The sequence below is a fragment of the Nonomuraea sp. NPDC049709 genome, assembly GCF_040674815.1.
Taxonomy (GTDB): Bacteria; Actinomycetota; Actinomycetes; order Streptosporangiales; family Streptosporangiaceae; genus Nonomuraea.
The window spans coordinates 57,672-115,342 of record NZ_JBFANM010000034.1 but is presented as its reverse complement, the minus strand read 5'-3'; the positions used below and the strand labels follow the sequence as shown (position 1 = coordinate 115,342).

Genomic DNA, 57,671 nt, shown 5'->3' with positions numbered 1-57,671 from the left:
CGGTCACCACCCACATCCATTGGGACGGTCGCAACCGGCACCTGCGAGCGGCCCGATGAGCCCGTCCGCCCCTCACCCGCTTCCTGAGCGCACTCGCCACTACCTCGCCGATGCCTGCCTGACTCCTCTGTGGGCGGCCGCACGGAGAAAGCTGGAAAGGGGCAGGCTGGCCGTCACCGGGACGGTCACCGTGACGCTGGACGAGGATGGCGCCGGCAAGCTCGCGGGCCTGCTCGGCAAGCCGGTCACCGCGGGCCGGGCGCGCGTCTCCCTCACCACGCTCGACCAGGCACTACGGAAATCGGCCGCAGCGGCTGGCCTGGTCACGGTCGTGGAGCAGCTCACAGGCGGCGAACTCGTCGATCGCGCAGCGGCCCGGGAAAAGACCCGCGCCTCGTGGGCCGGCATCTGGCAACAGCTCGATGAGGCCCTCGCGGCGGCCGGTCTTGCCGGCACGAACTGGACCCCGGTCTTCGTCGAGGGTGTACGTCGCTCGGGGATGTTGACCAGAGCCGGCGTCGATGCCGCTACCACGGTAGTTCCTCAGTTCGCGGCCGTACTCCGGGAATGCGCGGCGGCCGGCGCCTTCGAAGCCACCGTCGTTCCCCACGCTGGCTGGGAACTCGCTGAACTGGCCGGGCGGTGTCTTGGTGACGCGCACGGCCTGGACGACGGCAAACTCACCGCTTCGCTTCTGCTCCGTGCGGCCGCGGCGGCGTTCGGCATCGTCACACCCGAGACAGCCGAGGAGCGACGTAACCTGTGGGCCCGGTTAGGAGTAACCCCGGATCTGGTGTCCGGCACTGCCCTCGTCCTCAACCTCAGTCCGCCCGGGCCCGGCCCTTGGCCGGAAATGATGCGCGCCCGTACCGACATGGGCCTGATGACGCACCTGACTCTGCACGAACTGCGCGGAGCGGCGACCGGCGTACGACTGGCCACACCCGGAACTCAGGTGTTCGCCTGCGAGAATCCGCAAGTTCTGCAAGCGGCGGCGAGAGCGGGGGTATCCGTCCCCATGCTGTGCCTCGCAGGCAACCCGTCCCTTGCGGGATGGCAGACCTTGCGGCGGCTCGTGGATGACGGCGCCCGGGTTCTTTATCACGGCGATTTCGACTGGCCGGGAGTGGCAATCGCGACACGCCTGTTCGCGGTCGGCGCGGAGCCGTGGCGTATGGGAATTGGCGACTACCTGGCGGCCGTAGCGACCCTGCCGCCGGACTCGGTTCTTACCCTTACTGGTACTCCAGTCCCGACCCCATGGGAACCGAACCTCACGGAAGCCATGCGCCGACAAAACCTCGCCATCCACGAGGAGACGCTCATGCCGATCCTGCTCACCGATCTGAGCGCCAACGAGACAGCGTGGAGCCTTCCATGAATTGCAGAAGCAGTGGCGCCAGGGGATACGAACCCTCAAGAAGACCCACATCTGAAGAGCGGTAACGCTTCGTAGGGTTTTCGCCGCAGATAACGTCTTGACTAGCACAAATGCCCGCCAAGCGACGGACGATGGGAGGTCCTTGTCGAGGAGCCGGTGAACACTCGGACACAACCGCATATCGCCCATCGGTGGACATGTTGGACTCGAAACGACTGGAGCTCTCCTAAAGCGGGTGCCGCAGGTTCGAATCCTGCCGGGGGCACGCATCTCCACCAGGCGTTTCGCCCTCTGACCTGCGGTTTCCTGCCGCAGGTCTTCTGCTTCCTAGGCCCCTGATAGGCCGCCGAGGGTACCCGCATGCAGCCGTAGGACCATGATCTGGGGACATACGGGGGATGATCTTGAGGACGTTTCCCCAGGTCGCCCGCATTTTATGGACCACTCTGGTGCCGAGACGCCCTCCGGCCACCGACCGGCGAGGCGTTCCAGGATGGCAACATGGGGATGCCTGTACAGACGTCGGCATGACGCGTGACCGCTGTTCTCTGCACGATGTCGCCCGACCGTGCGCGTGCATCAAACCTTGGGGTAGATGCTGCGCCAGCGGACTTCGGGGAGATCGAGCTCACGGCGGGTAGCGTCCAAGAAGTCATCCTGAGCCAACCAGAGGGCTCGGAACGCCTCGGAAGGGATTTCTGTCTCGGAATGTGCCGCGCGTTCCGCAGCGATTCTTCGGACTCTCTGAACCACAGCGGCGCACGCTTTCATCGTGTCGGGCGACTCCGAGACCAGCCGAACAGCGACCGATGCTGTATCAAGTCGTTCCTTGTAAGGCCGCCCTTCCTCATTGAAGAACGGCATCAGGTCATCGGGTTCCCGAGGATTGGGGACGGCTGCGATCTTTACCCCTGGTTCCAGGGCAAATGCCACGTATTGGCGATATGCGGACACAAACTCGCTGTAGGTGGCAAGACGGATGTCTCGCCATTGACGCGCATGTTCGCGCTTCCAGGACCGGTCCAGGTTGCGGCCTGTAAGCCATCCACCTAACAACACACCCAGCAACGCAACCACTGCCGTCGTCACGGTAGTAGCGAAGGTCATCGACGCCCCTTCCCGTGGGTGCGAACGACTCGCCGACACCTGCATAGCAGGTTCCCTCTCGGTATTCTGACTCAACATTGGAGGGTTGGCAGCGGGTGACCGGGTGACCGCCGCCGGCCCGCCGTAGGGCGGTGAGGTAGGGCTTCGCCGCTCAGTTTGATACGCCGACAAGCGGCGCCACTCCGGATACTGTCATAGCCACCGAGTCTTCACCCCACCTGCGTACCACCGCTCAGGGCAGCCCGTATCTTCTCTTGATCGCTGCCGCCTCCTCCTCGGGCACCTGGACCGGTGTACGGCCTAGCGCCGTCTGCAACTCATCGACGATCCTCTCCCCCGATGTCCGCACCCGAGACCGGAACTGAGCAAGCTGGGCTCCGAACAGTTTCGCCGTCGGCCCGGTCCAAACGGTTCCGCTCTGGAACTGCCGGAAGGGTGTCTCGATGTCGCTGTCGATTTCCTGAACCATCGGGCCGACCACGCGTAGGGCGTTTTGCAGAGCCTCGTACAGCGGGTTGGACACCATCGCCGCCATGGTCAGTCCTTCTTCTTGGGAGCGGTGGCTTCGGTGATGAGCTTGGGTGCGACCAGTTTCATCAACGCGATCACATCGGCCGCGTTGTCCCGCCCTTCGACGCCTTTGGACATCCCGATGAACAGCTGGGCCTTCCCCCTCACCAGTACTGCGCCGGCCTGAGTCTTTTCGGGCCTTCCGCCTTGCGTGTAGAACCCGATCCCGCCGGGGACGATCTCGGGCAGGGGCTTGTCGCCGGCTTTGATCTGGGCCTTGACCCAGTTCTCCCCTCCCGCCGGGTTCAGGTCGATGTCGAGCAGTTTCTTCTGCTCACCCGTCGGCTGGTATACCGCACATCCGCCCACGCCCGCTCCATCGCCGAAGCTCAGATTGAAATCTCCGAGAGCGATCGGTTGGCTGACGCCCGTCATCAATTCCACAGCACGAAGAGGAATGTGGTCGCAGATGTAGGGCGGCGCGGCGACTGTCGGTAGCGGTGTCCTGTCGACTGGAGTTTTCTGGTTACCAGTGCAACCGGCAGCCAGAATCAGAGCCACGCCGAAAGCGGTGACGGTTCTCATTCTTCCTCTCTGTTCGTGCCCGCTGGGTACTTGCCGAAGGCGCGATGGTAAGCCTTGAGCAGTTCGTCTTTCGTGACCTTCCATACTGTGCCTTTGTGGTTTTTGATCGCCCACTCCTCGTAGTCGTTGAAGTGGGGATGCTGGACGGCGTTCTCCGGTGTCATCTCAGCCAGTGTCATCAGACTCCCGTCGGGTTTGAAGAAGCTCAAGGAGCTACGCGCGTCCGGGCCGAAGAGCCCATGATTGAACATGGCCTGGGCCAAGAGTTGGGTCGCCAGAAATTCCGACTGGCCGATCGCCTCGTTGGCTTCGTGCGTCGCCCGGTTCTTGTTGACCTCAGTCTTGGCGGTGTCCTCGATCACGCTGGTCCAGGAGCCCACGACGGCGGCCGTGATGGGCCAACCGGACTTCTGCGGAATCGCCAACCCGGTGTTGACCACCGCCATGATCGCCTTCATCTTGCGCTCTTGGGCCTCATCCAATCTCTGGCCCTGGGCTATACGAGCGAGCCCAGTCGCGTCGGCGATCAAACCGAAGCCGGCTCCGACCTCCTTTGCGGCGATCACGAAGCGCTCGGGGTCGCCACTTGCGGCATTGTGGTTAAGCAGTCTGTTCGCCCACACAGTTTGGGCGGCCATCAACGTCGAGACGGTCTTGGGATCCTCATCGAAAGCCTCCTTCATGACCTCGCGTAGGTCCCCGGTGTTGAACTGCGCAGGCCAGGGCTGGTTCGGTGGCAGGTGTGGGCCAATGGTGCTGCGAACGTCGGCCTTGCTAAGCCCTGACCGCGCCGCGGCGTTGGCGACGTCAGGGATATAGGCGGCAAGGATGAGCGCTGTCGTACTGGCCGGAACGGCGGATTCGGCCCCCTTGAGGGCTCGCTCGGCCTGCAACTTGACGAAATCCGAGGCCAGTTGGGCGGACAGGAAACCGCGGGACGGATTCTGCGCTGTGCCGTCGCGGTCCCTGAAGAACGTGGTGGCCGCCTCCACAGCCTTACCCACCGCCTCCTTGCCCTTGCCGTTCATCGTGGGGCGTTCGGTCAGGAAGCGCTTGAGCGCCGTGGGATCCTTGGCGAAGAAGTCCTGGGCAGCCGCGGGGTTGCGGCCCAATGCGTCCATCATGTCCACTATCGGATCTTGATGGGGGTCACGGAAGGCCGTTCCGCCTTGAGCCGGGAGTTTGCGATCGTGGGCGTCGATGGCTCTGGCGACCTCCACGAGAAAGGCCGAGTCGAACGAGCCGTGTCTGATCGCCTTCGCGAGCGCCTGGTGGTCCTGCGGTTTGAGGCCGGTGGTCAACTCCTTACGCCATCTGGCATCCAACCGAGGGCTTGCCGTGCCGAGGGCCTTGCTGAGCGCGACCTGAAGACGGTGGAGCGATTTGTCGCCCCTCACTGTCTTGGCCATGACTTCCCGGTATCTGGTGGCGCCCAGCGCGTGCATGAGCATCGTGGCGAAGGCCGGATCGTTGATGCGCTTCTCCAGTTCGGCGAGGGTCTTCTCGTCGATCTTGCCGGTCTTCGCGGTCTCGGCAAGCCGATCTGCGGCGGCGTAAACGTCCGGATTGCTGGAGGCTCGGTTGTAGAGGGCCTCGTCGAACGGGACCATGTCGGGGGCATCGGCACCCCAGGTGGTGGTCAGCGACTGAATGGTCTCGTTGCGCCGGCGTAATTCCGGGCGTTTGGAGCTGATCCAGTTGGCCATCTCACGCAGGGGCGTCAGGGCTGAGGTGTCGAGTTGAAGCTGACTCAAGGCCTGGCGAATGCGTGGCTCATGGGTACCGAGTGTGGTTTCGGCCCTGCCGAGGTCGCGCTCGAAACGGCCCATCTCGGAAGGCGTGATGCCGGAGTAATTCCAGTTGGGAGGCTTAGGGGTGAGGGACGGTCTTGTGGGGTCCAGGTCGCCGGTCTGCGCTGGCGGTTGGGTGGGCTGGTCAGCGGGGCGATCCGGTGTCGGCAGCGGGGTGGGGGTGGGCTGGGATAAGTCCCCGGGTGGCTGATCGGCCTTGGCCGACGGCGGCGGGGTGGGGAGGGAGTCGGGCACTGGGGGACTCATAACGGGTCTCCAGCACAGATCGGCAAACGAACAACCGGATTATCTACGATCCCAGTACGCCTCGACGGAGGTTCATAACGCAATAGCATGGTCATTCCTGGCTTTGGTGATGCGCCGTCGCCACGATGTACGGGAAACGCACTCCCTGGGTTCGCTTCCTAGAACGAAAGGTCTCGAAGCTTGATCGTCCCCGAGTTGTTCCCAAGGGTGCGCCCTGGTCGCATATGTGCAGGCTAGAGAGCCTTTTGTTCCCTACACAAAGAGGAAGAACCCGTTCAACGATATTTCCCGCGTTCAGAACCATCTGCTGGATCTTGTTTGCGCGCCACTTGGGACGGGCGGCGTATGGCTGACTTCTGGATCATCGGCCCCATCGCCTGGGACCTTGCCCCTGTACGTTGACCGCATTCCCGCCTCACGGAACCTTCTGATTGCTTACTTCCCGCCAGCGGTCACTTCATCCAAGCCGGCGAAAGCGTCGAACGTCCCGGCGGCACCGGCGCCAACGTCGCCGTCGCCCTGAGCCAGGCCGGGGGCCGCGTCCACATGGTCGGTTACGTGGGGGCCGACGCCGCTGGCCAGACCATGATGAAGACGCTCAGCACTGCCGGTGTCGACGTCGATCATGTGCAGTTCCTGCCTGGCCACACGTCCTCGGTGGTCCTGCTCATCGAACCCAACGGCGAACGAACCATCATCGGCATCCACGCCGACCTACTACATAGCATCAACATCCCGACCCATGCCGTGGCACCAGGGGACGTCGTCTATTGCGCCGCCTGGCACGATTCCTTCGACTCCGATGCCCACGCCATGGCAGCCGCTGGAGCGCTGGTCACCAGCGTCCCCCCGGGTACAACGCCCGCCGTGCTAGCCCGGGACGCCGCGTCGGAGGGATGGCCGAGCACTCATCGCTTTCGTTCCTGGCTGCGCGCTCACTGCCGTGGCGCTACCCCAGGATCAGGCGGCATGCCCGGTTACGAATGCGGAACTCCGGGCGGGAAGGCGGAAACAATTCGTCGCACTTGGCACCGTGCAGTGATACCTCTCGCCTCTTGTCCTCGTCTTCCCTATCAATACGCCTGGGCTCCTCCACACGATCAACGCGCGTCGTGGAGTTCCTGCGCGGCACCTGGAAATGCTCACGACGCTGCGGACGGGGCACGGCGGAAGCCGCTGATCGATGATGCTTCCCCGACGAGATCGCCTTGCTCTTCGATGCCTTGGGACTTGGCCTGGACCTCACCGAGGGCGGCGGCGTCCGAGGCGCAGACGCCGGCGTAGACGGCAAGGTGAGCACCACAGGCCGTTCGGAAATGATCGGGCGAGACGTCGGCATCGAGACGACCGCCGTTCGAGGTGAGGAACCGTTGGTGCCCCATGAAGCCGACCAGATGCCGACGCCTGCGCTGGCCAGGACGCTAACAACGAGCACCGGTCTCGTCAGACGAACCCAGACTCGGCAAGGGGACCGTTCCGGCGGGACCGGGGTCGAATACCTTCTCCAGCCGAGCGACTCGGATGCGGCGAGGGGCCGGGGCCGCTCCCGGCGCGGCAGGCCGTACGGTGGCCGCCTCACCGGACGCGATTCTCCGGCAGGCGTGACGGAGCGGTTTTGATCACTGGTCATGGTCCTCCTCCCTGCCCGTGCATGCAAGAGTGACGCAACGTAACGAGTCCTGGCGGGAACGACGCGGCATGACGGACGGCATCGAATTCCATGGCCTCGGTCGCGCCAAGGCCAAAGGCGGATAGAACTGGCTATTCGTTCAAGGCGTCGTTGATCTTGCCGTTGATCTGCTCTTGCTGGCCGTCCATGCACTTGGCATAGACCCGCAGGAGCACATCAACACTGTGACCGGCGCGTTTGGCAACCTCAACGGCTGGGACGCCCGCGTTCAGCCAGAGTGAGACCGCCGCATGGCGCAGGTCGTACGGTCGTGCAGCCAGCGACGAGGCGATTTGTTCCGTGGTGAGCGCGAGCTTTCGAGCTTCCTGCCAGACGTAGGAATGCGCCGAACTGGAGTAGGAGCCTCCCGTGCTCGTTCGGAAAATCCTGCCGTCCTCGGCGGTGCCGTACGTGGCGATGTGCTCGCGCAGCATGGCCACCAGGACGGGCGGGATCGGAATTTCTCGCGTCTCCTTGTCCGCGCGGTGCTTGAGACTGCGCGACTCGTGAGTCTCGCCGGAGTTGGTCCAGCGCTTTGTTCCCTGAGGCCGCGCCTTCTCCAGGACGATCAGCCCCCAGCCCGTCTCGGGCAGCCTGCAGTTTCGCAGCCGCAGATCGGCCGCCTCCTCGGGCCGGAGCGCCGCGTAGTACATGCACGCGAACAGCGGCTTGAGCCGGGCACCTCGCTTGCGACCCACCTTGGGCACGGCGTCGAGAAGTAGCCGTGCCTGTGCCGGATTGACCACGGTACGAGGATCGACGACCGTAACCGCCTTCGGCACCGACCACTTGATGCCGTCCAGCGGGTTACTGCCGAACACCTTCTGCTCTACCGCGTGCTCCAGAAGGTGATGCAGAATGGCACGCTTGCGCCGTACCGTGTTCGCCCCCGCCGGAGCGCCCGCGAAGGTTACTGAGATGGCGTCGAGCGCCGTGCGAAGGACGTGCGCCTCTCCCAGCGCAGACAGAGGAAGAGAAGACCTCTCCAACCAGCTCAACGCCGCGGCTTGGGACATGGTCAGCGCGGCGCGCCTGCTCTCCGGCAGGAGAACATGGATCCGCAGGACCTCTCGCAGTTCCTCAGCGGTGGGACGGCGCGGCGCGTCAGCGACCAGGGCAGGGATCAGTGTCAGGAGCGCGTACGCATCCGTCTCGCGGGTCCTGGCGGCCGAGGAGTTCCATCGCCCAAGCACGTACGCCTGGGCGAACTCCAAGAACGACGGGCCAGCCCGCTCAGGCGACAGCATCGACACCGGCAGGCCGGTGGCGACGTCGAACCCCTCCCCCGCCTTGGCCGCCTGCCGCAAGTCCGACAGGAAGGCGTTGGCCAGCCCTTTGGTGCGGAAGCTCTTTGACCTCTGCTTGCCGGCGACTCGCCAGCGGGCGATGTAGGCGGGCGTGCCGCGGTCGGTGCGCTGCTGGATCTGGCCGAGCTTCACGTCGTAGGTGGTCTTCACTTCGCCTCCCGTCGCGAGTCCAGCCAGGTCATGAGGTCGCTTCGCCAGATGCGGAGTTCGAGATTCGGCAATTGAACGCAGACCGGCGCGCGGCCGAGCTCGCGCCAGCGGTAGAAGGTGCGGCGAGAGACCCCGCCCAGTTCGGCGCAGACCTCCGGGACGGTCAGCAGTTCATCACGGCGACTCATCGGGCATCACCCGCCATGTCTGGGACGCGAGTTCCCGATATGGCGGCGGCGAGGATCTGATCTCCGAGGCTGTAGCCCTTGCCTGCGTAGGTCCATTCGCTGATTACCAGGACGGTGTCCTCGTCGAAGAGAGGGAGCCGGCCTGTGGTGATCTCATGGTCGCGGGCGTGCTGTTCGCGGGCGGCGCGGAGTTCGCCAAGAGTGGTGGAGTAGCGGCGGGACCGGGTGGAGAAGTGGCCGCGGAAGCCGAGCATGTGGGCCCAGTTGGCAAGGCGGAGTTCGGCCAGATCCTCGATGGTGGCGAGGCGCAGGCATTCGGCGATCAGGCGTTTTGGGTGTTCGCGGAGGTTGAAGGCGTCGAGGTTGTCGAGGGGGTTGATGCGGCGGTCAAGGGTGCCGACGCATTCGGCCGCCTTTGTCGCGTATTTCGCGATGTACCCGGCGACGGCTTGTTCGGTGAGGTCGCCGTTCAGGGTGATGGGCCGAATGTCGAGTTGTTGGCCCCACTTGAGGAGGCGGGCGGGTTGGTCGTCGATGGCGGGGACGAGGGCGCTGACGACCTGGGCGGCGTGTCGCACGGCTTGTGTCAGGGCGTCGGTGGTGGCCCAGGGCGGTGGTGGCGCGGCAGGGCCGCCGGGGCCGTCGAGACGGATAACGGCGTGGAAGTGGACGACGCCGCGGCGCTGGTATTCGGCGACCTTGGCGAAGGAGACGGTGAGGTGTTCGCGGAGGTCCTTCAGGGTCAGGCCGCCGAGTTTGGCCAGGCGGCGGCGTAGGGAGTCGGCGAAGCGCTTCCACAGCAGCGGCGCCAGGGCGTTGAACAGGACTGAGCCGGTGTAGTCGTAGCAATCTGGACACAGTGGTTCGCCGAGGTGGGGATCGTCGGGGCGATGCTTCGCCGTGCAGGACATGACGCGCCCGTGTGGGCAGGTTTCGGCGTTGCGGCGGGTGTGGCAGGGCAGGACCTTGCCGTTTTGCTCACGTCGGCTGTGGACCGTTCCAAAGCTGGGCGCGGTGAGGGTGACGAACAGCGTGGGATGGCCGGTGACGCTCTCGGGCACGCCCTTGCCGCCGATCAAGCCCGCGCGGATGAGGTGGTAGGTGTCGGCGCGGTAGATCTCGGCGCAGGCCGGGCAGCGGGAGGCGCGGCGCGTCTTGCAGGGCAGGCGGAGGATGCCGTCGGGTTCGTGGCGGGTGGTGTAGCGGTGCAGGAGTTGGCCGGTGGCGCGGTCGCAGTGGTCGACCTTGCCGCGTAGGTGGATGGGCTGGCGGCAGCCACCGGTGGCGCGGATCTGGGCAGCCCACCGGTCGTAGTCCGGGGCGTTCAGTCGGGCGATCACGCCCGCAAGGGCGTGCGGGTTGGTGGTGCATGCAGGCAAGATGGAAGCCTCCTTTCGCTCGTTCGGGTGAGGGGACGGCCCCCGACCTGGCAGTCGTCTTGGCGGATGTGCGGCCAGGCCGGGGGCGCTGCGCGCTAGGCGCCGTGGTTGTCGATGCCGGTGCCGTCGCAGTCGCGGCAGCGGTTGCGGTCGTTGTCGAGGCCGGTTCCGGTGCAGGTGCAGCAGCGGTAGTGGATGACTTCGATCAAGGGCTGTTCACCTCCTCGGGCGTGGTGTGGTGGTGAGGTAGATGCGCCAGTGGGAAGGTTTGGCGCGGTCGGGGTAGAGGCGTGAGACGTCGGTGACGGTGAAGTTCAGGCGTAGCCGGAACAGGGCGTCGATGACTTCGGCGCGGGTGCCGTCGAGGCGGATGCGCATGGTCGCTTCTCCTGCTGGTCAGGTGGTGGGTTTCGGGTCGGGCTGGATGCAGCCGGAGTAGCTTCGTTCGGCGGCGTGGAGGGCGCGGGCGGCGGTCAGTACGGCGACGGCCCGGTACTCCACCGGCCCGAAGCAGACCGTGGTGGCGTAGTGGCCGTACGGGGAGTCCTCGAAGTCGATGCGGGAGCCGACGAGCGCGGCGATCTGGTCGATCTCGGCGCGCATGTCGGCGTCGCTGTCGTACTCGGGGAAGTGGTGGACGACGACGTGAGAGGAGACGGGCACCTCGGGGTGGGCCTCCAGGAAGGCGGCCAGGTCGAGCAGGCCGTTGATGAGGTCAGTGCGGCGGTTGTGGGTCATGGTGTGATCTCCCTTCTGTGTTAGGCGGTGCGCAGGGTGCGGAGTAGGTCCGAGGCGAGTTGATTGGACACGCCCAGGTGGGCGCGCAGGGCGTCGCGGGTGATGGGCTTGCCGTGCTTGGCCTGGTGTTCGTCGGCGACACGACGGGCGTAGTCGACAAGTGCCGGCGCGGGACGGTCCTCCTGTTCGTCCTGGCGGTCGTCCTCGTCCTGCTCGTCGGTGGGGACGAGTTCCGGGACGGCGGACGGGGTCAGGACGGGTGAGGACGAGACTTCCGGGATCTCCGTTGGTTCGGGACGGGCGTGAGATGCGCGACGTTCGAGCATCGAGACGGCGAGCAGGAAGGCGCCCGCCGGGGTGGCGGCGGTGATCCAGCCCCAGACGGTCGGGGCGGCTTGGGCGAGGTTGGCGGCCAGCGACAGGACGATTCCGCCGACCAGGACCAGGACGGGCCACGAGACGAGGCCGCGCGGTGATCGGCCGGTCTTCTTGTCGCGTTGGCGTTCGCGGGCGGCCATGACGCAGGTCAGGTCGATGCAGACGGCGATGGCCCAGGACATCCAGCCGGTTTGGCCGTGCTCGGCTGCGGTGTCGCGGATGTGGGTGAACGATCCGGCACCGGCGATGATGGCCAGGACGAGAACCGGGCCGGTGTCCAGCAGCCAGCAGGCCAAGCGTCGCATCGTCCCCTCCCTTCAGGCGTTGATGGACTCAGGTAGGTGGCTGGTGATCTCGTCCCAGGCCGGGGCGAGGTCGGCGTAGGCACGAGCGGCGTGTTCGGCTGCCTGCTCGGTGACGTAGAAGGAGCGGGCGCGGTACCACTGGCCGTCCTGACCGGCGACGATGGCGACGCCGGGTGTCTCGGCAGGATGGCGCGAGCGGAGACCAGGGCGGCCGGGTCGAGGTCGCCGAGGGTCATGGTGGCGGTCTCCGGGTCGTTGACCCGGTGACAGATCCGGCCCGAGCACTGAGCTCGGAGCGCGGTGACACCGGGGCCAAGGTCGGAACCGATCCGCTGGCCGCAGCAGAACAGGTAGATGCCGAACGCCCGCCCGAGCTGCGCGACCCGTAGCAGCGCGGTCGAGGTCTTGGCGATCTCGTCCTTCTCGCTCTTGTCGGCCATCAGGTACAGCTCGGCCAGCTCATCGACCAGGACGACGATCGGGGTCGGGCGGATGCCGGGCGGGAGCTGCCAGATGTTGCGGGCACCTGCCTGGCGGCAGAGCCCCATGCGATCGACCATCAGGCCGACGAGGTCATCCAGCAGCGTGACCGTCTCGGCGCGTGAGGTGGCCAGCGCGGACAGGCGCGGGCTGTAGGGCGTGAACTCGACCCCGCCTTTGAGGTCGAAGCCGACCAAGGCCACGGGTTGCGGAGACAGCCCGACGATCAGGGCGTTGGCGAGGTTGGACTTGCCGGACTGGGTCGCGCCTGCGTTCAGCCAATGCGGCACTGTGCGGAAGTCGATGGTCCAGGGCGTGCCGTTCTCCAGCCGTCCCACGGTGACTTTGAGCAGGTCCGTGGAGGCGGGCAGGTTCTCGACCTTGACGAGCGGGTCGCGCATGGTGGCCATCAGCACCACTCGCCCGGGCCGGGGTGAGGAGGCGCGGATGGCGTGCACGCCCCAGGAGTGCGCCAGGCGTTCGGCGGCGTCGGCGTAGTCGCCCGGTGTCTGGCCTTCCAGGGTGTGCAGGGTGACGCGCCAGCCGTGCCGGGTGGGCAGCGGCAGCCACATGAACGGCTTGGTGTCCACCGCGATGCGCTGGAAGCGGCGCTTGACCTTCACGACGCCGGTGGAGGCGACCAGGCCCGGCACGGTGGTGAACCAGAAGCGTTGCCGCTTCTTGGTCAGCCCGCAGCCGAGGGCGACCCGTCGCCAGGACGCGAGTACGGACAGGGCGATGATCGGGTAACCGACCACCAGCCAGAACGATTGATGGTGCCAGCGGCGCCAGGCCCACAGCCCGACCGCGACAGCGGCCGGGACTGTGAGCAGGACGAGCGCGTCACGCATCGGCGCTCTCCCGCACCGGGAGGAGGGCCGAGGCGCGGTAGCTGATGCCCCACCGGCCGGCGATCTCCCAGACGTAGCCGAGCAGGCCGACCGGGTTGACCTGATCGCCGACGGTGATGGGCGGCTCTCCGGTGGTGGCGATCTTGACGAGCTCGATCCGGCCGAACTCGTCCTCTACCGAGACGGTGACCTCGAAGACGGTATTGCCGTTCTTATCGGTCTTGATCTCGCCGGTGTCGCGGTTGAGCACCCGCGGACGTGGGGCCTTGACGCAGGTGATGGCGAGCTTGCTGACATCCACAGGGATGGGAACGGAACGCATGCTGTGACCTCCTTATTCGTCCTAGCCAACATAGTTAACCTAGTTGGCTCAGTTGTCAACGTCCTCTCGGTTGGCTTGGTTGAGGTTTCGTGGTGTGATGGATCGCGATGGTCGAGAAAACCGGGCGCCCCGGCTACCTCCAGATCGCCGACGATCTCCGAGCGCAGATCCGCGGCGGCTCTCTCGCGCCCGGCACTCCCCTGCCATCCACCACCCAACTCGCCGAGCAGTACGACGCCTCGCTGTCGGTGGTGAAGATGGCCGTCGGCATTCTGCGGAACGAGGGCCTGGTGATCGGCCAGCAGGGCAAGGGAGTGTTCGTCCGCGACACCGACGCCGCACCCGCCGGCGACCTGGCGAGCGAGGTGACCGAACTACGCTCCGCCGTTCGCGACCTTTCGGAACGCCTTTCACGTGTCGAGGAGCAGTTGGCTACGTCCACGACACGCCGCCCCGGGCGTAGCAGCCGGTAACCTTCCGCGCCAGCGACGCCGACGCTCCGTTCGGACGCTGACGCAGGTTCAGGGCCTTGTCCTCACGGCGGATGCCGATCAGGACCATGATGTAGCCCGCCAGCAGCGTGACGCCGAGTACTCCGGCAATGATCAGCGGGATCGTGGTCATGACCAGATCACCCCCGCCGCGGCCAGGCCGCGAGGAGCCCGCGGGGGACGGCGGGTCTCACCGCGCCGCCTGCCGCCCTTGCGCTTGGCCGTCTGCTTCCTGAGCCAGCGGTCCCGGGCCCGGCACTTGCGGCAGAGTTCCCGCCCTTCGTCGAGCAGTGCCCCACACACGCAGGTGGGCTCGGGGTAGATGTCGTGATTCATGGTGATCACCTCTCCTTTCGGTCGCTTCGGTGTTGCTGGGTGACACCAAGATTGCGACGGAGAGTTAGGACGAGATCACTACACGACGGGACATGTTCAAGACGTCCGGCCTACGATGTCCAGGTCCCCGGACGTCCCCGGAGCAGGTGATATGGCGAACGAACGGCTACGCGCCGCCCTCCTACAAAAGGGCGTGAGCATCACCGACCTGGCCAATGCGATCCAGGTTGACCCCAAGACGGTCGAACGGTGGATCACCAAGGGCCGAGAGCCGTACCGAAAGCACCGCTTTGCGGTGGCTTCCTACCTCGGCACCGAGGAGACCTACCTCTGGCCAGAGGCGCTGACCCGCGAACAAGTCGCCTCAGCGTCAGAGTCCGAGATCGTCACCGTCTACCCACACCGCTGGGCCGTCCCGAGAGACGTATGGGGACGCCTGTTCGCGAGCGCGTCCGAAGAGATCGGCGTGCTGGTCTACAGCGGGTTGTTCCTCGCCGATGACACCGGCATGGTCCGCATGTTCGGCGAGAAGGCCGACGCCGGAGTACGGGTGCGCATCCTGCTCGGCGACCCGGACTGCGCCGAGGTGGCCCAGCGCGGCAAGGACGAGGGCATCGACGACGACATGGCCGCCAAGATCCGCAACGTCCTCGTCCTCTACCGGTCCCTACGCGAACGGGAGAACGTCGAATTCCGGCTGCACGCCACAGTGCTGTACAACTCGATCTACCGCGCCGACGACCAATCCCTCATCAACACCCACGTCTACGGCGTCCCCGCCGGCAACGCACCGGTGCTGCACCTGCGTAAGGTCATCGGCGGGGACATGGTCGCCACCTACGCCGAAAGCTTCGAACGCGTCTGGGACGGCGCCCGACCGGTAGGGTCCTGAGCCATGGCCAAGCGGATCGACTACTACGACGACCCCGGCGCCCCAGCACCCAACAGCCTGGTCCCGTCCGTGAACGTGATCGTCACCAACGCCGCGGACGAGCTCTTGATGATCCGCCGCACAGACAACGGCAATTGGGCCGTCCCCGGTGGCGCGATCGACCTTGGCGAGTCGATCCCGGCGGCAGCCGTACGGGAAACCGAGGAAGAGACCGGCATCCTCTGCGAGATCACCGGCCTGGTAGGCACCTACAGCGACCCCAAGCACGTCATCCTCTACACGTCGGACGGCGAGGCCCGCCAAGAGTTCTCCCTTGTCCTCACCGCCCGCCCCGTCAGCGGCGAGCCGCGGCCGAGCAGCGAGTCCCGCGAAGTCCGCTGGGTACCCCGCGACCAGGTCGCCGAACTGCAGATGGACAGGTCGATGCGAATGCGGATCGAGCACTTCCTAGCCGGAACCGACCTGCCGTACATCGGCTGAAAGCGACCCGGGTCGGCTACGTTGATCACCCATGACCGAAGCCGCGTTCCCCGACACGACCCGTACTGCCTACGACGCGATGGCAGTCCGGTACGCCGAATTCTTCCGCGATCAACTGGCGGACAAGCCGTTGGATCGGGCGCTCATCGATACGTTCGTCGACCTCGTGAAGGCGTCGGGCGCCGGGCCGATCGCTGATCTCGGCTGCGGCCCAGGACACATCACGGCCTATCTCCACGCGCGAGGGGTCCCGGTGCTGGGTATCGACCTGTCGCCGGGGATGATCGAACAGGCCCGCTCGGAGCATCCCGGCCTCAGGTTCGAGGTCGGCTCGATGTTCGCTTTGGACCTGGCAGACGGCAGTATCGGCGGCGTATTCAGTCACCACTCGATCATTCACACGCCACCTGAGCAGGTGCACGAGGTATTCGACGAGTTCGCCCGCGTGCTTGCCCCGGGCGGTCATGTGCTGCTTTCCTTCCCAGCGACTGACGAGCCGTTGCAGTTCGCCGAGCCGTACGACCACATCATTTCGCTGGCCTACCGATGGTCCACGGACATGATCTCCGGCATGCTGCGTGAGCGGGGAATCGTCGAAACCGCCCGCCTGGTGTTCCCCGGCGATCAGGATCCGAAGCGCGGTTTCCCGAGGGTATTCCTGCTGGCCGGCAAGGCTAGCCAGACCGTTGCACCAAGGCAGTCGTCACGGCCTTGACGGCGGCGAGGATGCAAGGCGTTGACGCGGTGATCGAGCGGGAAACGAGATGCTCGGGTCCGTAGCGTGAGTGAATCTCCGCCAGGCGCTCGGCGACGTCAAGATGGGTGCCATCCGGGCCGGTGGTCATGTCGCAGTAGGTCAGCGCCTCGACCAACTCCGGACGTTCCTCGTCGAATTCGGACGTGAGCGTGTCGAACAGGTTGCGGTTGAGCGCCTCGTTGACCGCGCAGGAGTGGTGTGCGACCAAGCGGCACAGGGTGTCATCGGCCTTGACGACATCGCGCAGATAGCGTGCTCCGTCGAGCGGATGAAACCCGGTGTCCACCAGGTCCGGGGCGTACCCGATGTCGTGCAGGTACGCCGCGGCGATCAGGGTGTCGGTCTCCTCACCGAGAATCGGAGTCAACGATGCCGCCCTCTTGGCGACGCCCTGCGTGTGCGCCCAGCGCCGTGGCAGGGCCGTAGCGAGGAGATCTTTGGCCAGGTCACGCGCCCATTCAGCTTGTCCCACACTCCCCACGATAGACATGCCGGACATGGGCGGATCTAGACGGCAAAGCCGGACGTCTCAAGACGTCCTACGCCGACGGACGAACAAAGCGGCCCCGTCCGTGCTCGGCCACGACCAGACCGTCATGTTCGAGCACGGCGAGCGCCTGCCGCACCGTATTGCGCGAGGCCTCGTAACGCCGTCGTAGGGCCGCCTCGCTCGGCAGCGCACTACCAGGCTGCAGCTCCCCGCGTTCGATACGGGCGCGCAACTCTGCGGCGATCGCCAGATAGCGGTACGGCACACTCTGCTCGCCAACCGCGGCCACAACCCGCCCCTTGGAAGGAATGGTGGTGATCAGCCCTTCCTCTTCCAGGAGCGCCAGGCCGCGCCGTACGGTGTTGCGAGCTACACCGTACTTCGCGCACAGCTGCGCCTCAGAAGACAGCGCACTGCCCGGCGGGAACTCCCCAGTGACGATCTGCTGACGAAGGCGATCGGCGACCTGTGTGTAGACCTGCCCTCCGGTCAGCCACGGTAAGCATCGACGATCTTGTTCAGGTCGATGCCGAGTTCGCCCTGTTCGCCCTCGCGCCACCCTTGCCGCGCGGCCTGCTCGATCCGGTCCACCGCGACCGGCATCTTGAGGAACGACACCCGCTCGTCTCCCTGATCTCCCCAGTAGAACCAGCAGAACGGCAGATGCACGAACACCCGCCGCATCCTGCATCGGCTGTCGGTCACATTGAGAGCCGGCCGCCCGTCCTCGGCCACCACCAGCACCGCCGCGACCTCACACAGGGCCAGCCGCTCGCCCAGCTCGGTCAGCAACCGCTGCGCGTACGCTTTCTGCTGCTCCTTGACGGTCTGACTCGTCCGCATGCTCACCCTCCTGACAGCAGATACGTCCGATCTGCTGCTCGCGATCGAGCGTCGCTCCACAGCAGGGGGCCGGAACACCGCAACTCGGGGACGTCTAGGGACGTCTCGTGTTAACGTCCCAGCAAGGACGGCATCCGGAGAGGAGCAGGCCACCCCCATGAACGACAACCTGCGCCACGCGATGGCCGCCGCCCGCCTCCATGCGACAGACCTCGCCAGCGCACTCGCCGTTGACCCCAAGACCGTCCATCGCTGGCTCAAGGGCCGCATCCCCTACCCACGCCACCGCTGGGCCGTCGCCGACCTCCTTCAGGTCGAGGAAGCCGACCTCTGGCCCGAAGTGACCCAGCGGCACCGCGCTTTCAACGACGAGGTGCAGGGCATCTATCCGCACCGCTGGGCGGTTCCCCGCGCCACGTGGCGACACCTGTTCCAGTCAGCCACGCGCGAGATCGGCATCCTCACGTACAGCGGGCTCTTCCTCGCCGAGGACACCGGAATCATCCGCCTCTTGGTCAATCAAGCCCACGCAGGCGTGAGGGTACGCGTCCTGCTCGGCGATCCCGACGCCCCCGCGGTGGCGACACGCGGCATCGACGAGGCAATCGGCTCGACTGTCATGGCCGCCCGAGTCAGGAATGCACTGACCCTGTACCAACCCCTCGCCGGCATCGAGAACGCCGAGATCCGCCTCCACCAAACGGTGCTCTACAACTCGATCTACCGCGCCGACGCCGAGCTGCTCGTCAACAGCCACGCCTACGGCACACCCGCAGCTCAAGCGCCCGTCATCCACCTCCGCACTGTCGAACCGGAAGCAGCCGCCGCAACGTACCTGGCCAGCTTCGACCGTGTCTGGGCCAATGCAAAGGCATGCACGCAGTAGACATGATCAGCGGGATCGATATCTTGAGTTGCTGCCCTCTTTCCGCAGGTCAAGGCGAGATGATCTTGTCGGGCACGTAAGGCACGTCGGGCTGGCCTTCGCAGAATTTCACCTCGAACGTGTGTCCGGCAAATGACTGATGGCGGCGGCTCGCCACGACGTCGCTAGTGGCGTTGAAGCCGGAGCACCGGCCACCACTGCTCCGCCGGGGTGCGGGCGAGGGTCCGCGCGAAGCCCGCCAGCTCCCGCAGCGGCAGGACGGGCACGCCGTCCGGCAGCGACGGGAACGCCGCGATCCTGGTCACCACGACGGCCACGACGCACGGCGGGTCCGGATCCGGCGGGCTGCCGAGGGCTCGGGCCGCCGCCGGCCAGGTGCGCGCGACCCAGGCGGACTTACGCCGCACCTGGTCAGCGGCCTGCCGCAGAGTGTCTTCGGCCTGGGCGACGCCGCGGCCCTTGTAAAAGGTCAGGTCGACGTTCTTGCACTCGCCGACCAGCACCACGAGGCCGCCGTCAGGGCCGGTGGCCTGCGCCAGCACGTCGATCTCGCCGCAAGGCAGCGGCCTGCCACCGAGCCGTTCCAGGCCGTGCACCGCGCTCATCCCGGCGGAGCGGCACCGCTCGGCGGCGTCCTGTTCGAGGTCGGCGTGCACGGCGCGGGCCAGCCGGTCCACCTCGCGACCGAGGTCGTGCGAGCGTGCGCGGGCCGCGCGCTGCGCCTGGTGCAGGCGGTTGGCGATGGAGCCCTGGGCCCGGCCGTAGGCGCGTTGCAGCAGACCTCGGCTGGTCACGCCGACCACGGTTGGCCTGCCGTCCTCGACGTACCCGCCGCACAGCAGCGGCGCGTAACACAGCCAATCGGCCTCCGACGCCGTCACGACCAGGTCGTCGTCCGTGCGGTGGGCGGGGCGAGTGTCGGCGAACAGGAAGGACGGCACCGCCCGGTCGCGCCAGCGGGGCGGATTGAGCACAGCGTACCGGCGCAGCGCCTGGACGATCGGGGTTGGCGGGCCGAGATCGACGTGGACGAGGCCGTGCTGGTCGATGATGCGGGTCACGTCTCCCAGCCCGGACGCCGGATCCAGCAGAATCCCCAGCAGCCGCGACGCGGAGACGCCGAACGCCGCGTCCTCGACCGCGTCCACGCGCGCGGCGTTCTCGGGAGGATCCGTCACGAGGGACGCAGCACCGTAGAGGTTCACCTCCAGCGCCCACCGCACCCGGTCCGCCGGATGCAGTGTCAGGTGGCCGTCACCCAGCTCACACCGCGTGCACGTGCCCGGATCAAGATCCAGCAGCACGGACGAGAGCGCGACCAGGGCGGCCGCGAGATCGGACAGCCGCTCGGCCCAGCCGGGGTCCAGGTCGGCCGGCGGCCAGAAGACGGGTATCGGCCCCCTGGCCAGCAGACAGGCATACACAACCTGGAGCGTCAGGACATAGCGGTTCCCGCCGACGGACCCCTCGGCGGGCACCTCCGCCGCTGCCGCGAGCAGCCACGTCAGCGCCTCGGCAGGGGACCGGTCAACGAACGCGCGTAACGCTCGCACGACCTGTTCGCGTAGAGCGGCGAGGATGCCCGCAATGGTCCCGGGGTCCGTGCTGTCTGGCATCCGCGCCGACGGTAGGACGTCCCTCAGGGCGGCGAGGTCCAGCGACGACGGCACGTCGTCCAGGTGGGGCCACGTGCACCGGCCGCACCGCACGCCGGCGAAGCTCGGCCCGCCGGGCCAGAACGGCAGGCCTGCGGCGAGATCGTCGGCCCGGCGGCGATCCTCCAGGCTGGAGCCGCACCGGCGGCACGATCCCGGCGTCAAGGCTGCGCCGCCGCCGCGGCGGCGGGCTGCGGCGGCGGGGCCAGGACCGGGAACTCCGTCAGCAGGCGCTGCCTGAGCGCGTCGTGGTGGAGGCGGTCGAGGTTGGCGAGCGGGCGGCGGTCGACCATGCGCTGCTTCGGATCCAGCAGGGTGATCAGGGCGCGCAGGTTGGCGGCCGCCAGGATGAGCCGGTCCCCACAGAGCGCGTCCGCCTGCTCGGCGCGTCGCAGCACCGCGTCCAGCTCGCGGAACCAGCGCGTGAACTCCGGCCCGCTGCCCCACCGGTCGACGAACTCACTAAAATCCAGCACGTCGTCGGTCCCCTCCTTCGAGGTCATCACCTCGCCGATGCCGGCGCACATCAGTCTCGGCACCTCCGAGGCGCTGACGGCGTCCGGATCGGGATGCCAGCGGAAGTAGCTGAAGCTGCTCATGGCGCGGAACAGGCCGTTGAACCGCTTGGTGAACTCGCGGCTGCGGCGCCCCGACTCTAGGCGTACGAAGGCGAACTCGCGCTCGATGTTGCGTATCCAGCCGAGGTACTCCCCGAAGGAGTAGAGGGTGCTGACGCGGTAGTACTCGTCGCTCGCGTACCAGCCGCGATCGGCGTTGCGGACCAGGATGTTGATCCTCGTCTCCAGGCGCTCGGCGCTGCGCAGCAAGGGCATCGTGTATCGGCTGAGCACCCTGCGCGCGTCACGGCGGCCCGTCAGCCACGGCCGCAGCAGGTCCTGGAAGAGGAAGGTCACCGCCGCGCCGACGACCCCGCCGATCAGCGAGGAGAGCAGCAGCCAGAGGGCGGTGTGCTGGTTGATGGCCTGGTTGATCCAACTCACCGGCGACCCCCAGGTCGAACGCGTGCCCGCTGGACGATGGCGTCCGCCGCCCGGAGCCCGGCAGCCGTGACGAGGCCGATGCACCCGGTCACCCGTCATGCTAGTGGCAGACGCTCGTCCGTCGCCAGGTCCGACCGCGACCTGTCCGGGCGCCGCACCCGGACGCCTTTCGCGAACGGGGTGGAGCAGCGGTTCACCTACGCCGCCGAGACCGGCCACGTCGACCACCTCGAGTTGGTCGACGCGAGGCGGATCGGTGCGTGACCTCACCTACGTCCACGACGCCGTGGGCAACCTGACCGCGATTCACTCGCCGGACCCAAGTCCGCGGCGGGCTTCGCAACCGGGTACGGGGGAGGGCGCCGCTCCCTCGCCTACGTGTTGAACAAGATGTGGCAGGGGGCCGTCATCGGCCTATCCGCCGGCGCCGTGCTGGCGGTGCCGGCTACCTGATCACACCGCAGGTGGATCCGGGAAAGGATACGTCGCCCCCGAATAGGCCTCGATCCGGAACCAAGATTGTCGGGCCCAAGATCAGAAAGCAACCTATCTGTACGTGATCAAGGGCGGCCCGCTGCGCGGCCCGCCGGGCGCGCTGGCAGCCGCGTGCCCGGCTGCGGCTCTTCGGCCGGTCCGGGCCCGCATTGCCGACGCGCCCCGAGAAGCAGCGAGAGTCGCCCAATTAGGCCGTGACGATCGCTCACTTCGGTTCTCCTCATACCAGCTGGGGCGATCGCCTGCCGCGCGGCTTCCGGTGCTCGGGCCTGGCGGCCCTGTGCTCCGGGTCCGCTTGCCATCGGATGACGTGGCTACTGTCATGCACCGACTACCCAGAGGCCGAAACGCAGCCTGGCCAACCTCGCCAACAAGACCCTCGACAACCTCCTCGCCTGATCAAGTCCCGGCTGAGAAGATGCAACACCGATCCGGATTGATCAGCGGCTTCCTCGCCAAGACCTACCTGGACACCAACCCGCCAGTCTCTAAAGATCTCTATGCCTCGAACAAGATCAACTCTGAAGCTCTCAAGAGCTGAAATATGTGAGTTCATCAGGGGCTGCACCGAAGCCGTCCGAAAGCCGCAACCGTCCTAAGCGTAGAGCACCTCAGACCCGGGGCCACTCCACTGGTGACAAACCCGAAGATCACCACGTCGGAAGTCTCTATGGGGTGAGGATATTGCCCGATTGCCATCTTCCGCGAAGCACGTATTAATGGGGCAGTTAATGAAATGATCACGCATGAATGTGTGCGACTGGCTCGCAGGGAGGGGCGGCAGGAGTGATCAAGGACTCGACGTTGCGGGGCTACTTGCTGGAAGAGTCGCTGGCCTGGCTGCTGCGCTTCAGTGGGTATCAGCTGCTCGTCCACCAAGACCAGGATCCCCTTGAGCTGGTCACTCAGGGCGACACCCTCCGGGTTCGCGGACGGGGTGCGCTCCACCAGGTCGATGTGCTCGGAGAGTTCCCGTTCACTCCCGCGTTCTCCATGCCGGTACGGCTGTTCCTGGAGGCCAAGTACTACCAGGACCGATGCGGGCTGGAGATCATACGAAATGCCCACGGTGTGGTACACGACGTGAACGAGAACTTCATGACGAACCCGGGGACGGGGCCGAGGCAGCGGTACAAGTACTCGTACGCTTTGTTCTCGACAAGCGGCTTCACTGCTGACGCTCAGAGATATGCGCTCGCTCACCAGATTTCCCTGGTGGATCTATCCGGCGCGTCCTTCGGCTGGCTGCTCGGCTACATCGGAGCCACGGCGTCGACTCTGCACGCGGCGCAGAAGCACTTGCCAGCGTCAGCTCCCTTTCCAGTGACCTGGATGCGTACGGAGCTACGGCGGGCGCTGGAGACGTCTCCGCTGCACCTGTTGTCCCCGGCCTCCGTCGATGATGGGCCGTTCAAGCAGGCGGCCATCGCCGCAGTGGCTCCGTTCGCCACTGTGTTACGGCAGCGCAGTGACGCAGGGCTGCTGCTCGGTTTTCCCTCCGCGCCGTTCATCCTGCCGCTCGGTGGAAACGATCAGAGGCGGTTTCTGGAGTACTCCGAGGAAAGACCGGACCACACGGTGCGGATCAAGCGGCGTGGAATTGGAACTGCAGCGGAGTGGACGGTGTCGCCCACGGACTCGGTCGGCGCCTACGAGCTGACTTTCAAACTCCCAGAGCACATCGAGGAGTGGATCAGCAGTATAGGAGAGAAGGAGCGTCACCGCACTGCGCACGTCAAGGAGCACTTCCTGTCTTCGATCACGCTTTACCGCGTGAGCGGTGCCGGTGTACGGACCTATCAATTGCGCTATGAGGCAAGTTCGCTGTCACGCTCTGGAACCGAGAGGTAGCCAAGCGGACTCCGATGCCACGCGCTGCCCAGGCCATACGGCATCGGAGCACACGGCGCCTCAAAGTGGAAGGTATGGGCTGGGCATGCCGTGCCAGCTGACGGTCAGAGCGTCGCGGGCGCGGGTGGTGGCGACGAATAGCAGGGAGCGAGCCTTGCGCTGCTCGCGCTCATAGCGAAGCGGGTCTTCGGTGTGGTAACGCTGAATGACGTTGGTACGCGGGATGATGCCGTCGCTGGCGCCGACGACAGCGAGCCGCTGATATTCGAGGCCCTTGAAACGATGCATGGTGCCGACGTGGACTTCGCCGTCGCCCTTGGGGCCATCCTTGGCGAGCTCGGCACAGGTGATACCGGCCTTGGTCGCCAGGTAATTTATGGTCTCGATAACCATGTCTCGATCGGCGACGCACACCGCGATACGGCCGCTCGGGTCGAGGGAGGCGCCGTGGTTGTCGGTGGACAGTTCTTTGCGCCAGGTGTTCAAGGTGGCGGCAAGCCCGGCGAGTTCGGCATCCCACGTGTCGTACTGGACGAAGTCTGGCTTTGGGCCATGGAGTACGGAGCGGTATCCGGCGAGGGTGTCGGTGTGCTCATCGAGGTCGTCGTAGGAGACCTCCGCACTCTTGGGGTTCACGATGCGAAGGGCTTTAGCGAGGATTTCCCTGGTCGTGCGGTAGCTGAGGGTCAGACGGGCAGCCCGGCCGCGGATGTTGATGCCGAGGACGCTGAGGGCAACCTGGTGATCGTAGATGCGCTGGTGGGTGTCTCCGAGGATGAACATGTCGTTGGGCAAGTCGGGGTCGGCCATGGCGCGCAGCATCTTCCAGTGGGCGGGACGCAGGTCCTGGGCCTCGTCGACGACGATGTGCCGATAGCGATAGCCGAGGTATCGCATACCGGAACTGTCGTCGCCCTGAACGGGATCCTTATCGACGTTGGCCTGGCGCCTGTCCTGGATCTTTGCCGCGCGTTCGATCTCAAAGCGGGCGGCACGTTCGGCAGCCTGCCCCCAAGTTTCGACGCCGAGCTGGTCGAGGCGGGCGGTGAACTGGTCGATGAGCTTCCAGACGTGGTTGCGTTCGGGGCGGGTCAGCGCCCGTCCGCGGCCGGCTCGGCGGGCCTTGAAGTATTCGGAACGGGTAGGGATCGACTGACCGAGGATGACCTGCTCCCACTCCTCGAGGAGGAACTCAGGGTCCCAGCGCCGGTCGTCGAGCTCAGCCAGCAGTCGGCGCATCTCGTTCAAGGCCAGGTGATCGTAGACGCGCTGCTTGGCCCGCCCGGGGGCGGTGTTCTCGCCCAGGACGCGGGCGGCGAGCTGGTCGATGTGCGCGATGTCGATACGGGCCAGGAGTTCGGGCTCGATGAGGGAGGCGAGCCGCAGGCGTAGGTCGGTGGTCAGGTTCTTGGTGAAGGTGGTCAACAGGATCGGCTTGTTGCGTCCTGGGGGCAACTGCTCGGCGAGGTGCTTGACGCGGTGCAGTGCGACGATGGTCTTGCCAGTGCCGGGGCCGCCGGAGGCGCGGGCGGGGCCGTTGTAGTGGCGCTGGACGAGGCGCTCCTGTGTGGGGTGGAGGAAGACCTTCCAGGCGCGGAAGTCGCCCTCTTCTAGGATGTAACGCAGGTCGTCGTCGACCGTGGTCACCTTGGTGCGGGCGAGGGCCGTGGTGAAGTCGTCGAGGTCCGGGCGCTGGTCGAGCTCAACTGGCGTGGTGATCTCCTTGCGTACTTCGCCGATGTCCATCCCGGAGGCCAGGCCGTAGAGAACGTCCTTCGAGAGCAGCGGGGCACCCTCGAGGAGTTGGTCGAGCTCGGCGCTGGTAGTCAAGGTCAGCGCGAGCTCGATCAGCGGCTCGGCGACGCCGAGCTCGCGTAGCTGCTCGGCGTTGTAGGCGGCCAGCAACGGAGGCGCCGCGAGCTCGGGCTTGAGTACGGGAGCGGGAGCGGGCTTGTGGGCATGCCTCTTCGGCTCCGTCGGAGTCAGGGTGATTCCGGCCCTGCGCAGGGCGCTGTCACCGACGACGGCGAGGTCGACGAACTCGATCTCGCCGGTGACGCGGTTGACCGCGACCTGAAGCTCTTCGTAGACGTCCTTGCGGTGGCGGACGGCGATGATCAGCCAGCTCTGGGTGCCGTCCGTGTCGACTCCGGTGGGGGTGAGCAGGGCCCGGTGGTCGTGGCCAACGCGGGCGGACCAGATGCGCGAGTCGCCTTTGAGCTTCTTCTTCCTGAACCCGGGGAGGTCAGGGTTGTTCCGGAAATCGTGGCAGAAGTCGTAGAACTGGGATTTGACCGAGCGGTCGAGCTTGTACAGCTCCTGTTCGGCTTTGCGGTACAGGCTGAGCCGGGCGGTCATTGAAGAGTGCCTTTCTCTGCGTCGGGCAGGTTGTCGAGTAGTTCGTCGAGGTGGGCGAGCCACTCCGCGGCGGTCCGGACGGTCCAACCGTCTTCGACATACGCGGCGTCACGCCGCTGTGCCTCATCGTCATTTTCGCCCTCATGGGCAGAGACCACGGCGATTTTGACGCCGGGGGAATGCCAGGCGAAGTCAGCTTGCCAGCGGCCGGCGCCCAGTTCGAAGCCGAAGACAGGCGCCTGCTTGCCGCGGTCGGCAAGAGTCTCGGCAAGGCGGATCAGGTCAGGTGCCCCGTCGGGCTCTTCCCGCAGGATGTCCAGGATGTCCTCATCCCAGATGGCGTCACGGAGTGCATGCGACGCGGCGGCTGCGTGATTTGAAGCGACTGGCGTCACCACACCTGCGGGTACGTCGATGGGCGAGTTGAACTCGCCGAGTCCGCCGCACACCGCGAGAATCTCGACCTCAAAGTCTTCGGCCTGGCTGGTGGCGAGCTGGATGCCGTCGCCACCGGCCAAGGTCAGGAACTGAGTGAGGTTGGTCCAGTACAGCCAGGACCGCCAGCGTTTCATGTGCTCGTCTGTGTCGAGCACAGCGTCACTGTCGTCGAGGATCGTGAGGGCGGTCCACTTCAGAGCCTCTGGATCGGCGGCATCCAGGACGAACACGATGGGCAGTCCGGTGTCGTCCTGCGCGCGGAAGATGTGGACAGGCCCGATGCCAGCAACGTCCGGCGAGAGAGGTTTGCCGTGGCATCCAGCGGCGGAGAGTCCAGCCAGTTGGCCTCGCAGGGCCGCGACGAGTTCGCTGCGGCGTCCGACCGTGGCGACTTGGGCCGTGCCGGGCTGGGCCGTGAGGCCGGTCACCAGGGCACGCGCTCGGCGAGCCCAGGCGCCGGGTTCCGGGTCGCGCAGATAGGCGATCAGAGTGTCGATCGGATTGGCGAAGACGGCGTGGGCGAAATGGGCGCGTTGCCCGCCGTACTGCTCGTACGCCGCCTTGGCCTGCTCCTGGGCGGCGCTCCGGTACGGCGGCCAGACCGGCTCTGCCCGGACGGGTTGCTTTTCGAACAGATCGATGTCGGCCCAGCTGATCTGAAAGACGATCTCCCCGTCGGCGCGCAGGACCATGCGCTTCGCCGCGTCGCCGGCGATCCGGTTGTGCTCACTGCTGGCGTGGAATCGGAAGCCTTCCAGATAGACCTTGACACTCTGGAGCGGGCCGTCGACACGGGTGAAGGTGAAGTCGCTGACGCTGCCTTGAAGCTGCTGCTGGGCGGTCAATCGCCAGTGCGTCACGCCGGAGCCGCCGCTGAAGCGCAGATGCCCGCTGGCGTGGCCGTCCTCGTCCAGAGAGGCGTCATCGGTTCGCCTCACCCAGTTGCGCAGAGCGGCTAGAAAACGCTCTTCCAGGTCGGATTCCACTTGGGCATCCAGGCCGATCAGTCCGGTGTGGTCAACAGGGATAGTCTCCCAGCCGTCCTCGCCGTTCTCCTTGAACAGCAGGGACTCCAGCATGGTGAGGGCGGACTGGCGCGATACGACGTCCTGAAAAGGCTCCGGCGTGTAGCGGTGCAGGCAGCGATGGCAGGCCCGACGCTGTTCCTCGGCGCATGGACAGTTCTTCAGCATCTCGTACGCCGCAGCCAGGGTGTCGCGGAAGGCGATCGAATCTTTAAGCCTGTCCAGGTAACCGGTACCGCCGGGCAAGGAGTCAAAGAGCACCAGGAACCAGCGGCGTTCCCCGCTCCTGTCGGGCATAGAGGCCACGGTGGTGTCCAGGTGCTGTGGGTCACCGCCGAAGTGCAGGTCCACTCCGAGCCGCAGCGCAGCCCTGAAGGAGTGCACCTTGGAATCAACGTTCGCGGTGGCGGCCGGGAGCAGCACTCGCAGAGCCTCGGTCTGTAGCTGGTGGGCGAGCAGTACCGGCTCCTCTCTGGCGCCGCTCTTGCCGCGACGCAACGGGCACCACGGGCGGTGGTGCTTGAGCCGCCCGCTGCGAGCGGTCAGAGAGTCCAGCTCGTCGCTGTCCAGGTCGAAGACCGGCTGCCCATCCGCGCTCGCCGCCCCACACACCGTGCACACATAGAACGGGTTGAGCCGAACGTGGTGCCCGGCGAAGTCGTCGCGGGCCGGAGCGTCGAAGCGGACTGGTCCGACATTGATTCGCCGGATCATGGCGCGCCGGCAGTAGTCGATGCCGAGCGTTTCTCGGGCGTGCCTCCACGAGTCGGGTTCGATGTCCTCAACCGGGATGTCCACAGCGTCCACGACCGTATAGAAGCGGCGATCTCGGTTGTCCTTGTCGTCGCGGATCCGGGCGTCCTCTCGCCTGTCACGTGAGGTGACGGTGGCGGGTTCGACCACCTGGAACAGGCACGATCCATCATCCGCGATGTGGGCGGCCTTGCAGCGCGGGCACTCCGAGCGATCCCCTTTCGCATTCTCAGTACGCACGTAACCACAGCCAGGACACACCCGCCAGTAGCGCCACTCCTGTTGTCCACCGGTCACGATCTCCAGACCACTGACCTGGTGCTTGTAACCGTTGACGTAGAAGGTGTTGCCGGGGGCCAACTCCTCCAGAGCGATACGCCGAGGCCGCTCGTAGGCGTAGGTGTCAGAGGTGTAGATCGCCTTGCCCGTTGTGGGATCCACCCCGTCCTCGCCGTACAGAGTCGCGGACAGAACGGTCGCGGAGTCGATCAGCGCGTAGTTAGGCAGCAGCCCGAGGTCACACAGGGCGGTCTGCGCCGACGTTTCACCTAGGTTCATCAGATGCCGTCCGATGCCGCGCCGCTCAGCGTCTAGCTCGGCCTTCTGCACTGCCTGGTCACGATCGGAGTCGTGGAGCTCGTCGTGCGCCTCGTCGATCTCGCGCAACCGGGCCCGTAGTGCCTGCTGACCGCGGAACCACTCCCGCCCGGCCTCCTCGACCGCGGCACGCAGGCCGTGCGTGGCATACGCGCGCAGGTCGGCCTTGGCCGGGTCATTGACCCCGGTGGGGAATAACTCCAGGAATCCTTCTGCGAGTTCCTCGCCTTGAGCAAGGGCCAGATCCACCAGATCGACCAGGTATCCGGACGGGCCGAAGAGGCGCGGCGCCTTGTGCGGCAGCGCGCGAAGTACGATGCCGTCAGCACGCACCAGCCGTCCAGCGGCGGCGAGGTCCAGCAGATGGGCCAGGTACTGGCGGCGCAGGATCTCGATGGCCGACAGGTAGCAACCCGGCGGCACGATGGTGCCGGCAATCAGGTCCTTGGGGCGCTCCAGGAAATACAGGTCGCGGCGGCTGCGGTCCGGGATCGTCAGCAAGAACGCGTTACCCGAATGACGTCCCGCCCGCCCGACCTGCTGAACGTACGAGGCGGGGCGGCGGGGCAGCGCGGCCATGACCACAGCTGACAGCGTGCCGATGTTGATGCCCATCTCCAGCGTTGGGGTACAGGAGAGCACATTGGGGTCCTTGAAGCCGCCCTCGCGTAGTTTGAAGGCCCTCTCCACCTGTTCGCGTTGCGGGCGGGTTAGCATCCCGGTGTGCTCGGCGGTGACTATCTGATAGGTGCCCGCCTCGCGGTAGAGGCGGCGGTAGTAGTCGCGGGTGTAGTCACGATCGCGGTGGTGCACGCCCAGCCCCTCGGGGCGGTCCCCCGCGACCAAACGGCCCCTGCGGCAGCGGTAGGAGGGGCAAGGCTGCTCGTGCCACTGGTCCAGCAATGACGGGTGGACCGTTTGCTCCCAAAAGCACACGGGGCAGCGCACGTACGCGTGCGGTACCTGAGCATCGTCCAGCAGTTGAGCCTCGATATTCCCCGGCTTGAGGCCGTAGACGCTCAATGAGGTGTCGCGTGGAGTCCGTGATGACAGCAGCCCGCGTGCGGTCAGTTCAGGTAGCAGCTTGGACCAGAACTCCGGCGACATATCCCGAGGCAGCTCCAGACAGCGTCCGGCCCACAGCTCATGCCAAGACAGCCGCCCGCCTGCGAAGTCGAAGTCGCTGCCGTTCTTCCTGGACTGACTCAACAGGAACCGCGGGGCCGCAATCCGCTTCGGAAAGGCCCGCATTCCTGGCGGCCGCTTGCCCCAGATGTAGAAGCGGTTGGTCCCCGCGTCGTCCACGTACCTGCTCAACCACTTGTGGGCGACAGCGCCCCGAGTACGGAGCCGCTCCAGGAAGATCCGCACGAACGCCAGATACCTCGCGTCGTTCTGGGCGATCAGTGGCACTCTGTCGCTTACGCAGTCTTCGTGAATCCGTCTAACCAGTGCCACCACATCCGCCGGATCGGCGATACGCACGTGCGCGGCTGCGGTCCTGGTCAGTTCGAGGGTGCGGCCATTGCGGGAGCGGAACCCAAACTCCATCAGGGCTTCGAAGGCGAGACGCTGCCCGATCATGCGCCACGTCGCCATATCGCCACCACGCCCTTGACCGGACAGCAGGCGGTCTACTCCCTTGTAGACGTGCAGATCCGGTGGCACTACTGCGGCGAGGGTTTCCCTATCCGTAGTGGCCTCGACTACGTCCGCGATGAGGTCGTTGAGCGCCGTCGGCTCGTCATGGCGCAGATGCTTGGCCAGCAGAGCGCGCAGCGAGAAGGTGTAGGAGCGGTTGGCGACGAATCCGGACCGGTGCGCGGCATCCTGCACCGAGTCGTTGAACATCAGCGTCTTGTCCTCGCGCCCCTTCTTATCGAGCTCCCCGCCCGTGAACAACTGTGTGATCGACGCCGCGGCCAGCGCGGCGGAACCGGTGCCCAGGTAGCGAATCGCGTTGCGCTCGCCGCACGCCGGGCACCAGTCCTCGCTGGCCGCAGTGTTCGCTCTCGTGCCGCCGAAGTGGACCAGCACGAACGCCGAGTCGCGAGCTGTCAGCCGCGGTTCCTTGGTGTCAGCTTCGTAGTCGTTGAGAGGATCGGGCAGTCGCAGCCGCTTGCGTGCGCCGTCAAGCACCATGAGCAAACCGCCCACACCTTGTGTGCCTGCGGTCGGCATCGCCTCCGCCCTAGAGCCTTCTCGCGCCTCGCGATCAGTCGCTGCGATGAGGTTCCGCACCCGGACCTTGTCCTGGCCGAGCGACGCACGCCGGACTTTGAAGGTGTCGAACTGCACGTCGTGGTCGTCACTCTCTGGCGAGAACACCGCCCAGCCCGATCGCCCACAGTCTCGGCAGTACACGGCCGGCAGGAAAATGTTGGCGTTCTGCCCCGACGTAGCCGTGGTCACCGGCGCTGTGCGGTCGCTATCCATCGCACTTGCATCGGCCATGCCCGCCGCATCCCAGCGGAACTCCGCCTTCGGCCATGGAAGCACCCCGCGCAGCAGCCGAGACACCGAGCGTGCCCACTGATGCACCTCGACATGGATGAGCGGGCGTGCCTCCCCCGGCCGGGAGTTGGGGTCGCGTGCATGCGACAGCAGCGCCACGAATCGAGCCAGCGCCTCTGCCGCCTTCTCAGGCTGCAGGGCCACGGCCTCCGCCCAGCCAGCCGCGCCCGCTCGCCACATGATGTCCAGCACCTCGGCGCTGGTCTTCAGCTCACCATCCAGTGCTTGCATCACCGCCCGGGTGAACAAGTGCCGCCTCACGTTCCCACCCAGCCGGAACGGATCAGCGTCGCGGACCCCGGTCACCGCCTCGATCAGGTCGAGCAGCGCCTCCTCACCGGACGTGGGATCGGGCAGCGCGAGCAACTCATCCGGGGTGGGAAGCCGCTGCATCGTCACGTCAGTGAGCGGGATGAACTCCTCCACCGTCAGCCGACTCTCCCCGACGATCGACTCCGCCGTGAACTCCGTGCCGAAGACGTCGGTCGCCACCTCCAGCAGGTGCGTCACCCCGTCGTCCGTCTCCGATGCGAGCGTCGCCGATGTCGCCACAGGGCAGATGTTCCCCAGCGGACGTCCCTTCTCGGACACCCCGACCGCGGACGCAAGCCGTCGCAGGAGCATCGCCACATCTGTGCCTTGCGCTCCGTCGTAGGTATGGAACTCGTCCACTACGACGTATCGAATGTCCGACTCGCGCCACAGCGGGGCGTCGTCCTCACGTTGCAGCAGCAAGTCCAGCATCTTGTAGTTGGTGATCAGGATGTCCGGTGGCGACATCTGCATGTCCGAACGCCGCGTACGTACTCTCTCGTACTGCGTCGCAGCCCGATCCCCGATGTACAAGCCCGCCCATAGCTTGCCCAACTCGCTGTTCTGAGTGAGCAGATCGTTGATGCGCTCTGCCTGGTCGGTCGCAAGCGCGTTCATCGGGTATAGGAACACCGCCTTGACGCCGGTCCTCCCCGCCTCCCGCTCCCGGCGGCAGTGATCAAGCACCGGGTAGAGGAACGATTCCGTCTTGCCCGAGCCTGTGCCAGTGGTGATCAGGGTCGGCTGCGGCGTATGCCCATTCGCGGACGTCAGCCGCGCGAACGCCACTGCCTGATGCGTGTAAGGCGTGAAACCCGCACGCTGCCACTCCAGGTGCTCGCGCCACTCCTCACCGGCGGTGGTAAAAGGAGTACGGATCCGCAGATACGGTCCCCGGAACATCCCCGTCGTCTCGTCCCCGAGGAACCGGTGCAGAGCCTCGCGCACGCCCTCGTCGCTGAGCGCGTACGTCGTCGACAGGTACTGCAGCAGGCTCTCCTTGAGTGCCCGTGCCTGAAGCGTCGGCCTCACTTCGACACCTCCTGCTTGGCAGGGTCCCATTCACCACGGGAGACCGCTTCATCAAGCCGTTTCTGGAAGACAGCATGCGCCTCGCGCATCTCTGCCTCACGGTTGGCTCTATAGAAGGGGGCAAAATAGCCATACGGAGGTGGTGTCCGAGTAGGATCGGAATCATACTTCAAGAACTGCCCATAATCCTCCACTGTCTGGCCAGCGCCAAACACGCGACTGTCCTTAGCGATTCGTCTGCCCTGGACATCGAACCACATTTCAGATTCGCGAGAGAAAAGGAGAGGGAAGCGCGCCTGGTAAATGGAACAAAGGGCATCAGCATCGATCCCAAGAATGACGGACGAGATGGCGTCCAGCTCCACCAAGGCCGCCCGTCTCGCACGCTCGGAACGCAGTGGCGCGTCAACGGTCCATTCCTCCCCAACCGCACTAAGGTCACCACATTCCTTTTCGTAGACCCAAGAATCGCTGCCCCATGCGTCGTTGTAAGCCTCAGCCCATGCGGATGCGTAGGCCTCCGTTAGGCAATTCAGGCGAGCCGCCCTTAGCGTCAGCGCCGAGTGCAGGGGATGCTTAAGACTTGGGACTGGAATCTTTCGCACGTCCCTATCGTGGAGATTCTTCTTACCCATTAGACGAATTATGTACTCGATCGGAAGGGAGCTCCAGAAACCCACAATGCCCAGGTCTTCCTCTGCGCGCCCGCGAGACATGGAGTAGATTCCGTCAACATGAGCCGGACCTGGAGGAAGCAGTGCAACATTGAAGCATCGCTCCATGTCAAAAGTTCTCATTTTGCGCCACGCAACTCGCGCATAGCGGGTATAGGGAATACCGTTCCAGCACTTCAACGCGGCCCTGTAGTTGGCAGTGTCCGCAGTTATCCGGAAGGCGGTCGCCGGCACAAAGGAGGTCGGCAAATTGCGTAGATCGATTGGCTTTCCGTGACTTGAGAGGCCGGGACTCTGCTTGGCGATGGGACTAGACACAGAGATGTGTGGGCCGCTGAGGATTACGTCATCCCAATCGGGAGGCTGTGTATGCCGCTTCGCGATCAACCCCCTTCTCTCCGAAGTCGTCTCATTAAATCCTGAGCTTACACGCTCCTCAGCGCCCAGTCGAAGCGAATACGAGCGCAAGGCATTCATCGCTCCAGTTTCCGCAGTAGTAACTGGATTGAAGAGAACGGTATTCCCGACGCACTCTTCCTCCTGCCCCGACAACTCCTGCCATTCGAGCAGCAATTCTGGCGTCACATGGATCACGCGCTTACGATGCGGACGGAGATCGAAACTCCCGTTGAACATAATTCCGGGAGCGTCGCCTGAACCGTCGTGCCGGAGAGACGGAATTACTACCGACGAATGATAAAGGTTACTGAGATGCAAGAATGAGATCTCTCCAGGAGGGCCATAGATGTGAACTCCGAACTGAGTCGTATGCCCCACGGGTTTAGGAAAGGCCCAATGTCCGCCATTCACGAAGTGGCAATGGATACGGAGGCGGTGAAGGGCTGAACTGCGAATCTTCTCGAACCCCTCACTCGAGAGGTGCGCCTCCGAGTGAACCATGCCGGATATACCTAGATGATGCGCGTTCTGCCAGACCCGGCTTATGAACGCGAGGTAGAGATCCGTTTGATCTGTCCCATTTTCTGGATAGTTTGCCTCCGACCCAATGAAGCTGGAGACTCCAGACAGCATGCTGGATCGCCATCCAAGCTCAGCGCATGCTGATTCATTAGCCAATATAGCCGATCTTCTCTCCACAGCATCAGGATGTGAGTTGCTGCCGACGACCGCGAACCATGGATCGAATTCGGCCAGCTCTGACGCCGAGTTCCATTTGGGCTGCACCCAGGGCGGGTTTCCCACCTGGAGGTCGAAGCCGCCGTTTGCGAAAACGAGCGCGAACTCCAGCTCCCAGTGTAGGAACCCCTGTTCCTTCGCAATGTCGCGTACTGCGCGGAGCCATGGGAACCGGTCCTCTGGGTTGCCGAGGTCCATGCCCATGAAGTGGGGAATGGTCTCTTCGAACTCCTTCAGCTCGTCGAGACTTTTGGAGGCGTCGAGGAGAGTGCCCTCTGGCACATCGGCCGTACCGAGCATGGCCTCCAGGAATTCCAACCAGTCGTCAAGCTCCTTGAGCGGGACGATCTGCCGCTTTTGCAGGGACTTCGGCTTTGCCTCCTTCTTCGTCCCGGTCGGCCCGACCTTCTTCAATTCCACAACCGCGTCGTCATCCGTGGCCGACCCCAGATCCCAGATGCTGGTTTGTTCCGGCCCAACCGCGAACAGGGCCATCGCCTCGACGAACCGCGGCGGGGGCGCCGACGCAGGGACGGGCAATCGCTCGGGGGTTTCCTGGATCTTGGCCCGCTCCTCGGTCCGTGGGAGACCACCAAGCACATCGCTGAGACAGCCCCCGTCGCCGACCACCGTGCGTGCTACGTACTCGCCGTCGGTCCCGTCCAACAGCCCCGCCTTGTCGATCGGCCAGAACCACAGTGCGCACCAGGCGTCCATGACCATCTTCAGCCGCCAGTACGGAGTGTCGACGGCGTTGAACAGATCCTCCAGGACCTTCTCCTTCGCCACCGCCTGAACGGGGTACTGAAGGAAGGCGTACTCGGGATCCGCGGGATCGGCCTGCCATACATCGATCCGACGTGCGATCTCCATCTCAGATAGCATCATGCGCTTCACGACAGCCGCCCAGAGAAACTCGACCCGCCTAGCGGCGTCCCTCAGTCGCGTGAACTGCGAGCGCGCCTCCTGCTTCGGCTGCTTGGTCTTCGGGTCGCGCTTGGGGCTGCCGTCCTTGTTGATGTGCGCGGTGCTGCGCTGGGGACGCTGGAGGATCCCCTTCTTCCAGTCGGCCAGCTGTGCCACGCCTTTCTCGCCTAGCTCCTTGGCCTCTGTCGCGCCCGCGACCGCGGCCCAACCAGGGCTCGGCAGCAGGAACTGGTGCACAGCGTCTTCTGGCAGTGGTTGTGGATCGCCGTCTTTGAGGAAAGGAAGTGGCGTTGGCGCCAGGGCGCCCTTGCCCTTCAGCCAGCCCTTCTCCTTGCTCGCGACGTCGTATCCCGCATAGACGGCGCGGCGAGCGCCGATGAGGGAATTGCCACGGCGCAGGTGCAAGCCGAACCATGGTGCCCGCATGCCGGGATGCATGGTGTTGAGCCATAGCGAAACCTCGGCCAGTTCGACACCTGTGGCGTTGAGGTCGACCCCATAGGCGTTGTGTAGGGCGATGTACGCCTTGACCTTCTGTTTCTCAGTAATCGCAGCGGCAGTCGGGATGGTAGTGCCAAGCTCTTCCTGACGGCGCCGCAGATACTCGTCGGCGACTTGGTTGATGGCCTCGTTGAGGAAGGCGCCGGAGCCGAGCGCTGGCTCGCAGATCTTGTACTTCAGCAGCTCTGAGGCTCGTGTCTTGATGACTTCCCCGTGTTCGTCTCGCTCCTGATCGAGGCGATTCTTGAGGGTGAGCTCGACGGTGACCTTGGTCAGTGACTCCGGAGTGTAGTAGGACGCGGACGTTTCCCGTTGGCGCCCGGAGAGCCGGTAGACGAAGGAACCCTTGCCGTACTTCTTGGGGCCGCGCAAGCCCTTGCGGGCGTCGTCCTCGCCGTAGTGGACAAGGGTCGTGTCGGGATACTGGTCCTGTTCGCGTAAGGGGATGAGCCAAGACCCCTGCTCCGGATTGCCGCCTCTAGCCACTTCACACAGCTCTTCGTCGGCGATGATGCCGGTGTAGGACATCAACCCCTCGTAGACGGCGCCGAGTTGGTTGATGCCGAGGTTGCGGTAAGAGATAAAGCCTCCGCGTTCGCCGCGTTTACCCTTCTTCATGGTGAGCAGCCGCAGCACCTTGTGGAGGGCCTCGTTGCGGAGACGCAGGTCGAGCCAGCGCGGTTCGTGGTCGTAGTCGCTGCGTGGGTCGAGGACGCCGTTGCCGATGAGGCGGATGGCCGTTGGCTCGAAGAGTTCGCTGCGTAGCGGTTCGAAGCGCAGGCCGCGGTCCTCGCTGCGCCGGGCCGCTTTGACCTTGCGGGTCTCCTCGTCGTCACCGGGCTGATCGTCGTCGGGTTCCGTGCCGTACTCGCGGTGTCCGAAGTTGACCTTGTTGAACAGGACGTCGAGTGAAGCGAAGAGGTGGAAACCCTTCCTGGCCTCCTCCTCAACAAGTTCCTCATTGCGCTCCACGAGCTCCCGCAGGCGGGCGATGGAGTAGCCGGCCTCGTACGATCCATCGTCGGCAGGCAGGACGCCGAGTTCGGGACGGGCTTCCGCGTACAGCAGGAACAGGATGCGGTAGAGGTAGCGCAGCGCCTCGCGGGTGAGCTCTCTTGCGAAGGGAATCGCGGAGCTCTCGATGTCGGCAGGCGTGACGGCGTTCTTCGGCTCGGCCATCCGGTGCAGGACTTCGTTGGCGATGATTTCCACCGAGCGCTGTAGGCCGTGGCGCAGTTCGCTGGAGACGCCGACCGCGTTGTCGCCGGAGGATTTCAGCAGAGCGTCGATCGCACGGCTCTGGTCGTTCTCGCAGGGACGCAGCATGTCGAGGCTGAACAAGGCGGCAATGGTGGTGAGTTCGCCCTGCTGGGTGCGGTCGTTGCGTTCCAAAGCGGCGTCAAGGTTGGCAGCGAGGTATCGGCCCTCGCTCCAGACCTGGCGGTCGGCGAGCAGAATCACGCCACCGCACAGCAGCAGGATGAAGCGAGGGCGCGGGCCGCCCACCTCCCCGAGTTCGCTCTGGAAGAGCCAGGAAGCAAGGGCCGCGCCCGTTTCGTACGACTCGCTCACGTTGACGCGCAAAGGCGACAGCAGTCGCCCGGCGCCGTTGGCGTTGAGCGCGGCATCGTTGACGTCAGACCAGCCGCAGTCAAGGGCGATGATGCCGTGGCCATGGTAGGCGACTGTGAGAGTGTGGTCGCGGCCGGCGCGGTACACGGTCAGCTCGGTAGAGGTGGCGTCGTAGCCGAGGGCGTGCAGGACCATCTGGTGCCACTCCGCGAGCCGCTTGGTCCACTCCGCGTTGTTGTACGTGGCGAATCGGCCTTCGTCCTCGGCGTCAGCCTGCGCGCTCTCCGCAAAGTAGCCGCGCAGCTTCTCTGTGAGGTACGGGGCCCGTAGGGTGCGCAGCAGTTCGCGCGGAGTCCTGCGCGGGTCGTTCTCGTCGCTCTCGCGCGTTGTCCAGGTGGCGAGCAGGCCCTTCTTCAGGTCAGTGCCGAGTTGTTCGGCGAAGTAGTGCGCGGAGAAGTACTCGCCGCGATTGGTGAAGGATCCGAAGTCAGTGCTCATCGTGCGGTGCCTCCCTCAGCGCCGGTGTCCGGTTCGAGAACAGCCAGCAGGCGCAACATCGGCTCGCCCACCGTCTCCAGCGACTTGACCAGCTTCAGCCGCCGCCTGGCCGTCCGGTCGAGCTCGGCTTCTCTTGGGCGGGCACTGGCGAAGAGCGATTCCTGCCGCCACTCGGCAACCCGTCTGCGGTAGGGGGCCAGGGTCTCGTCGATCCGCTTGCGGTATTCGACTTCGAGAGCGGCGAGATGACGCTGGGCGGCATCAATAGCGGCGGGCACGAGATCAGTGAGGCCGGGCAGATCTCGGGGTGTAGCGCGACCGGGCATATTTGGGCCGACGCCGTAGCGTTCCAGCAAGTCTGCGGTCAGCGTCTCCACGACGGGTGCGTGGGGAAGGCGCGAGACGGCCATCCACTCAACGATGGTGGGCTTGCCCAGCGCGTTGGAGTAGATACCCTGAACCAGATACGTCGGGCCGTCTACGGTGGCCGCGAGTACAGGGGCTTGGTGCCTGCCGATCTCGACCAAAACCTTGTCCGTGAGCCAATCCAGAACGGGATGGACGTCAGTGACGTAGGAGACGTTCGGCCACTGAGAGGCGGTGGTCTCTCGCGCCGCTTTCAGGCGTGCCCCGGCGAGATCCTTGGCGAAGGTGATGCGCATCCGGCCCGGCTCAGTCTTACGCGGCAGGATCTGCTGCTCGTCCAGGTACGATTTGGGGAGCGCCTTGAGCCGGTAGAGCAAGTCCCGCGGGGGCTCGAAGGCGATGGTGCCGTCGTCGTCGCGTCGCAGCGACAGCATGTCCTCGGGATTGGGACGGCAGACCTGCCGTAGTGCCTCTTCGAAGTAGTCCGCCGTGGACCGGAAGAGCTTGGGCACCACAGCGCGGACCACATCAGGGTGTTCGTGGGCCGCGTTTACCGGACCGAGAATCCCGGCTAGGAAGGCTGTCCCACCTTGCTTGGACTGCTTGATGGACTCCTCGACCGTACGGCCCGCGATCAGGTCCTGGGTTAGGCGCCTTTCCTCCTCCTTGGCCCGGTACAGGCCAGTGATGGCATCGGCCGACCCTTCGATCTTGTAGGCCTCCTCCTCACGCTTGAGAAGCTTCTCGCCCACTAGGCGGTCATCCAAGGTGCGTGGCTGTCCGGTCGTCTCGTCCGTGCGCCACGGGATGTCACTGGCGAGGATCATGGCGCGGAACTCGGGCGGGTGTTCCTGCCCGTATCGGTCGATGCGGCCATTGCGCTGCTCGATCCGGATCAGGGACCACGGCAGGTCGTAATGGATCAGCCGATTGCACTGCTGGTGCAGGTTAACGCCTTCGGAGGCGACGTCCCCGGTGAACAGGATGCGTACGGGGTCGTCGCGCAGCCCGAACTTCTCGACGATGGCCTGCTGTTCCTGGTCGGTGGTGGCCTCGGCGTGCATGACCAGCACAGCTCCGCCATACCCCAGCCAGGGCTTCTTCTCATCGGGGCTGGCGATGCGCCTGAAGCCGAGCGCGGCAGGGACCGTCTCGGCCAGCCACTTCGAGGTGGGGATGCTCTCGGAGAACACCACCACCCGGGCGTCGGATCCGGGCCCGACACCCATGTCTCGTAACTCGTCCACCAGCGCTCTCAGTTTCGCCGAGTCCTGGTCCTCGATCTGCTCAGCAAGGTGCTGCAGGTCGACCAGCGCGGCCCGTTCCGCCTGCCGTGCCGCTTCGCGAACCGCGGGATCCTCGTGCCGCTTCGCGCCGTTTTGGGGCTTGTCGGCCGCTGGATCGTTGAGGGTACCGATCCTGGTCTTGAGCGTCTCCAGCAGCGCCTTGTGTGACGACAGAAACGACTTAAACAACCGATACGGAACGAGCTGATGCCCACTTACCGATGGCGCAGACTGATCGGCGGGAATCCACCGCGTGGCCAACTCCTTGAAGACCGCGAGCTCCTTCTCAGTGGCCGGAACATAGATGGGCTTGGACCGGCCACGGTCCGCCCAAGCGCCCTTCAGCGATTCTCGTACTTCAGGCGAGGTCTTCGAACGCCGTATGTAGAGATGCTCGAGATCCTTCCACTCGTACTGGTACGGGTTAGCGATCGCCGCCTCATCCAGCATCCTGATCAGCTCGGCGAACGAGGCGGGATCGCCGTTGTGTGGGGTAGCCGAGGCCAGCACGAGCGCGTCCGTCCTGCGGGCCAGCAGGCGGGCCAGCGCGTTGTTCTTCGTGCCTCGATTGACGAGGTTGTGGGATTCGTCGATGACGACGGCATCCCAGTCAGTGTGCTCTAGATGGTGCGCGTACACGTCACTCTTCAGCGTGTCCATGGAGATGATCACGCGCTTGAAGTACGCGAACGGGTTACGCCCCGCGGGGATGTCCTGCTGCACCCGTTGGATACCGGTTGAGTCCAGGCGCACCAGCGGGATACCGAACCTAGTCCACAGCTCACGCTGGAACTGCTCCAGGACGTGCTGTGGTGTCACCACCAGGATCCGCTCGCCTCGGCCGCGCCGGATGAGCTCCGCCAGGAGCACCCCGATCTCCAAGGTCTTGCCAAGGCCAACCACGTCCCCAATCAGGATCCGCGGCTGCGGATTCTTCATCGACAGCGCCAGCTCCGCCGGCCGCAACTGGTGGACTTGCTGGTCCATGAGGAAGTTGTCCGCAAGCGCAAGTCCATGCTCGGTTTGCGGGAGGAATGTCTTCCGGATGATCGCTTCGAGGAAAAGCCGGGACCGGCGGTGGTTCGGTGAGTCGTCCGGCACCAACTTGGTCTCGCGCGGATCCAACTCCTGAACGTCGTCCAGCCGATCGTAGAAGGTGGCCTCCATGCCACGAACGAATGGGGAGACGCCGGTCACCTCGATCATCCATCCATCACGCTTGGTTAGCGTGCTGTTACGCACAAGCCATAACTCGTCACGGATTTGGACTTGTGCCCCTGGCGCGTACCCGCCCGAGGCAAGTAATCCCTCCTCCGGCGAGACTTCGTAAGGCTTCCGAGCATCCTGTGCCGCATCGTTTCGCCCATCAGCGGTTCCCACCTCGACACCCAACGTCCACTCCGATTCCTGCCCACAACTTCACATGGCGTAGAGACGGCCCAAGTCCGATCTATGTGCTCGTGCGCCAAGAATCCCACCAAGTGCAGACAGTATGACCGTCACAATTCGGCATCCACCGCGTACGCCGCCCGCAGCTCATCCGCTACCCGCTTCGACGCCGGCGGCCGCCTGTCTGCGGACCGTGGCCTCGGCTCCGGTGCCGGAGACTCGACTGGCTCCACAGACTTGGGCACTTGTCCCTCTTGCTCCGTATCTTCCGATCCCGGAGCGTCAGCCTGGAGACCGTCAAGGGGCGAGCCCGTGCCCGGACCCATCATCTTGACCTGGTCCTCGAGCAGCTTCTTAAACGAGGGGGACAACGACCCCTCGGCCGCGTCAGGCACATCCCCGGCGGTCGTCCGCGCGATCAACGTGAGCCGCGCATCGGCCGGCTTCAGCCCGGCGGACTCCAGCAATTTCCGGCATTCACCGGCTACGTGATCAAGCGTTGGCCGATCTTCCGGGGCATGGGCCAACATCGCGGAAATTAACGGCTTAAGGGCCTTCGGCACACCGTTCAGGTTCGGACCTACCTGAGGATTCGTGACCTGTACAGCGACCGTCTCCCACGCCGCCCCGTCATAAGGATAGTGGCGCGCCGCCGCGTACAACAGCACGGTGCCCAGTGCGTACACGTCCGCCGCGGGCGTCACCTTCGGGTTCCCGCCCGCCTGCTCCGGCGGCATGCAACGCACGGTTCCGATAATCATGCCGCTGTGCGACAGGGACTCCATTGACGTATCCATGAACGCACCGAGCCCAAAGTCGATGATCATGGGGCCCTCCTTGCCCATGATCACGTTCTGCGGTTTGAGATCCCGATGAAGCAATTTCGCGGCATGGACAGCGCCCAACCCCTCGGCGAGCAGCGCGCCCAAACTGGCGACCTGCGGTATAGGGAGGACGCCGTCCTGGTCGACACATGCCAAGAGCGTTCGCCCGGCCACGTACTCCATGGCCAGCCATGGCCTGGTCGCGAACGGGTCGGCTTCCAGGAAGCGCGCCACCCTGTTCGTGCCGATCACGGTGCGGGCTATCAGCGCTTCCTTCTCGAAGCGCGCCCGTGTGTCGGAATCAAGCTTGTCGCTCCGGATCAGTTTTACCGCCACCGGGTCGCCGCTCGGGGTGTAAGCGAGATACACCTCCCCCATGCCCCCCGAGCCCAACTCCTTGGCCACGGTGTACCGGCCGATCTGCTCAGGCATTCCCGTCATTCCCTGCTCAGCACTCCTTGCACACGCCCGTAGACCATCTGACAAATTATGGGCGTCATTCAGCCTAATCGCTCCCGATTCAGGACATACGAAGTTTGCTGCCTCAGCGCTTATTTTTGTGCTTGCTTGCTGAGCGACAGCGCTCCGAACGCAGACGTGCTCCAGTCAGACGGTGGACTCCGGCGGCCAACCGGAGGGCGACGGCTACGGGCCCCATCCATCAACGACACCCGCGACTACGGCCTGTTCACGCCGTCCGCCGGCCGCTGCGGCCGGTTGGCGACGAGGGCGAGGGGACGCTGACCAACCACTTCTGGTGTTCTCCGTCGTGGAATTGGAGAGCTGAGTCCGGCGGCCCTACGACATACTCGACGGTGGCGTCTCTGATTTCCGTCTCGGACGCTTGAGCCGAAAGATCGAGCGCTCCAAGGAGGGATCCGCGATGGTCAGCCGCAGATCACGTGGTTGCTATTGCGATGGGGCCGGGACATACACGGGATGATCTTGCAGGAAGCCTGCACCGAATTGGCTATCCGCCCAGCTCAAACCGCCGAAAGAAGCGGAGCAACCCTCGCTCTCCTACAGCAGGTGCTGCAGTTCCTGATCGTGCCTCGACGCCTGGTCCACGGGCCGCTGCCGAAGAGATTGGCTACTGAGGGCGGTGAGCCAGCCAGTTCCTGGGGGCCGCTGCCCACGTGTCTGGTCGTGCGGTCCAGCCTCCACCAGCGGACGTTGACTGGCCGCGAACAGACAGGAGCCGCTGAGGCGTTTCCCTCCCTGTCAAAATAGACAGAGGCAGCTAAACATGCACAAAATCTGCGCTGAGGGTGGGGAAGGAGACATCCCTTTTTGGGAGCAAGTCAACAGGATTCCGAGATCCCCGATCCCCAGGTGCGTGAGCGGGCCGGCGCCCGCCGTTACAGCGCGGCTTACAAGGCCCGGATCCTTCAGGAGTACGACCGGCTGGACAAGGCGAGCAAGAGCGCGTTGATGCATCGCGAGGGGTTGTACTCCTCGTCGATTTCCAGTTGGCGCACGGCGCGGGAGCAGGCGCTGGGCCGCCCGGCCGCCCGGCCGAAGGCCGACCCGCGGGACAAGAAGATCGATGCGCTGCAGGGGAGGTTGAGCGGCTGCGTGCTGAGCTCGGCAAGACCCCGCCAGGTGATCGAGGTGCAGGGAAAGCTCTTCGCGCTGCTGGATCAGCTCGCCACCAGCAGCGAGACCTCGACGCCTCGGGGCGAGCAGTGACCGAGATCATCCAGGCCGCCCAGGCCGAAGCGATCACAACGCTGGCGCCGCTGCTTGGCCGCCACGACGCATGCGAGGCGGCCGGAGTCGCGCAGGGCACCTGATATCGCAAGGACCGGCAAGGCCCCCCGATCCGGCCACTCACGCCGCGCCACCTCGGCCTTTCAACCTCGTCAACCCTGCCAATGCCTGACAAAAACACGACAATGCCTAACTCTTTCAACGTCATCACCTCTCATGGTTCTACGGTGAACCTCGACTCTTCCGAGAAAGAGGTAGTTCTTGATGAAGCCCAGAAACGTTTCAGAAAACGAGATGAGAATCGACCTCACCTTCATCGATCAAGGTGGGCGATGGGTTGACTCGGCGCCGGAAGGTGTCTCCCTCGGCGCACTCACCCTCCACGGATGGGAGGTGCACCCGGTCAATGCCCTTCCGGACGTCTCCGGCGGCATGGACTGCTACCTCATAAAGGTCAACTACGAGCTGGAGCTCGCACCCGACTCGGCTCCTCTGAGCTGGTTCGAGGCTGGCTTCGCGTTCAAAATCGATTCGGCCCAGCCGGTCACGATAATGGATGCCCTCCCTCGCTCGATGAGCGACCGAGCCGACGAGGGCGTGTACACGCTCACCGACTGGCTGCATCTGGTGCCGTATACGGCGAGCAATGGGCTTCGGCTCGTGCTTCCCCCGGTGAGGGACATCATCCATGTCTTCGGCATCGGTGGTCCGCAGGTGCGGTGGAGGCACTTGGCGAGACCGGGTGAAGGAGTATGTGAGGGGTCGGGCGTCGCGTGGGTCGTGGTGCTGGTTTCGAAGGGTTCCCAGGAAGTGCTGGTCGAGTTCTCGGTCCGGTACGCGCTCAACGTCAACGACATGGTCGACGCGATTCCCATCCAGGGAACGAAGCAGTTCCCATTGAAGCTGCGAGAGGGCATCGTCGACTGGCTGGTCATCGAGCCCGTCACCGCCGGCAAGGAGTTGCGGCGCAGTATCAAGGAGGGGCCGCGGGTCTTCATCTGCTATGCCCACGACGACGGAGAGCGCGTACGTCAGGTCTTCCAATTCGGCGAGTTGCTTGCACGGCTCGGCGTGGATCTTCATATGGACAAGATCGTCGAGGGCCGGCGCCAGGATTGGTTTGATTGGGCAATACGGCAAATCCTGACAGCCGACTTCATCGTGATCATTGCTTCTCCCAGGAGCAAGGCTGCAGGTGACGCAATGATCGACGACAAGTCGAACCCTGGGATACGAACCGAGCTGGCGATGATCAAAAGCCAACTGCATGAGGATCGGGAGCTTTGGACATCAAAACTGCTTCCTGTCGTCCTCCCAGGTGACAGTGTATGCAACATCCCCCTCTTCCTCTCACCAAGTTGCGCCGACCACTACGTGATCGATGAGCTGACCGAGGAAGCCCTCGAGGACCTGCTTCGCGCCATGGGGCGGAACAAGTCCGGGGAATGGTCCCGGACTCGGTCCGCTGACGATGAGCTCAGCTAAGCGTCAGCCACTCCGTCGTCGCCTTCGATCACGGCAGGCCTCTCGTCGAAACCGGAGAGCCGGTAGTTGGGGTGATCCTCGTCGACCGACCTTGCCAGATGCAACGGCACCGGCGCCATGGTGCGGTCATCCCAGGAGATGGCCTGCTCGCACATCCTCGCGGTGAGTGCGGCAAGCGCCTCGGGAGGCCACGAAGCCGGCTCGACGACGACGATTTCCTTGGCGGTGTAGGAGTGCCACGGATCGTTCATCGCTGCATGCGCGTCATCGTCTTTCGACAAGTTCCAGCGGGTTCGTTGCGCTCCTCGTCTCCCATTCTTGGCTCGGTACTTGACCGAAGTGCCGGGAAAGATCCATGAAGGGACTACTGAATCCTTCAGCCGGTAGATCTTCCGTCCTGGAGCGGCGGGCTGGTTCACATCCCCAGGCCTGTTGCTTCTTTCTACCCGAGCGACTGGTCGGCCGATCTCCTCGATCTCCGTGTTGAGACGCACAACTGCCACATCACCGCCTCGGTCACGCAGGAGGTCACCGGGCAGGGGCCTATCGCCTAGTTGAGGATCTTTGAGTCCAGGCCAGATGCTCCGTGCTGCCTGGGTGCCGATGAAGACCACCATAGGTGTGTCCGCCAAGTCGTCTCTGGCGAGATCGCACAGGCTGTTCTCGATCAGAGTGCGTGTTCTGACGGCTTTCTCCCCGGAACGGCCTAGCCTTGAAGAGCCGATTGGTCCGGCGTAGAAACTGGTGATCCCCTCAGCAGATCGGACCCAGCCTCGCGACGGATCGCTCCAGACCAGGATTCGACAAGATTCGAGGCTTGCAGGGTCTATGTAGACGGCGACCATGATCAGGACGAGGACCGGGTCCCCGTTCCCGGCTTGCTGCCGGCGGAGATGGATGCCGACCAGTAGGGTCTTCCGGCCCAACGGATATGGCAACCTGCTGGTGGTCAGCGCGTCCAGGAGGCGGCTATCGAGGATTCCCGCGGCCCTGAGGAGGTCCCTCAGCGCCGCGCGGGAGACGTGCTCGTACGCATTCTCGGTTCGCGGCTCGGCATTCTTCGGCAGCACCGGAGGGTCGGTCGCCATGAACTGCGAGGGGATGCCGAGGTGCGCGAGTAACGTCCTCAGGTGCGGTTTCGCGTCGAGTTCCGGACGTTCGGCCTGAAGGTGGAAACTGGTCTCCGCCCAGACGGCGACCAAGTGGTGCGGATCGCTCGACAGATCGCGCAGTCGGTCGAGGTGCTCGAGCCGGTTCACCGTGTCGTGAGAAACGAGCTCCTCGGACCACAGGGCGATAACATCCAAGCGATCGTTGATCTTGATGCTGGGGCCACCGGCAGTGGGGCGAATTGGACGGCCAATGAGCGCCTCGAACCCTCTCAGCATGCGCCGCCTGGCGTCGGGCGTGGAGTAGAGGCAAACGAGAGTGACGTGCTCGTACCCGCTCGGCCCTATTCCATCAGAGGGAATCCCTCCGATCATGAACTTGCGTACTGGTTGCAGAAGCTTGATCTGCTTGTCCAGTTCGTAGGTCAACGGTTCGAGCTCCGGAATGATACGCAGGACGTGCTTGTACAGGTAGTACATAAATCTTGGCCCGAGCCCGCTGCCTATGGATTGGTAACGGCTGTAGGCGAGCTGGGGGCGGACGACGTCCGGCTTTGATGGGAGTTCGGCAGGCAGTTCCAGAGCTTTGAGCTGGCAGGCCTCGAGGATAGCGGCGATGGCCGGATCCAAGTAGGAGACCCATTCGTCGGTCTCTCTGTCCTTCCGATGCCGCACAGGAAGCCTCAGGATGGGAGCCACCCCCTCCTCACGGGCAATCCAGGCATTTTTCGTCTGCCTGCCGTACCAACGGGGTGACAATCGGGAGAGGTGAGCGTCGAAGCAGAGGACGGGATCCTCGGCACCGGCCTTCGTGACCAGCTTGACAGTTAACTTGGCCATGGAGAACGCAGTGCTGTCGCCCGTAGTTCGAGCCAGCAGGTCGTCCCAGGCCAGTAGCGAGCCGTCGGTGTCGATCCGCAGAGCCAAGATCCGCTCATCGTCGATCAGAAGCGGTGCGCTCGCTACCCGGCGCATGATCTTCCAGGCCGCTGCCCTGTAGACCCAGCCGGGTGCCGTCGGCGCTCGCCTGGAGCTCAGGGCGATGTAGTCGCTGAAGGCACGTGCAGGTTCCGGTTCCGGAAGCTGTTCGGCCAGGACAAGGGGTCCTTCGCCGTCCCGAAGATGGCGTTCCCAAGCTTGTACCGCTGTCCGCAGTCTGCGATCGAGGGCGTTGTCGCTGGTCAGCAGCAGTGATCGGCTACCGGCTGCGACTTCGTCCGCAGCCAGCTTGCTCTCCCCGAACATGCGGACGGGGTTGCCGGTGGCGGCGATGAGTCCTGTCGCCAAGACGGCGTAGGGAGGCTGCCTGCCGTACAGGCGGGGAAGGGTGTCCCAGGCAGCCGCGAAGTCCTGGGTGAGCGGGTATGCCGTCACTGTCCCGAGCACCATGTCCAGGTGTTCGCGGGGGATGCGAAAGGCGAGCGTGATCAGCATGTGGGGGCTCCATTCTCTGCTGCGTAGTCGAAGAAGGCCGTCAGCGTCGTGTCGTAATAGGTCTCCATGTCCCGGAGTACGCCTGTGGCCTGCCACCTAGTCTTAAGGCGGAGGATCAGCGTGGCCAGGTCGGTCCCTCTGGCGCTGTCGAGCATCGCGCCGTCGACCAAGTGAAGAACGGCGTTTGTGCCGCCACGACGCGCGCGGCCGATGAGCTGGATGGCACCGTTGATGGTCTCGGCGACCACTCCGAGCTTGACTCCCTCCGGTTGCGACTGGAAGTAGGGAGGACGGTGAATGATTTCTTCCAAGTAGTTGCCCGCAGCCTTCCTGCGCTGCGCCAGAAGGTCCCGGGGATCGACGGAGGGCCCGCTGTGCTCAAGATGTGCCTTGGCCTGGACGTGCGCGAGCAGTTCATCGGGTTCGTCGATCAGCGGGACCGGCCGGACGATCAGCCACACCGAGCCGAGAGCCGACTTGTCGCCTTTGCCGATGATGTTCACCCCGCGTTGCACGCGAGCGAGCGGGGCGATCAGGATGTCGGCCTTCTCGTCCTCTGGGAAGAGTTCCAGCTGGTCGGCCTGGATTTCCCGCCATCGGCCGGCATCGATGATTTGTCGGGTGTCGTCGTCATCGGGTGGTACAGCTAGACAGATGCGGTGGGACTCGACGCCCGCGTCGGCGAGGCCTTCGGCGACCAGCCGCGCCGCGGCGTAGGAAGTGGTGGCGAGCAGGACTCGTGCCCTGTCGCGGTCCTCCACGCGAAGGCGGCACAACTCTGCCTCAAGGTAGGTGTTCCACAGACGAAAGGCGATCCTTTTCGTCGCTGAGGTGCGCATAGCTCCGTCGAGGCCGGAGATCCGGGCGAGGTTGTCCTGCTCGTCGCGGATCGGAGCCGCCTCGATTCGCACTGCTTCTGGATTGCGGTCGGTCACCCACCACTTGGGTTTGACGTGCACGTGGTGGTGTGGAGCTCCGGGGAAGTACGCGGTCGCGGAAAGGCCGAGCACGATTCTCCTGGTCTCGGCGTGGGCCAGGGCGGTCGTGTCGCCGAGGGTGACGACGTAGGTGTGGGGGTCTCCGCCGAAGGCCGCGGTGGTCAGCCGGGCAAAGTCCCCGCCGGTGTCGTCGTGGTGCTCGGTGAAGGCGAAAACGAGACGCCCGAGAGGGCCGGTGGGGGTGACGCGCCATCGTCCGTAGATTCCGATCGCGTCTGCGATCTTCTGGGCGGACTCGACACCGATGTCCACCAGTTGAGCGTTGCTGGCCATGAGGCGGTGCAGGTAGACACGAGCACGTCCGAGAATGGCGCGGCGCAGGATGCGATTGATCACCTTCGGCCGTTCGGTGTCAGGGACCGAGGCGATGAGTTCTTCAAGGGTCTCACGTGCCGCCTTGATCGCCGATCCGCCGGATCCGCCGGTGACCACGGCGGCGAGTCTGTCGCGAACTTTGCCGAACTCACTCGGCTCTCCGGGAAGTGGATCCCGCTCACCGAAGAAGAGCGAGCGGAACATCGCCATGTGCCGCCAGGTGACCTCCTCGGGCTCGATGTCGAAGATCTTGGCGGTGAGCCAGTTGTCCCATCGCCTCGGAATGATCCAGTACCGTCTCGGTCCGCGTGGTCGCGCCTTACGAGAGGGGGAGATCGCGCCGATCCTCTGGTAGGAGATGTGGCTCACGTAGGTCTCCGACAAGTAACGGAGTCCGAAGTAAGCGTCGCGTACGGTGGCGTCGATGTCGCTGTGGAGGCGCCCGAAGGCGGTACCGAAGTCGGAGTCGAACTCGCGGAGCGGCGTGTTGATCCGCCCGCCGTAGTCGAGCAGCAAGCCACGCCCCGACTGGTCAATGGCGGTCCGTTGGAAGCGGTCGACTTCGTCGATGACGACGACCTGGCAGCGGCGCATGATGAGTTCCTCGACGGTGACCCGGTCGTTCGGGCCGGATCCGTCGTCCACTGGCGTCTGAAGGATGCCCAGCAGCAGGTTGGCATGGGACGTCACGATGATGTCGGCCGAACAGGCTGCCCTGACCTGGCGGTATCGTCCGCAGGTCGTCCGCCAGGGGCAAGCCACAGTCTCGGGCCGTTTTCGGAGAGGCCGAGGCCGGCGGAGTTTGGCACAAGGTTCGGACCCTGGTCGCCAACCGTCGATTCCGCTTTCCGTCGTGGCGACCGCAGCCAGCCCGCATCCGTAGCCGAAACGCTCCCAGACCCAGTCCGCTCTAGGGCTGGAGGACGAGGTCGGTAACGCGGTGTCCGCGACCTTCAGCATCGAGCGTGGAGACACCAGGGGAACAGGAGGTTTCACAGATTTGCAGGGCATGACGATCTCTATCGCCCGTTCGATCTGATGGGTTATCTGGACGACGTCGCCGTTGGTAGGCAGGACGAAGGCCACGCTCACGTTGTGTTTCGCTGCCCAGCAGGCGAAGCTTTCAACGAGTACAACCGATTTGCCGAAGCCGGTGTAAGCCAGCAGTTCGTTGAGTGTGCCTGCGGTGAGGTCCAAGCCTGTGACCTGCTTGTTCCGGCTCGTCTCAATTTGCCGGGCGAATCGTTTCACGCATGCCTGGCGGTAGGCGGGCTGGCCAGCCTTCAGCATGCTGCGGTCGATGGCGGCGGCGATGTCCTCCAGTTCCGCGAAGGGGACCCAGCGGTCGAGCAGCGGCGGAGCATCCTCGATGCGAGGAAGGCTCCGGGCCGGTTCTTCATGGTGGGGCTGTAGCTCGAACGCGAAGTCGATGAAGGTCTCGCTGGTACCGTCCAAGCCGGGCATCCTGAGGGTGGCGTAGTGGGCCCCGGGCCGGCCTATCGGCAACTCGCGCCGGCTCTCCACATACCAGGCATCCAGATCGGCCAGGTGCTTGTCGATGAACGCGGTCAAGGGCATGCCTGGATCGACCAGAATTTTCGCGTCGTCATCGGCCTCCTCTTTCGGATAGTCCTCAGCTGGTTCGCAGCCCGCGATGGCAGCCTCGTCCAGCAGCCGGTCCAGCACCTTGCCGGCGGCCTCAGCGTTTGCCAGCTGGTTCAGTCGACGTCGGAGCAGCCTGGTGAACCTCTTCGTATCGGCTTCCGCGAGGCCGTGCCAGCCCGACCAGTCCGCGATGTGACCGTCGAGAACGAAGAGGACATCACCTCGGGTGGTGGTACGGCTGGCGCCTTCGCCCGCATCACAGGGAAAGAACCTGGCGGCAAGCCCGATCGCTGCCCCGAGGAGCACTGGGGCAACCTTCTGCTTGTCGTCCATGCCTACTTCGCTCGTCCGCTCGTCCCAAGAGCTCGCCTCACCTGCATCAGGAAGCGCTTCTCTGTGGTGATGGAAAGGCTCGGAAGCGCGGCGCGAAGGGCTTCGTACTGGTGTTCATGCGTCCTCGGCAGGAGCACGCGCGCCCGCGGCGGTTTGGCCTTGAGATCCGAAATCAAGCGATGCACTGATCGATACTCCTTTACGTCCACGGTGAACTTCTGATCCCCTGCCGTCACGCGCAGGTCGTAAGAGTCGAATCCGGGCCAGAGTTCAACCCCAGCGCCGAGACTCTGGAGTTGCGTGTAAATTCGCAGCTCACTCGCCCCGGGGACGACGATAAACCGCCACACGCCCACATTCAGGCAGACGGCGTCCTGCGCCTTGCGCGCGACAGGCGTCTTTCTCGGGCCGGAGCCCTCGTCGATCCGCCGGAGGGTGGGCCTACCGTTGGAGAGCACCTTGGTCACTTCGTAGACACAGGAGTGCGGCCGGTAGCCACAACGAACGACTCCCCGCGACACCATCATTGGCCAGCGGCACTCGGGACACGGCCACCACCAAGCCTTCTCCAGTTCTGTCCGATGCAGCTGACGACTAGGGACGGCCTGGTATCCAGACGCGACGCGGATTCCGGCTTTGCTCACCAGTTCTCCGATCTCCCCGGCAGTGCCGGCCGGATGTTCGATGAGAAGCCGCCGGGAAGCCACATAGACCTCCTGCTTCTTCATCGCGATCATCGCGGTGAAGACCTGGTGCCTGATCTGTTCGGCACGCATCCGCGTCCAATCGGGCAGCCATCTTCCTGAGTCGGTCAGGACGTTGAGCGGCATGACGTATTCGCAGATCAGATCCTGCACATCTGGGGTGAGCTCGTTATCGACGCCCAAAAGGGCCAACTGGCCGACTGGATCGTCACTGTCAGCGAAGATCGATAGCTTGCTGAGCGGGCTGCGCAACGCGCGCACCAGATCGAGCGGCGTATTCGGTGCCCGGCCTGGCCCTTGGGCCTCCATGATGACGCCCGTCATTCTGGCGATCTCGTGCATGGCCTTCTTGGGGCGCGCTTCCCTTACTGTCCAGGCGTACGCGGCACGCAGTGCGGCTGTGACGACACGACGACGTCGTTCGGAAAGTTCGTCGGAAGGCGGGGAGGGCCAGGTGTTCACGATCCGCTCCTTACCTTGGCGTCCGGACACCAGCGCGTGAAGGCGCACGTCTGGCACTCCTTGCCTGCCTTGGTGGCACGTGCTGTGTCGGCGTGCCATCCGGCCGCCTCGAGCCGTACCACCATCCGCGCCTCGGCCACCACCTCGGGGTCGTGCACATCGAACTCGGTCAGGACGGGACCGTTGGCGGTGAGCCGTTCGAGCTCCACCCGACACCCGACGTTCCCTCCCCCCAACACTCCCTCGGCCGAGAGGACGATCGCGAGGGCGACCTGTGGGAACCCCTTGAGCAGATCACCTTCGAACGGGTACCTCGAGGTCTTGGTCTCGCGCAGCCGCCATACGCCGGCGGTCAGGTAGAGCAGGTCGACCTTGGCGATGACCACTACATGGGCAGCGGGGTCGTAGACGACGACCTGATGCTCAGAGTGGACCTCAGCCTCCCGGCCCGCCTCACGCAGTGGGCAGACGAGAGAATGATCTCCAATCATTCTCATGCCGAGCTTGGCCTGTAGCGCGTCGTCCGCGAACCGCTCTTCTCGTGTGAGGTCCGGCACGTCGTCCGCGCGACACGCCTGCCGAGGTGAGCGCAAGTGCTTAGCCTCGATCCACTTGTGTACGGCTACGCCGCGCTCGACTTCCGGACTCCGCTCCGCGCTGCGGTCCGGCGGTAGCTTGAGGTCGTAAAAATAGGGGATCGGTCCGCACTTGCGGTGCTGGCGTGTCGTGGTCAGCGACCAGGCACGGAGCGGCTTGGACGCATCGCTGATCCCCAGGAGCCCTTCTCTGGACGGCACCGCCGGGCACATGTCGATCAGCGGGCACTCCGCGCAGTCGTTGCCCGGCCGACGCTCACTGCCTGCGGCCACAGCGCCCAGCAGCCCCTCCGCCTCGCGGTGGTACTTGTCGATGGCAGCCTCGGGATTGTCCTCGAAGAGGACGTTTGCGGTAGCGTCCAGGCATCCGATCTCGATCACCCGCACCTGGTGCGGTCGCTCTAACCTCCCTAGAGTCGCCGGGCCCTTCTTCCAGAGTTTGCTCAAGGCAGGTCTTCCCTCGGCCAAGACGGCGGCCGCGAGAGCGATCTCGACTTCATTTCGAGCTCGGCGCTCGACGCTTCCCATCCGGAGGATCCGAAGTTCGCGTACCCCGTCCTTCTCGAAACGCCGACCGGTCACCGTCTCCTCGTGCACCAAGGGGATTCCGCCGTGCGGGCTGTCGAGTCGTCTGACCCAGTCGCGCGAAACCGGCTCCAGGTGGGCCAAGTCCTTCACGCTGGTCTGGTACTGCCGGACCGCGTGCTCTGTCCATCGGGCGAGCGCCGGATGGACCGACTTCCCGCTCTGCAGCCCATGGCTCAAAGCCAGGTTTTCCGGCTTCCGGTCTAACTCCATGTGATCGAGCACGTTGTGGAACGGCCCCATGTTGTAGTCCGGCCGGTCTCGGTAGAGCGGGCGGTCTCGTACCAGGTCAGGACGCACCTTCAGGGCCAGCCGTAGGGGGCAACTGCGCTTGTGGGCCACCGCGATGGAAGGGCGGAAACGCAGAAGCTTCTCATCGCCGGTGATTCCCTCAGGGATCTGCCAGTTAACCACGGAGATCTTCCTCCTTCCAGTGTGATAACTTCCGGCTCGATTATCGGGAGAACAGGGGATAGGGACATGCTGGAACAGCGGATTCGCGGCCTTTTCGTCGGGGTGAACTTCTACGCAGACGAATCGAACTTTCGTTCGCTTAACTATGCAGCCAAGGACGCGAAGGCTCTGCACGCCCTGTTCATGGACAACTTCACCGGCGAGCCAAATCTAGTGCTGGACGCGGAAGCTACCAAGGAAAAAATCCTGACAGAAATACGACACCTCGCGCGCGACTCTACAAGCGACGAAATCGTTGTAATCACGTTTTCCGGACATGGCTCCACAAGTGGTGAATTAGTACCCCATGATGCGAATATCGCCGATATGTTCGGTTCTGCGATTCCCATAGAGCACTTCGTCGAGGAGGTATCCAAGATCACTGCCCGGCTCGTCCTCGTCATTCTGGACTGCTGCTTTGTCGGTGGGGAGCTCGCTAAGGCAGTCTCGCGGCGGGCAGACAGGGACGGGGCGAGGGCTGGAAGGCCGAATGTCGAGCGGGTGTTGGGAAGGATCACCGGTCGAGGGCGCCTAGTGCTGGCTGCCTCAGGCGAGGGGCAGATCGCGTATGAGGGCAGGGGCGCCAACCACGGGTTACTCACTCACTACTTCATCCAAGGCCTGCTCGGCGAGGGTGTCCCGGTGCATCGGGATGAAATCTCGCTGCTGCAGGTGGCCTCGTCGGTCATGAGGAGGGTTTCAGCGCATCCCGGTCTGCCGAGGGGGACCGAGCAGAACCCGACGCTGAGTGCACAGACCGACGACGTACGAATCCCCAGGCTCATAAAGGGCCCCAGGTACAACGATCTGATGCGGGACACAGCCCAGCAAGCGGCCACACCCGCGTTGAGCAGCCTAGCCAAGCTCGGCATCCCCGAGCCGGTGATCGCCATGTGGAAAGCACGGATGCCGAAGCTCAACAGGCTCCAGCTCGAAGCCGTCAACGTGGGCGAGCTGTTCAGTGGCCAGAATCTCGTGGTCAGCGCCCCCACCTCATCGGGCAAGACGATGATCGGCGAGATGGCCGCATTCCGCTCGGTCGCCCAGGGGCGTCGCGCGGTCTTCCTGTTGCCGACCCGGGCCCTCGTCAACGAACAGTACGAGCGCTTCGTCAAGGACTACCAGGCGGTCGGCATCAGAACGGTTCGCGCCACCGGCGAACTGCGTGACCAGGTGCGTGAGCTACTGGCCGGGGAGTTCGACCTGGCAGTCTGCACCTACGAGAAGTTCATCGGCCTCCTGCACACGCGCCCTGATCTGCTCTCCCGCATCGACGTCCTCGTCGTCGACGAGATTCAGTCGATCATGCTTCCTGATCGCGGGCCGCAACTAGAGGTCCTCCTCACCTGGGCACGCCCCCGCCTAGACCGGGAAGGCGCGCTACAGGTAATCGGGTTGACCACCTCGATCAAGGGATGTGGCGAGCTGGCGGAATGGCTCGGTGCTGCGTTGGTGGCAAGCGAGGAGCGACCGACTCCACTCCGCGAAGGCGTGGTGTGGCCAGGAGGCGGATTCCTCTCGATCGGTGAGGACGGAAAGCAGCAACGCGAACTCCTCCCGTACCTCAGCGGCACCGATAGGGACAACCTGGTCATCCGTCTCGTCGAGCACTTGGCCAGCGTTGAGCGGAACAGCCAGATTATCGCCTTCCGCAGCACACGCAGAGGCGCCCGGAACCTCGCGCGAGACCTGGCAGGCCGCCTTGGTCTTGCACCGGCCGAGACGACACTCGCCGCACTCCCCCGCGGAGACGAAGGCAAACTCGACGAGCAGCTACGTGACTGCCTTCGCGGCGGCGTTGCCTTCCACTACTCCGATCTCGACGAGGACGTGCGCCGCTTGATCGAGGGAACCTACCGGAGCACGAACAGCGAAATCCGCGTGCTCGTCGCCACCACCACACTCGCCCAGGGAGTAAATCTTCCCGCGGACGCTGTGATCGTCTGCGAGGTGGAGCATCCTGGCGGCCGACGCTATTCCGTGTCCGAATACGAGAACATGGCGGGCCGCGCGGGGCGAACTGGGTGGAAGGCGGAGGGATGGGCGTACATCGTCGCGGCCAACGAACACGACGCCCTCAGAAAACTCGAGAGATACATCCAGGCTGAGTCCGAGTCCCTCCGCTCCGCGATGCGGGACGATATCCAAGATCTGCGTGACACGATCCTGTCGATCACCGCGGGTCCCAGCAGCCGACCCGTCGATGTCCGTGATTTCCTGAAGGCCACGTTCGCCTCCTTCCAGACCGGCGGTGACGCAATGGCCTTCCCCTTTTCCGAGGAGCGAATCGAAGCTGCTCTGACCAGTCTGCGCGAAGCCGGCTTGGTGCGCACAGCCGGATCTGGCCTCGCTCTCACGCAACTCGGCGCCATCTCCGCGCGCACTGGGTTGAGCGCCGAATCGGTTATCATCCTCGCCGAAGCCCTTGCGAACGTGCCCCTGGACGCGATGAACAGGATGACACTCATTTGCACGGCACAGCTCGCAAAGGAGTTGGAGGACAAGCGATTCGAGGCATCTCCGAACGGTCGTCCGGAAATACTGCGGAAACTGGTGAAGGACATCCGCGACAAGCGAGTCGCCGATACGACTTTGAAACGTATGTCGATCGAATCCGGAGAAGGCGATTCCTATATCTCCCGGGCCCGGCGGAGCGTGGGTTGTTTCATGTGGACTCAAGGTGTACCCCTCGCTCAGATCGAGCAGAGGATCAGCCTGATCTCACCCTATAAGAATGTACACACCCACCCCGTACGGCAGGCAGCTCAGCGCGCGGCCGATTTCATGAACGCCGTCATCGAGATCGCGATGTGCGTAAATCCAGCCGCCGACTTGGGGACACTGCCGGAGACCCTGCCCATGCAACTGGAACAAGGCATCCTAGGAGGTCTGGTTCCCATCGCCCAGGCATCGGAGGTGCGATTGCCGCGGGTCGCCTACCTGGGACTCACCCGCGACGGCTTCACCTCGGTGGACAGAGTCCTGACTGCAGACCTCGCGGCGCTCAGGACCTGCCTGGAGGACGACGATGCGCTGCTCCAGAGCGTATTGACGGCCGCAGAGCGGGCCAAGGAAGCAATGGAGCATGAAGCCAAGTTGGATGGTCAGATGCCGCCGACAGACAACTGATGGCTGGTTATGCGCGATCACGCCATGCAAGACCGTAAGAACGATTGGACTCCAATCCGGCGAAGGCGACTGTAATCTCGCTTTCTTCGTTGAGCTGGACCAGATTGTCGCAACGCAAGGGGTCACCCACTTCAAGCGGCAACTCATTGTCGACGACCCACAGCCGACCCGGACGGCACGAGGCGGCGAAACGAACGGTGAGCTCGAAGCGGGCACACGGGTACCGCGGAGTGCAGACGTAGAAGGGCATCGTTCCGCCGTTTATCACGACCTTTATCTCCATCTTATGGCGCTCTTGTTGCTGCAGCGGTTGCGACAGCTGTACCCGAAGACCGGTTCTGGTGGTAGATAACCTTTCCTGGGTCAGCAGGGTGCCGCCATGAAGCACCTCGATGTCGAACTCGGCCCCGCATGGATCCGCCAGAGAGTAAGAATGGTCGATGTCGATCAGGTCGTCGCGGCAGCTGACTATGCCGCGTTCCTCCACTATCTCCACCTGTGAAGGTGTGATCAGGACGATGGCTCTCAGCCACTCAAGCTGCCAGGGCCTGTCACCAGAGATGTGCCGTCCAGCCGGGGGCGCGGTCGTGATCTCATTCGCCAGGTGCTCGAGCGCACTGTCGAGCCGACGGTAGACGGTACGCGGATGGCAACCCAGCGTGCGGGAGACGTGTCTCACCCGTCGTTCGAGCCGCCATCCGCTACCGCATTCCAGGGCGAGCCCCCACCTGCTCAGCTCCGCCGCAGTCTGCGGCAGCCTCGCCGTCATGCGGAGGAGTAAGGAATGGATCTTTCTGCTCTGTTCGTTGGGCGCGTCATCGGACGTCACCCCCGCGCACCAGCTCAACACCGGTCCGATCCGTTGCGCGACGTTCGGGTCGCCGAAAGCGAAGCCCTTGCGCAGTATCTTCAGTTCCCGGATTACGTCAACCGCTGTGACGTCCATCTGTCACCTCGATGATCTGA

At 64.7% G+C, this 57,671-nt stretch carries 43 protein-coding genes and 2 pseudogenes (2 of these 45 cut by a window edge); 13 read left to right on the top strand and 32 right to left on the bottom strand.

Features of this window, described 5'->3' with window-relative positions; translation table 11 throughout:
- Positions 1-59 carry the end of a TIGR02680 family protein gene (locus AB0J69_RS31330; RefSeq protein WP_364124369.1) on the top strand. Its footprint begins 4,144 nt before the window's first position, so 59 of the gene's 4,203 nt are visible here — the last part of the coding sequence; its start codon lies off the left edge, out of view; the stop codon is at positions 57-59.
- On the top strand, positions 56-1,381 hold the full coding sequence (locus tag AB0J69_RS31325; RefSeq protein ID WP_364124366.1) for a TIGR02679 family protein: 1,326 nt from the start codon (positions 56-58) through the stop codon (positions 1,379-1,381). Before AB0J69_RS31330 ends, AB0J69_RS31325 begins: the two co-directional genes overlap by 4 nt.
- A 579-nt stretch (positions 1,382-1,960) precedes the next feature.
- On the opposite strand, the gene AB0J69_RS31320 is transcribed toward AB0J69_RS31325, so the two are convergent.
- From AB0J69_RS31320 to AB0J69_RS31305, 4 genes are all read right to left on the bottom strand, one after another.
- Positions 1,961-2,488: a hypothetical protein gene (locus AB0J69_RS31320; protein ID WP_364124363.1), complete on the bottom strand. Its 528-nt coding sequence runs from the start codon at positions 2,486-2,488 to the stop codon at positions 1,961-1,963.
- A 232-nt stretch (positions 2,489-2,720) separates the two neighbouring features.
- Positions 2,721-3,023, bottom strand: coding sequence for a hypothetical protein (locus tag AB0J69_RS31315; protein ID WP_364124360.1), 303 nt, complete (start codon positions 3,021-3,023; stop codon positions 2,721-2,723).
- A 2-nt stretch (positions 3,024-3,025) separates the two neighbouring features.
- Positions 3,026-3,583, bottom strand: coding sequence for a hypothetical protein (locus AB0J69_RS31310; protein ID WP_364124357.1), 558 nt, complete (start codon positions 3,581-3,583; stop codon positions 3,026-3,028).
- Positions 3,580-5,412, bottom strand: coding sequence for a hypothetical protein (locus AB0J69_RS31305; protein ID WP_364124354.1), 1,833 nt, complete (start codon positions 5,410-5,412; stop codon positions 3,580-3,582). The genes AB0J69_RS31310 and AB0J69_RS31305 overlap by 4 nt, the downstream gene beginning before the upstream one ends.
- Positions 5,413-6,099: 687 nt before the next feature.
- On the opposite strand from AB0J69_RS31305, the pseudogene AB0J69_RS31300 reads away from it, so the two are divergent.
- A pseudogene (locus tag AB0J69_RS31300) lies at positions 6,100-6,378 on the top strand (PfkB family carbohydrate kinase); the annotation flags it as partial.
- A 404-nt stretch (positions 6,379-6,782) separates the two neighbouring features.
- On the opposite strand, the gene AB0J69_RS31295 reads toward AB0J69_RS31300, so the two are convergent.
- The 9 genes from AB0J69_RS31295 to AB0J69_RS31255 form a co-directional block, all read right to left on the bottom strand.
- A complete protein-coding gene (locus AB0J69_RS31295; RefSeq protein ID WP_364124351.1) occupies positions 6,783-7,022 on the bottom strand; it encodes a hypothetical protein in 240 nt (79 codons plus the stop codon).
- Between the two features lie 379 nt (positions 7,023-7,401).
- The gene (locus AB0J69_RS31290) at positions 7,402-8,766 is read right to left on the bottom strand and encodes a tyrosine-type recombinase/integrase (RefSeq protein ID WP_364124348.1); all 1,365 of its coding nucleotides are present in this window, start codon (positions 8,764-8,766) and stop codon (positions 7,402-7,404) included.
- Positions 8,763-8,954, bottom strand: a complete 192-nt coding sequence (locus tag AB0J69_RS31285; protein WP_364124345.1) for a helix-turn-helix domain-containing protein — start codon at positions 8,952-8,954, stop codon at positions 8,763-8,765. Before AB0J69_RS31285 ends, AB0J69_RS31290 begins: the two co-directional genes overlap by 4 nt.
- Positions 8,951-10,333: a replication initiator gene (locus tag AB0J69_RS31280; RefSeq protein WP_364124342.1), complete on the bottom strand. Its 1,383-nt coding sequence runs from the start codon at positions 10,331-10,333 to the stop codon at positions 8,951-8,953. The genes AB0J69_RS31285 and AB0J69_RS31280 overlap by 4 nt, the downstream gene beginning before the upstream one ends.
- A gap of 216 nt (positions 10,334-10,549) precedes the next feature.
- Positions 10,550-10,711, bottom strand: coding sequence for a hypothetical protein (locus tag AB0J69_RS31275; protein ID WP_364124340.1), 162 nt, complete (start codon positions 10,709-10,711; stop codon positions 10,550-10,552).
- Positions 10,712-10,729: 18 nt separating this feature from the next.
- Positions 10,730-11,071 (bottom strand): hypothetical protein, encoded by a 342-nt coding sequence (locus tag AB0J69_RS31270; RefSeq protein ID WP_364124337.1) that lies wholly within the window; start codon positions 11,069-11,071, stop codon positions 10,730-10,732.
- A 20-nt stretch (positions 11,072-11,091) separates the two neighbouring features.
- Positions 11,092-11,697: a DUF2637 domain-containing protein gene (locus AB0J69_RS31265; protein ID WP_364124396.1), complete on the bottom strand. Its 606-nt coding sequence runs from the start codon at positions 11,695-11,697 to the stop codon at positions 11,092-11,094.
- Complete coding sequence (locus AB0J69_RS31260) at positions 11,598-13,085, bottom strand: FtsK/SpoIIIE domain-containing protein (RefSeq protein WP_364124334.1); 1,488 nt, start codon at positions 13,083-13,085, stop codon at positions 11,598-11,600. Before AB0J69_RS31260 ends, AB0J69_RS31265 begins: the two co-directional genes overlap by 100 nt.
- Positions 13,078-13,407, bottom strand: coding sequence for a hypothetical protein (locus AB0J69_RS31255; protein ID WP_364124331.1), 330 nt, complete (start codon positions 13,405-13,407; stop codon positions 13,078-13,080). The genes AB0J69_RS31260 and AB0J69_RS31255 overlap by 8 nt, the downstream gene beginning before the upstream one ends.
- 107 nt (positions 13,408-13,514) lie before the next feature.
- On the opposite strand from AB0J69_RS31255, the gene AB0J69_RS31250 reads away from it, so the two are divergent.
- Positions 13,515-13,880, top strand: coding sequence for a winged helix-turn-helix domain-containing protein (locus AB0J69_RS31250; protein WP_364124328.1), 366 nt, complete (start codon positions 13,515-13,517; stop codon positions 13,878-13,880).
- On the opposite strand, the gene AB0J69_RS31245 is transcribed toward AB0J69_RS31250, so the two are convergent.
- Together AB0J69_RS31245 and AB0J69_RS31240 are read right to left on the bottom strand one after the other, a co-directional pair.
- A complete protein-coding gene (locus AB0J69_RS31245) occupies positions 13,840-14,031 on the bottom strand; it encodes a hypothetical protein (RefSeq protein WP_364124326.1) in 192 nt (63 codons plus the stop codon). The genes AB0J69_RS31250 and AB0J69_RS31245 overlap by 41 nt on opposite strands.
- A complete protein-coding gene (locus AB0J69_RS31240; RefSeq protein WP_364124323.1) occupies positions 14,028-14,234 on the bottom strand; it encodes a hypothetical protein in 207 nt (68 codons plus the stop codon). Before AB0J69_RS31240 ends, AB0J69_RS31245 begins: the two co-directional genes overlap by 4 nt.
- Before the next feature lie 151 nt (positions 14,235-14,385).
- Here AB0J69_RS31240 and AB0J69_RS31235 point away from each other — a divergent pair, with 151 nt between their 5' ends.
- The 3 genes from AB0J69_RS31235 to AB0J69_RS31225 are packed head-to-tail and all read left to right on the top strand — an operon-like array spanning position 14,386 to position 16,321.
- Positions 14,386-15,126 carry an XRE family transcriptional regulator gene (locus AB0J69_RS31235; RefSeq protein ID WP_364124321.1) on the top strand — a complete coding sequence of 247 codons (741 nt, stop codon included), beginning with the start codon at positions 14,386-14,388 and terminating at the stop codon, positions 15,124-15,126.
- A 3-nt stretch (positions 15,127-15,129) separates the two neighbouring features.
- Positions 15,130-15,606: an NUDIX domain-containing protein gene (locus AB0J69_RS31230; RefSeq protein ID WP_364124319.1), complete on the top strand. Its 477-nt coding sequence runs from the start codon at positions 15,130-15,132 to the stop codon at positions 15,604-15,606.
- 31 nt (positions 15,607-15,637) lie between these two features.
- The gene (locus tag AB0J69_RS31225) at positions 15,638-16,321 is read left to right on the top strand and encodes a methyltransferase domain-containing protein (protein ID WP_364124317.1); all 684 of its coding nucleotides are present in this window, start codon (positions 15,638-15,640) and stop codon (positions 16,319-16,321) included.
- Here the strand turns inward: AB0J69_RS31225 and AB0J69_RS31220 are convergent.
- From AB0J69_RS31220 to AB0J69_RS31205, 4 genes and pseudogenes are all read right to left on the bottom strand, one after another.
- Positions 16,281-16,835, bottom strand: a complete 555-nt coding sequence (locus tag AB0J69_RS31220) for an HD domain-containing protein (protein ID WP_364124315.1) — start codon at positions 16,833-16,835, stop codon at positions 16,281-16,283. The two genes, AB0J69_RS31225 and AB0J69_RS31220, sit on opposite strands and share 41 nt — an antisense overlap.
- 67 nt (positions 16,836-16,902) lie before the next feature.
- Positions 16,903-17,142 carry a GntR family transcriptional regulator gene (locus tag AB0J69_RS31215; protein ID WP_364124393.1) on the bottom strand — a complete coding sequence of 80 codons (240 nt, stop codon included), beginning with the start codon at positions 17,140-17,142 and terminating at the stop codon, positions 16,903-16,905.
- A 9-nt stretch (positions 17,143-17,151) separates the two neighbouring features.
- A pseudogene (locus tag AB0J69_RS31210) lies at positions 17,152-17,412 on the bottom strand (winged helix-turn-helix domain-containing protein); the annotation flags it as partial.
- Entirely contained in the window at positions 17,343-17,702 is a 360-nt protein-coding gene (locus AB0J69_RS31205; RefSeq protein ID WP_364124313.1) for a hypothetical protein, read from the bottom strand. The gene AB0J69_RS31205 and the pseudogene AB0J69_RS31210, both read right to left, overlap by 70 nt.
- 151 nt (positions 17,703-17,853) lie before the next feature.
- Between AB0J69_RS31205 and AB0J69_RS31200 the strand changes: the two genes are divergently transcribed.
- Positions 17,854-18,582, top strand: a complete 729-nt coding sequence (locus AB0J69_RS31200; RefSeq protein WP_364124311.1) for an XRE family transcriptional regulator — start codon at positions 17,854-17,856, stop codon at positions 18,580-18,582.
- A gap of 164 nt (positions 18,583-18,746) precedes the next feature.
- Here AB0J69_RS31200 and AB0J69_RS31195 read toward each other — a convergent pair whose 3' ends face one another.
- Entirely contained in the window at positions 18,747-20,198 is a 1,452-nt protein-coding gene (locus tag AB0J69_RS31195; RefSeq protein ID WP_364124309.1) for a hypothetical protein, read from the bottom strand.
- 200 nt (positions 20,199-20,398) lie between these two features.
- On the bottom strand, positions 20,399-21,238 hold the full coding sequence (locus AB0J69_RS31190) for a hypothetical protein (RefSeq protein ID WP_364124307.1): 840 nt from the start codon (positions 21,236-21,238) through the stop codon (positions 20,399-20,401).
- Between the two features lie 66 nt (positions 21,239-21,304).
- Here AB0J69_RS31190 and AB0J69_RS31185 point away from each other — a divergent pair, with 66 nt between their 5' ends.
- On the top strand, positions 21,305-21,502 hold the full coding sequence (locus AB0J69_RS31185) for a hypothetical protein (protein WP_364124304.1): 198 nt from the start codon (positions 21,305-21,307) through the stop codon (positions 21,500-21,502).
- 1,017 nt (positions 21,503-22,519) lie between these two features.
- Positions 22,520-23,584, top strand: coding sequence for a hypothetical protein (locus tag AB0J69_RS31180; RefSeq protein ID WP_364124301.1), 1,065 nt, complete (start codon positions 22,520-22,522; stop codon positions 23,582-23,584).
- Between the two features lie 60 nt (positions 23,585-23,644).
- On the opposite strand, the gene AB0J69_RS31175 is transcribed toward AB0J69_RS31180, so the two are convergent.
- From AB0J69_RS31175 to AB0J69_RS31155, 5 genes are all read right to left on the bottom strand, one after another.
- Positions 23,645-25,942 (bottom strand): UvrD-helicase domain-containing protein, encoded by a 2,298-nt coding sequence (locus AB0J69_RS31175; protein ID WP_364124298.1) that lies wholly within the window; start codon positions 25,940-25,942, stop codon positions 23,645-23,647.
- Positions 25,939-32,613, bottom strand: a complete 6,675-nt coding sequence (locus tag AB0J69_RS31170; protein ID WP_364124295.1) for a DEAD/DEAH box helicase — start codon at positions 32,611-32,613, stop codon at positions 25,939-25,941. The genes AB0J69_RS31175 and AB0J69_RS31170 overlap by 4 nt, the downstream gene beginning before the upstream one ends.
- Positions 32,610-37,922: a class I SAM-dependent DNA methyltransferase gene (locus AB0J69_RS31165; RefSeq protein WP_364124292.1), complete on the bottom strand. Its 5,313-nt coding sequence runs from the start codon at positions 37,920-37,922 to the stop codon at positions 32,610-32,612. The genes AB0J69_RS31170 and AB0J69_RS31165 overlap by 4 nt, the downstream gene beginning before the upstream one ends.
- On the bottom strand, positions 37,919-40,780 hold the full coding sequence (locus AB0J69_RS31160) for a DEAD/DEAH box helicase (protein ID WP_364124289.1): 2,862 nt from the start codon (positions 40,778-40,780) through the stop codon (positions 37,919-37,921). Before AB0J69_RS31160 ends, AB0J69_RS31165 begins: the two co-directional genes overlap by 4 nt.
- 293 nt (positions 40,781-41,073) lie before the next feature.
- Positions 41,074-42,219 carry a serine/threonine-protein kinase gene (locus tag AB0J69_RS31155; protein ID WP_364124286.1) on the bottom strand — a complete coding sequence of 382 codons (1,146 nt, stop codon included), beginning with the start codon at positions 42,217-42,219 and terminating at the stop codon, positions 41,074-41,076.
- 900 nt (positions 42,220-43,119) lie between these two features.
- Here AB0J69_RS31155 and AB0J69_RS31150 point away from each other — a divergent pair.
- A complete protein-coding gene (locus AB0J69_RS31150) occupies positions 43,120-43,476 on the top strand; it encodes a hypothetical protein (protein WP_364124283.1) in 357 nt (118 codons plus the stop codon).
- Positions 43,477-43,761: 285 nt separating this feature from the next.
- On the top strand, positions 43,762-44,982 hold the full coding sequence (locus AB0J69_RS31145; protein WP_364124280.1) for an SEFIR domain-containing protein: 1,221 nt from the start codon (positions 43,762-43,764) through the stop codon (positions 44,980-44,982).
- Here AB0J69_RS31145 and AB0J69_RS31140 read toward each other — a convergent pair.
- From AB0J69_RS31140 to AB0J69_RS31125, 4 genes are read right to left on the bottom strand one after another with little or no spacing between them, the layout of a single operon-like run.
- Positions 44,979-47,525 (bottom strand): RNaseH domain-containing protein, encoded by a 2,547-nt coding sequence (locus AB0J69_RS31140; RefSeq protein WP_364124277.1) that lies wholly within the window; start codon positions 47,523-47,525, stop codon positions 44,979-44,981. The two genes, AB0J69_RS31145 and AB0J69_RS31140, sit on opposite strands and share 4 nt — an antisense overlap.
- On the bottom strand, positions 47,519-50,776 hold the full coding sequence (locus tag AB0J69_RS31135; protein ID WP_364124275.1) for a hypothetical protein: 3,258 nt from the start codon (positions 50,774-50,776) through the stop codon (positions 47,519-47,521). Before AB0J69_RS31135 ends, AB0J69_RS31140 begins: the two co-directional genes overlap by 7 nt.
- 2 nt (positions 50,777-50,778) lie before the next feature.
- Complete coding sequence (locus tag AB0J69_RS31130; RefSeq protein ID WP_364124272.1) at positions 50,779-51,942, bottom strand: hypothetical protein; 1,164 nt, start codon at positions 51,940-51,942, stop codon at positions 50,779-50,781.
- Complete coding sequence (locus tag AB0J69_RS31125) at positions 51,939-53,537, bottom strand: PD-(D/E)XK nuclease family protein (RefSeq protein WP_364124270.1); 1,599 nt, start codon at positions 53,535-53,537, stop codon at positions 51,939-51,941. Before AB0J69_RS31125 ends, AB0J69_RS31130 begins: the two co-directional genes overlap by 4 nt.
- 66 nt (positions 53,538-53,603) lie before the next feature.
- Here AB0J69_RS31125 and AB0J69_RS31120 point away from each other — a divergent pair, with 66 nt between their 5' ends.
- Positions 53,604-56,705, top strand: coding sequence for a DEAD/DEAH box helicase (locus AB0J69_RS31120; RefSeq protein ID WP_364124267.1), 3,102 nt, complete (start codon positions 53,604-53,606; stop codon positions 56,703-56,705).
- A gap of 7 nt (positions 56,706-56,712) precedes the next feature.
- On the opposite strand, the gene AB0J69_RS31115 is transcribed toward AB0J69_RS31120, so the two are convergent.
- Positions 56,713-57,651 carry a hypothetical protein gene (locus AB0J69_RS31115; RefSeq protein ID WP_364124264.1) on the bottom strand — a complete coding sequence of 313 codons (939 nt, stop codon included), beginning with the start codon at positions 57,649-57,651 and terminating at the stop codon, positions 56,713-56,715.
- A protein-coding gene (locus AB0J69_RS31110; RefSeq protein WP_364124262.1) for a helix-turn-helix domain-containing protein crosses the window boundary here: on the bottom strand, positions 57,632-57,671 show its end. It continues 2,216 nt past the right edge of the window; only the last 40 of its 2,256 coding nucleotides appear in the window; the start codon falls outside the window, past its right edge — the gene reads right to left on this strand; it ends in the stop codon at positions 57,632-57,634. Before AB0J69_RS31110 ends, AB0J69_RS31115 begins: the two co-directional genes overlap by 20 nt.

Coding starts and splice junctions, on each gene's coding strand:
- AB0J69_RS31240 (WP_364124323.1), bottom strand. CDS start 14,234: ATGAATCACGACATCTACCCCGAGCCCACCTGCGTGTGTGGGGCACTG.
- AB0J69_RS31305 (WP_364124354.1), bottom strand. CDS start 5,412: ATGGGCCGTTTCGAGCGCGACCTCGGCAGGGCCGAAACCACACTCGGT.
- AB0J69_RS31200 (WP_364124311.1), top strand. CDS start 17,854: ATGAACGACAACCTGCGCCACGCGATGGCCGCCGCCCGCCTCCATGCG.
- AB0J69_RS31175 (WP_364124298.1), bottom strand. CDS start 25,942: ATGACCGCCCGGCTCAGCCTGTACCGCAAAGCCGAACAGGAGCTGTAC.
- AB0J69_RS31325 (WP_364124366.1), top strand. CDS start 56: ATGAGCCCGTCCGCCCCTCACCCGCTTCCTGAGCGCACTCGCCACTAC.
- AB0J69_RS31160 (WP_364124289.1), bottom strand. CDS start 40,780: ATGATCGAGGTGACCGGCGTCTCCCCATTCGTTCGTGGCATGGAGGCC.
- AB0J69_RS31250 (WP_364124328.1), top strand. CDS start 13,515: ATGGTCGAGAAAACCGGGCGCCCCGGCTACCTCCAGATCGCCGACGAT.
- AB0J69_RS31120 (WP_364124267.1), top strand. CDS start 53,604: ATGCTGGAACAGCGGATTCGCGGCCTTTTCGTCGGGGTGAACTTCTAC.
- AB0J69_RS31225 (WP_364124317.1), top strand. CDS start 15,638: ATGACCGAAGCCGCGTTCCCCGACACGACCCGTACTGCCTACGACGCG.
- AB0J69_RS31235 (WP_364124321.1), top strand. CDS start 14,386: ATGGCGAACGAACGGCTACGCGCCGCCCTCCTACAAAAGGGCGTGAGC.
- AB0J69_RS31285 (WP_364124345.1), bottom strand. CDS start 8,954: ATGAGTCGCCGTGATGAACTGCTGACCGTCCCGGAGGTCTGCGCCGAA.
- AB0J69_RS31270 (WP_364124337.1), bottom strand. CDS start 11,071: ATGACCCACAACCGCCGCACTGACCTCATCAACGGCCTGCTCGACCTG.
- AB0J69_RS31155 (WP_364124286.1), bottom strand. CDS start 42,219: ATGCCTGAGCAGATCGGCCGGTACACCGTGGCCAAGGAGTTGGGCTCG.
- AB0J69_RS31195 (WP_364124309.1), bottom strand. CDS start 20,198: ATGCCAGACAGCACGGACCCCGGGACCATTGCGGGCATCCTCGCCGCT.
- AB0J69_RS31245 (WP_364124326.1), bottom strand. CDS start 14,031: ATGACCACGATCCCGCTGATCATTGCCGGAGTACTCGGCGTCACGCTG.
- AB0J69_RS31165 (WP_364124292.1), bottom strand. CDS start 37,922: ATGAGCACTGACTTCGGATCCTTCACCAATCGCGGCGAGTACTTCTCC.
- AB0J69_RS31315 (WP_364124360.1), bottom strand. CDS start 3,023: ATGGCGGCGATGGTGTCCAACCCGCTGTACGAGGCTCTGCAAAACGCC.
- AB0J69_RS31260 (WP_364124334.1), bottom strand. CDS start 13,085: ATGCGTGACGCGCTCGTCCTGCTCACAGTCCCGGCCGCTGTCGCGGTC.
- AB0J69_RS31140 (WP_364124277.1), bottom strand. CDS start 47,525: ATGCTGATCACGCTCGCCTTTCGCATCCCCCGCGAACACCTGGACATG.
- AB0J69_RS31135 (WP_364124275.1), bottom strand. CDS start 50,776: ATGGACGACAAGCAGAAGGTTGCCCCAGTGCTCCTCGGGGCAGCGATC.
- AB0J69_RS31115 (WP_364124264.1), bottom strand. CDS start 57,651: ATGGACGTCACAGCGGTTGACGTAATCCGGGAACTGAAGATACTGCGC.
- AB0J69_RS31230 (WP_364124319.1), top strand. CDS start 15,130: ATGGCCAAGCGGATCGACTACTACGACGACCCCGGCGCCCCAGCACCC.
- AB0J69_RS31295 (WP_364124351.1), bottom strand. CDS start 7,022: ATGGGGCACCAACGGTTCCTCACCTCGAACGGCGGTCGTCTCGATGCC.
- AB0J69_RS31320 (WP_364124363.1), bottom strand. CDS start 2,488: ATGACCTTCGCTACTACCGTGACGACGGCAGTGGTTGCGTTGCTGGGT.
- AB0J69_RS31275 (WP_364124340.1), bottom strand. CDS start 10,711: ATGCGCATCCGCCTCGACGGCACCCGCGCCGAAGTCATCGACGCCCTG.
- AB0J69_RS31310 (WP_364124357.1), bottom strand. CDS start 3,583: ATGAGAACCGTCACCGCTTTCGGCGTGGCTCTGATTCTGGCTGCCGGT.
- AB0J69_RS31255 (WP_364124331.1), bottom strand. CDS start 13,407: ATGCGTTCCGTTCCCATCCCTGTGGATGTCAGCAAGCTCGCCATCACC.
- AB0J69_RS31145 (WP_364124280.1), top strand. CDS start 43,762: ATGAAGCCCAGAAACGTTTCAGAAAACGAGATGAGAATCGACCTCACC.